Annotated in this window: 37 protein-coding genes; 13 read left to right on the top strand and 24 right to left on the bottom strand. The window is 61.8% G+C overall.

The genetic code is table 11. The features are described 5' to 3' along the window. The 20 genes from Q1K49_RS05945 to Q1K49_RS06040 all read right to left on the bottom strand — a co-directional run. A partial coding sequence (locus tag Q1K49_RS05945; RefSeq protein WP_300523954.1) for an ATP-grasp domain-containing protein occupies positions 1–693 on the bottom strand: 693 nt, incomplete at its 3' end. 37 nt (positions 694–730) lie between these two features. Continuing rightward, the gene (locus Q1K49_RS05950) at positions 731–1,408 is read right to left on the bottom strand and encodes a metallophosphoesterase family protein (protein WP_300523957.1); all 678 of its coding nucleotides are present in this window, start codon (positions 1,406–1,408) and stop codon (positions 731–733) included. After that, positions 1,405–2,352 (bottom strand): NAD(P)-dependent oxidoreductase, encoded by a 948-nt coding sequence (locus Q1K49_RS05955; protein ID WP_366146047.1) that lies wholly within the window; start codon positions 2,350–2,352, stop codon positions 1,405–1,407. The genes Q1K49_RS05950 and Q1K49_RS05955 overlap by 4 nt, the downstream gene beginning before the upstream one ends. After that, positions 2,331–4,208 (bottom strand): asparagine synthase (glutamine-hydrolyzing), encoded by a 1,878-nt coding sequence (gene asnB / locus Q1K49_RS05960; RefSeq protein ID WP_300523960.1) that lies wholly within the window; start codon positions 4,206–4,208, stop codon positions 2,331–2,333. The genes Q1K49_RS05955 and asnB (Q1K49_RS05960) overlap by 22 nt, the downstream gene beginning before the upstream one ends. Beyond that, entirely contained in the window at positions 4,208–5,413 is a 1,206-nt protein-coding gene (locus tag Q1K49_RS05965; RefSeq protein ID WP_300523963.1) for a DegT/DnrJ/EryC1/StrS family aminotransferase, read from the bottom strand. Before Q1K49_RS05965 ends, asnB (Q1K49_RS05960) begins: the two co-directional genes overlap by 1 nt. A 2-nt stretch (positions 5,414–5,415) precedes the next feature. Continuing rightward, the gene (locus tag Q1K49_RS05970) at positions 5,416–6,414 is read right to left on the bottom strand and encodes an NAD-dependent epimerase/dehydratase family protein (RefSeq protein WP_300523965.1); all 999 of its coding nucleotides are present in this window, start codon (positions 6,412–6,414) and stop codon (positions 5,416–5,418) included. Between the two features lie 63 nt (positions 6,415–6,477). Next, on the bottom strand, positions 6,478–7,698 hold the full coding sequence (locus Q1K49_RS05975; RefSeq protein WP_300523969.1) for a glycosyltransferase family 4 protein: 1,221 nt from the start codon (positions 7,696–7,698) through the stop codon (positions 6,478–6,480). Beyond that, positions 7,698–9,197, bottom strand: a complete 1,500-nt coding sequence (locus Q1K49_RS05980; protein WP_300523971.1) for a hypothetical protein — start codon at positions 9,195–9,197, stop codon at positions 7,698–7,700. The genes Q1K49_RS05975 and Q1K49_RS05980 overlap by 1 nt, the downstream gene beginning before the upstream one ends. Beyond that, positions 9,194–10,234, bottom strand: a complete 1,041-nt coding sequence (locus tag Q1K49_RS05985; protein WP_300523972.1) for a radical SAM/SPASM domain-containing protein — start codon at positions 10,232–10,234, stop codon at positions 9,194–9,196. The genes Q1K49_RS05980 and Q1K49_RS05985 overlap by 4 nt, the downstream gene beginning before the upstream one ends. Before the next feature lie 3 nt (positions 10,235–10,237). Beyond that, entirely contained in the window at positions 10,238–12,172 is a 1,935-nt protein-coding gene (gene asnB, locus Q1K49_RS05990) for an asparagine synthase (glutamine-hydrolyzing) (protein WP_300523975.1), read from the bottom strand. Positions 12,173–12,176: 4 nt separating this feature from the next. Then, a complete protein-coding gene (locus Q1K49_RS05995; RefSeq protein ID WP_300523978.1) occupies positions 12,177–12,725 on the bottom strand; it encodes a winged helix-turn-helix domain-containing protein in 549 nt (182 codons plus the stop codon). A gap of 246 nt (positions 12,726–12,971) precedes the next feature. Continuing rightward, a complete protein-coding gene (locus tag Q1K49_RS06000; RefSeq protein WP_300523980.1) occupies positions 12,972–14,138 on the bottom strand; it encodes a glycosyltransferase in 1,167 nt (388 codons plus the stop codon). 22 nt (positions 14,139–14,160) lie between these two features. Beyond that, on the bottom strand, positions 14,161–15,237 hold the full coding sequence (locus tag Q1K49_RS06005) for an SDR family oxidoreductase (RefSeq protein WP_300523982.1): 1,077 nt from the start codon (positions 15,235–15,237) through the stop codon (positions 14,161–14,163). A 312-nt stretch (positions 15,238–15,549) separates the two neighbouring features. Next, positions 15,550–16,830, bottom strand: coding sequence for a nucleotide sugar dehydrogenase (locus Q1K49_RS06010; RefSeq protein WP_300523984.1), 1,281 nt, complete (start codon positions 16,828–16,830; stop codon positions 15,550–15,552). A 143-nt stretch (positions 16,831–16,973) separates the two neighbouring features. Further along, a complete protein-coding gene (locus Q1K49_RS06015; protein WP_300523986.1) occupies positions 16,974–18,164 on the bottom strand; it encodes a glycosyltransferase in 1,191 nt (396 codons plus the stop codon). A gap of 147 nt (positions 18,165–18,311) precedes the next feature. After that, positions 18,312–19,529, bottom strand: a complete 1,218-nt coding sequence (locus Q1K49_RS06020; RefSeq protein WP_300523987.1) for an aminotransferase class I/II-fold pyridoxal phosphate-dependent enzyme — start codon at positions 19,527–19,529, stop codon at positions 18,312–18,314. A 398-nt stretch (positions 19,530–19,927) separates the two neighbouring features. Beyond that, the gene (locus Q1K49_RS06025; protein WP_300523988.1) at positions 19,928–20,563 is read right to left on the bottom strand and encodes an acetyltransferase; all 636 of its coding nucleotides are present in this window, start codon (positions 20,561–20,563) and stop codon (positions 19,928–19,930) included. Positions 20,564–20,567: 4 nt separating this feature from the next. Beyond that, on the bottom strand, positions 20,568–21,200 hold the full coding sequence (locus Q1K49_RS06030) for a sugar transferase (RefSeq protein ID WP_213692338.1): 633 nt from the start codon (positions 21,198–21,200) through the stop codon (positions 20,568–20,570). Beyond that, the gene (locus tag Q1K49_RS06035; RefSeq protein ID WP_300523991.1) at positions 21,197–23,092 is read right to left on the bottom strand and encodes a nucleoside-diphosphate sugar epimerase/dehydratase; all 1,896 of its coding nucleotides are present in this window, start codon (positions 23,090–23,092) and stop codon (positions 21,197–21,199) included. The genes Q1K49_RS06030 and Q1K49_RS06035 overlap by 4 nt, the downstream gene beginning before the upstream one ends. Before the next feature lie 113 nt (positions 23,093–23,205). Continuing rightward, the gene (locus tag Q1K49_RS06040; RefSeq protein WP_213692339.1) at positions 23,206–23,646 is read right to left on the bottom strand and encodes a hypothetical protein; all 441 of its coding nucleotides are present in this window, start codon (positions 23,644–23,646) and stop codon (positions 23,206–23,208) included. A 364-nt stretch (positions 23,647–24,010) separates the two neighbouring features. Here Q1K49_RS06040 and Q1K49_RS06045 point away from each other — a divergent pair, with 364 nt between their 5' ends. The 4 genes from Q1K49_RS06045 to Q1K49_RS06060 all read left to right on the top strand — a co-directional run bounded on the left by Q1K49_RS06045 (position 24,011) and on the right by Q1K49_RS06060 (position 28,989). Then, on the top strand, positions 24,011–25,231 hold the full coding sequence (locus tag Q1K49_RS06045; RefSeq protein ID WP_300523995.1) for a diguanylate cyclase: 1,221 nt from the start codon (positions 24,011–24,013) through the stop codon (positions 25,229–25,231). A 94-nt stretch (positions 25,232–25,325) separates the two neighbouring features. Beyond that, on the top strand, positions 25,326–26,504 hold the full coding sequence (gene truD / locus Q1K49_RS06050) for a tRNA pseudouridine(13) synthase TruD (RefSeq protein WP_213692341.1): 1,179 nt from the start codon (positions 25,326–25,328) through the stop codon (positions 26,502–26,504). Positions 26,505–26,726: 222 nt separating this feature from the next. Then, positions 26,727–27,092, top strand: coding sequence for a FeoA domain-containing protein (locus Q1K49_RS14895; protein WP_213692342.1), 366 nt, complete (start codon positions 26,727–26,729; stop codon positions 27,090–27,092). A gap of 103 nt (positions 27,093–27,195) precedes the next feature. Next, positions 27,196–28,989 carry a ferrous iron transporter B gene (locus Q1K49_RS06060; protein ID WP_300524032.1) on the top strand — a complete coding sequence of 598 codons (1,794 nt, stop codon included), beginning with the start codon at positions 27,196–27,198 and terminating at the stop codon, positions 28,987–28,989. 71 nt (positions 28,990–29,060) lie between these two features. On the opposite strand, the gene cobT is transcribed toward Q1K49_RS06060, so the two are convergent. Together cobT and Q1K49_RS06070 are read right to left on the bottom strand one after the other, a co-directional pair. Then, positions 29,061–30,176: a nicotinate mononucleotide-dependent phosphoribosyltransferase CobT gene (gene cobT / locus Q1K49_RS06065; RefSeq protein WP_300523999.1), complete on the bottom strand. Its 1,116-nt coding sequence runs from the start codon at positions 30,174–30,176 to the stop codon at positions 29,061–29,063. A 140-nt stretch (positions 30,177–30,316) separates the two neighbouring features. After that, positions 30,317–30,523, bottom strand: a complete 207-nt coding sequence (locus Q1K49_RS06070) for a hypothetical protein (protein WP_213692995.1) — start codon at positions 30,521–30,523, stop codon at positions 30,317–30,319. A gap of 598 nt (positions 30,524–31,121) precedes the next feature. Here Q1K49_RS06070 and Q1K49_RS06075 point away from each other — a divergent pair. The 8 genes from Q1K49_RS06075 (at position 31,122) to Q1K49_RS06110 (ending at position 40,717) form a co-directional block, all read left to right on the top strand. Further along, on the top strand, positions 31,122–33,203 hold the full coding sequence (locus Q1K49_RS06075; protein ID WP_300524002.1) for a DUF2207 domain-containing protein: 2,082 nt from the start codon (positions 31,122–31,124) through the stop codon (positions 33,201–33,203). A 110-nt stretch (positions 33,204–33,313) separates the two neighbouring features. Next, positions 33,314–33,868 carry a LemA family protein gene (locus Q1K49_RS06080; protein WP_300524005.1) on the top strand — a complete coding sequence of 185 codons (555 nt, stop codon included), beginning with the start codon at positions 33,314–33,316 and terminating at the stop codon, positions 33,866–33,868. 224 nt (positions 33,869–34,092) lie between these two features. After that, positions 34,093–34,806: a queuosine precursor transporter gene (locus Q1K49_RS06085; protein ID WP_300524008.1), complete on the top strand. Its 714-nt coding sequence runs from the start codon at positions 34,093–34,095 to the stop codon at positions 34,804–34,806. Positions 34,807–34,810: 4 nt separating this feature from the next. Further along, positions 34,811–36,466, top strand: a complete 1,656-nt coding sequence (locus Q1K49_RS06090; RefSeq protein ID WP_300524010.1) for a glycosyltransferase family 39 protein — start codon at positions 34,811–34,813, stop codon at positions 36,464–36,466. A 157-nt stretch (positions 36,467–36,623) separates the two neighbouring features. After that, a complete protein-coding gene (locus Q1K49_RS06095; protein ID WP_300524012.1) occupies positions 36,624–37,661 on the top strand; it encodes a glycosyltransferase in 1,038 nt (345 codons plus the stop codon). Further along, the gene (locus tag Q1K49_RS06100) at positions 37,654–38,715 is read left to right on the top strand and encodes a formyltransferase (protein ID WP_300524014.1); all 1,062 of its coding nucleotides are present in this window, start codon (positions 37,654–37,656) and stop codon (positions 38,713–38,715) included. Before Q1K49_RS06095 ends, Q1K49_RS06100 begins: the two co-directional genes overlap by 8 nt. Then, the gene (locus tag Q1K49_RS06105) at positions 38,712–39,740 is read left to right on the top strand and encodes a bifunctional UDP-4-keto-pentose/UDP-xylose synthase (RefSeq protein WP_300524016.1); all 1,029 of its coding nucleotides are present in this window, start codon (positions 38,712–38,714) and stop codon (positions 39,738–39,740) included. The genes Q1K49_RS06100 and Q1K49_RS06105 overlap by 4 nt, the downstream gene beginning before the upstream one ends. Continuing rightward, a complete protein-coding gene (locus Q1K49_RS06110; protein WP_300524019.1) occupies positions 39,737–40,717 on the top strand; it encodes a polysaccharide deacetylase family protein in 981 nt (326 codons plus the stop codon). Before Q1K49_RS06105 ends, Q1K49_RS06110 begins: the two co-directional genes overlap by 4 nt. Positions 40,718–41,016: 299 nt before the next feature. Here Q1K49_RS06110 and Q1K49_RS06115 read toward each other — a convergent pair whose 3' ends face one another. Continuing rightward, the gene (locus Q1K49_RS06115) at positions 41,017–42,354 is read right to left on the bottom strand and encodes a UDP-glucose/GDP-mannose dehydrogenase family protein (protein ID WP_300524021.1); all 1,338 of its coding nucleotides are present in this window, start codon (positions 42,352–42,354) and stop codon (positions 41,017–41,019) included. Positions 42,355–42,600: 246 nt separating this feature from the next. Here Q1K49_RS06115 and iadA point away from each other — a divergent pair, with 246 nt between their 5' ends. Further along, positions 42,601–43,776 (top strand): beta-aspartyl-peptidase, encoded by a 1,176-nt coding sequence (gene iadA / locus Q1K49_RS06120; RefSeq protein WP_300524023.1) that lies wholly within the window; start codon positions 42,601–42,603, stop codon positions 43,774–43,776. 131 nt (positions 43,777–43,907) lie between these two features. Here iadA and Q1K49_RS06125 read toward each other — a convergent pair. Continuing rightward, positions 43,908–45,070: aldehyde ferredoxin oxidoreductase C-terminal domain-containing protein (locus Q1K49_RS06125; protein ID WP_300524024.1), on the bottom strand; the 1,163-nt coding region annotated here is incomplete at its 5' end.

Raw genomic sequence — 45,070 nt, forward strand, 5'->3', positions numbered from 1 at the left:
GATCCGGTTGCTCAATCCCGACAGAATCATCCTCTTGACGGCAATCGAGTTCAGAAACACTCCCTCCATGTCGAAAAGTACTCCCACCGTGTACTCTCCGTCCACGGAACCCACGTATTCCTGAACGATGAAACGCCCGACGTTCAAAAGGAGGGACGCACCGAGAAAATTCAGCTCCTTTCTGTCCTGCGCAAGAAAGAGATTGTTGGACCCGCCACCGCCAACCACAGGCTTCAAGACCGCCGGGAAGAAATCCACTTCTTTTAGGTCTTCCAACGAGGAAACCGACCTGCTCCTCGGGACGTTGAACCCATACTTCTCAAGCCATTCGACGGTTCTGAACTTGTCCATGCAGATGTCGATCACATTCGCCGGATTAATTGGGAGAAAAACACCCTCCGACTCGAAAAGGTCTCTGTGACGACTGAAGGCCCTCAGTTCCGGCTCGCTTCCGTGGAAAAGCGCACGGACAGAATGACGTTTGCACACCCGAAGGACCGCTTCGATGTATTCCGGCGATGTGGCGGGAGGAAGAATATAGGGGTAGTCCACCTCCGCCAGCCCCTTGCTATAGGGATTCATGTCCCCCCCCACGAGAAGATACGGTGTCTGAGCCATGCGAAGCGCCTTCAGGATCTGCTCTCCGTGTCCCCCGCCTCCGATACCGGTGATCATGACAGGTAGTTTTTCCATGGGTCTTGATCCTCCCTTAGGTTCACAACCTTGCTTTTTATATGCCACTCCTTCGGCAGAGACACGCATGCACGGCTGGGTGCGCATTCCCGTACCGCCGGAGAACTTCTTCCAACTCTCCGACGACCCTGTGCATCACCACTTCACCCAGCTGCGTATCGTACACCGCAAACGAGGGAGAATTCCCCACATCCCTGGGCAAACCGCATGAACCCACATTGACCACCAGGACACCGTTCAGCGCCGTGCAGAACGGACGATGGGTGTGCCCCATAAAAACCGCATCGAACGGCAGCGTCCCCAAAATCTCCTCGACCGCATCAGGATACACGTACCCCCGCAACGGGTCCCACGGAGAACCATGGACAAACAGGAGCCTTCGCGCGTCAAGGGTTGTCGCCCAGAACGGAAGCAACTGCCCGAGCCAGGCCAACCGCGATTCGGGAAGAACCTCCCGTACCTTGTGCAGGCGATAGACGCAATCGTTCGCTGCGGAAAGAGGAAGAAGACCAAGCAGCATCGCCTCGTGATTGCCCATCAGATGGTGTCCCTTCATGGACTCGAGTTCTTCCATACAGGGCAGGGCGTCCGGGAAATAGCCCACGGTATCTCCGAGACAGACAAGGACATCGCAGCCCAAACGTTCTATCTCCCCAAGGCAGGCGCGCAGATAGACCAGATTGCCGTGAACGTCCGAAATAACGGCGATTTTCATGGCATTCCCTTCCTGATCTCGTCAGCCCAATCGCGAATCCCTTCCTCCAGAGAAACCCTAGGTGTCCACCCCAATTCCAGGCGAGCTTTATCGATACAGAAAGGTGCCGTCCATCCCTCCTGTGGATCTGGCTGTCTAGAGGAAAAAACCTTGCTTCCACCGTCGGGCACAAGGCGGACGACAAGTTCTGCAAGGTTCTTCATCGTGATGGGAGCACCTCCTGCCACGTTGAAAATGCCGCCTCGTGTTTCAGGTTCCAGCGAACATAACACTGCCATAGCCACATCTCTCACGTGAGTGAAATCCTGTTGTCGCCCCCCCGAGCCATGATAGAGCAGGCTCCGTCCTTCCATGGCATTCTCTATGAACATCTTAAGAACAGTGCGATTTTTTTGTCTTGAGCCATAGGGAGCACAAATGCGAAAGACAAACGCATTTTCCAAAAAATTTCGGAGACATTCTCGTTCCATAGTAATTTTTTCTTTCTGATAGGCACCGCGAGCTTCGACAAAGAATGATTCGTCTACTTTCTCTGCGTAAGGAACTCTATAGACGCTGGAACTCGAACAATATATAAATTTTCTTGTTCCAGCGCGAAGAGACGTCATAACTAGGTCTATGTTCTTATTACGAGCACTTGCCTTCTCCGCTTCTTCCCCCTGAAAAACAGAAGGAATCACAGCAGCGCAATGAACAATTCCGTACAGAGGAAGCAGTTTTTCCAATTTCTCACGTGCCCCCTCTTCTTCGAGGTCAAGGTAGCATCTGGTCCAAGGAAAGGTTTCATGAACACCGGAAGGACTCCTGTACAGGGCAAGGACATCGTAACCTGCGTCGAAAAGCAATCGACAGGTTTCCCCTCCGATAAGCCCGCCCGCTCCCGTGACGAGAACGCGACGTTTCTTTCGATCTCGAGATTGTGTCATCGATATTGTCGCAGCCATTCTTCCAGATTCAAAAGAGACCAGATGAAAAGGCGACGGTTTTGACGCCCTTCGAGATGTTCGGAGATCAGGGAGTCCACTCCGGAAACATCAAAAATCGAATACAGCCTCGCCCTGTCACGCTCGAGAGTCCTGCGCACGTACTCAATGCTCTCCCCCTTGAACCATGACGCATCCGGAGCGGAAAAACCCTGTTTCTGTGCGGAGGTGATCTCGTCCGGGATGTACCGTTTCATGACTTTCCGCAACAGGTTTTTCCCGTCGTTCGTCTTCTGGAAGTAAAGCGTCGACTTGTTCACCGGCTCGTTCTCATTGATGCGGAGGACGTTTTCGAGATTCGAGATCTTCATCCGAACCGGCAGTTTCATGGCAAAGTCCACCAAATCGTTGTCGAGGAACGGAACCCGGGTTTCCAGGCTATGGGCACTGGAAAGCTTATCCTCTACGACCAGCAGGCCATGGAGAAAGGTTTTTGCCTCGAAATACAGGGAATGATTGATATACTCCTCCGGCGAACAGGGGGCTTGATTCCGGTCCGCGAAAACGTTCTTGAAAATATCCCGGGTCCAGACGTGTTTCACCTCGTTCCAGACGGGCTTGAAAAGCTCCCGCAGGACCGTATTGGGAACGAGACGCTGCCAGTATTGGTAGTAACGGTCGATGTAGTCGTCAAAATCGGCACAAACCGCCGCCCGGTAATACCGCCAGGGATATCCTCCGAACAGTTCATCCCCGCCTCCGCCGGAAATGACCACTTTCACGAACTTGGAAGCGAGCTGCGCGGCATAATAGTTCGGATAGCTCTGTCCCACGCGCGGCTCTTCGAGATGCCACGCCAATCTAGGCATGACCCGCTCCATGTCCCCCGCTTTGAGAACCATCTCGTAGTGCTCCGTCTTGAACAGATAGGACATGTATTCGGCCTTTTCCCGCTCGTCGAATCCGAGCTCGAGGCCGGAAGCGGAATGGAGATCGAAACCGCACGTGAAGGTCTTCATGTAGGGAAGTTCCGTGGCCGCCACGGCGGTGATGGAGCCCGAATCCATGCCACCGCTCAGATAGGCTCCCACATCCACATCGCTCACGAGCTGACGCTTCACAGCCTGACGGAACAGGCGATCCAGTTCTTCCGCGTACTCTTCCTCCGAACAGACATTCTCGGGCTCACGAAAATCAAAATCCCAATAACGATGCACCTGCAGAGTTGTTTCCCGGGTGCCGAGAGAAAGCCTTGCCCAGCATCCCGCGGGAAAAATCCTGATTCCCTTGAGAAGCGTCTTGTCCGTGAAGATGTTCTGAAATGTAAAATATTCCAGAAGTGCTTCCAGATCCAGATCACGCCGCACATCGGGATGGGCGAGGATCGCCTTCTGTTCCGAGGCGAAGAGAAACTTCGGGCCGAGAAACGTGTAATAGAGCGGTTTGATGCCGTAACGATCCCTGGCCAGGAACAATTCCTGCCTCGTCCGGTCCCAGATCGCAAAGGCGAACATGCCGTTGAACCGCTCCACGCACGCGTTCCCCCACTCCATATAGGCGTGGAGAACGACCTCCGTATCCGTGCGGGAACGAAAGGCGTGACCTTTTTCCTCCAGATCCTTTCGGAGTTCACGGAAATTGTAGACCTCTCCGTTGAAGGTGATGACGAACTGTCCGCAATCCGATGTCATGGGCTGGTGTCCCAGGGGAGAAAGATCGATAATGGCAAGTCGGCGATGACCCAGCCCTAGAAAACTGTCGATGTAGAACCCCTCGCCGTCGGGGCCCCGATGAGCCATCGCGTCGGCCATTTTCCGGAGCGTCACCGGCGAGACGGGCCTTCCGTTCACGTTGAAGACGCCGGAGATACCGCACATCAGCGCTGCCCTCCCTCCCGTATGGCATCGATGACGTAGGCGAATTCCTCGTCCGTCATTCCGAAATAGAGAGGAAACGCCACGCTGAGGCGATCCGCCGCGTAGGACATGAGGTAGTCTTCGTCGGAAAGGCCATAGGTGTCTCTATAATATCCAAGGGTGTGCACCGCATGGGTTCCCTGGCGCGTGGAAACCCCCCGCTCCTCCAGAAACGACATGAAGGCGTTTCTTTTCTCGTGGAGACTGTCTATGCGATCCCGGGTGAGACGCGAAAGATCTTCCGGGGAGGCGAAAAGGCACACGTAGGATTGGTACCCCGACACATGCTTTTCAGGAACGAGAGGTGGCGTGAGCCAGGTGAACTCACGCAACGCCTCGTCATACCGCGCCGCCACGGCCCGGCGTCCTTCGAGAAGCATCTCCGCCTTCTTCATCTGAGAAACGCCCAAGGCACCCTGAAAATCGGTCATACGGAAGTTATAGCCCACCACGTTGAACTCGGGAAGGAAAAAGCTCCCCTTCTGGCCGTGCCGCTCCCGGTCCGATCTGGACGCGCCGTGATCCCGCAGGGAAGAGACGCTTCGCACCACGTCGGCGTCGTCGGTGATGACCATGCCGCCCTCTCCAGTGGTGATGGCCTTGCGCGGGTGGAAGGAAAAGCACCCCGCATGCCCGAAGGTGCCGGAGTGTCTTCCGTCGAGGAATCCACCAAAGCTGCATGCGCAATCTTCGATCATCTTAATTTCGTAGTGGTCGGCAAGCTCACGGATTTTTACGAGGTCGGCACAGAGACCGAACTGGTTGACGGGCATCACCGCTTTTACGGTCCTTACTTTGTCGTCGGAGAGAATGCGTTCGAGTTCGTTTACATCCATGCAGAATGTCCGCAGATCGACATCGCAGAAGACGGGCTTCGCTCCCACCGCTTCCACGGCGTTCGCCGTCGCCACATAGGTGAAAGATGGCACCACCACGGTGTCGCCCTTTCCGATGCCGAGGGCAAGAAGAGAAAGATGCAGTGCCGTGGTGCAGTTCGACGTGGCTACCGCATGAGACGCTCCCGCATAGGCGGCGAAACGCTCCTGAAACTCCGCAACATACGGCCCCTGAACGATCCATCCGGTATCGAGAGGCTTTACGATGCTCTCTCTCTCCTCCGCGTCGAAATAGGGTTTCGTGATGGGTATTTTCATCGTCGTCCTCACGGTCAGGCCTTCTTTCGTCGCTGTTCGACAAGCTCCTTGTGAGCGCTGCGCCACTCGATCAGTCTGCGCAAGCCATCCTCGAGTTCCACGGTATAGGTGAATCCCAGATCTTCCGTCGCAAGGCGCGGATCACCGATCCGATTGGTGACGAAGGTTTTACCGGCGGGCTCGTACTGGATCTGCTGGTCCGATCCGGTAACCTTGAGAATCATCTTCGTGAGATCGAGGATGGATGTCTGGACACCGGAACCGACGTTGTAGGTCCTGTCGGGGGCCGGGGACTTCCTGGCGCAGATGTTCGCCCGGGCGACGTCGCTGACGTAGATGAAGTCGTAGGCCTGCGAGCCGTCGCCGTAGACCTGAGGCGGAAGTCCCTGATCAAGACGGTCGAGCATCTTCATGATAACGGCGATGTAGGTTCCTTTGTAATCCTGACGGGCTCCGTAGACATTCATGTACCGAAGCCCGGTGTAATCGAGACCGTAACGGTTGTAATAGGCGCGGCACATGTGTTCGCAGGCGATCTTGGTGGCCCCGTAGAAGGTCTTGTTGTTGTAGGGGTGATCTTCGGTCATGGGAAGTTCGACGGCATCGCCGTAGACGGAGGCCGAGGAAGAGTAGATGAGTTTTTTAACCTTGTGACGGACACAGGCCTCAAGAACATTGAACGTCCCTTCAATGTTGACGTGGAAGGCGCTTCGCGGATAGTCGTAACAGTGAAGCAGCCAGAGAGCGGCGAGATGAAAAACGTAATCCTTGCCCTTGACCGCCTCATCGAGAATGTCCGTCTGAAGGATATCTCCCCCCAGCTCAAAGACCTTGACACGCGGATCCCGGAGGGACTGTGCAATGTTGTCCTGCGTCCCCCGGCTGAAATTGTCGTAGATCGCAATCTCCGCCACGTCTTCCTTCAGGAGTTCGTCCACCACATGGGAACCGATGAAGCCAGCACCGCCGATGACAAGGATTTTTGCACCACTGATATCCTGTTTGTTCTGCATACTATACGGACCTCCCACTCGTTCATAGGTTTCGGGCACTCGGACAGAATCCACAAAAGAACTTCATGCTCCAGGAACACGTATCTCCAATGAACACATGCGCTCCAATTCTTTTCCTATCGTCTCGCGCGCATCCATCGGCATGGCGAAAAGCCGCCACGCAAGCTCACGGACATTACCCGAAAGTTTTCTCCGCAAAGCGGCATCGTCGTACAATAATTCCACTCGCTTTGCCAGACCTTCATAATCACCACCCTCGGCAAGGAGGATGTCCTCGCCATCGGTGAACACCCCGGGAACCCAGTCTATCCCGTACGCGACAAGGGGCATCGCACACAGCGCAGCCTCCCTCAAGGAAGTTCCTGTCAGAGGAGAAACAAAAACATCCGCAGCGGCGTATTCCTCCACCAGCGATTCGTTGGAAACCGCTCCGGCAAATTCGACGCAATGTTGCACGCCAAGAGACAGGGCCAACGTTTCCAGTTCTTCTCGACAAGGACCATCCCCGACGATTCGCAAACGATAAGAGATAAACCCCATCGAGCCCTCGACCAGACACTTGAGCATCCGCACCAAATGATCCACAAGCTTTTCTTTTCGTAATCCTCCGACATAGAGTATTCTGAACGTTCCCGCAGGGCTACCGTCATCGTCCTTTCGGGAAAGATTCCATGCTTTCGCCAGAAAACCCATTGATGGCAATGTTTCCGGAAGAACCGGAAATATCCTGAGCTTCTCTCGCGACGCAGAATACGAAGTAAGCCAGTCCACATAAGCGCCCGCTGTTCTTATCGTTGCGACTCCGGAAGAGGCAAAAAAACTCGTCCGGACAAGGATTCGCTCCACACACCGCGGAAGTCCGATGAGGGTTGCACCTCCATTCCTGAACAACTCGTGGGGCATGCAGACCGGCATCAGGACGAAGCGGCGTTTTTTGAGAAGTCGCAGCAGGAGAAATGACCACCAGGAAAAAAGAAGATCCGCCGACAGAAACGTCGAGAGGTTCAGAAACGACGCAACGCGTAAAAGCCTGATCGGTGCAAGAAGCATGTTCAAAAACTTCGGCCCACCGCTTCCAAAGGCAATAAGCGTGGTGTTGCCTCGAGTGATTGCCCTGGTGCGTGAACTGTAAAGATAGCAGACATACACCCTGTCGAAGAGAGCTTCGTAATGCCGAACATACCAGATGTTTCCCTTGGCGAGCATTTCCTCGAGGTCAATGAGGGAAAAAAGGCACAAAGCACTGGAATTTTCCGATTGCACTGCCCTTTTGATCTCGCTCATCAGCTCGGCTCCTTCTCCCAAAGGGTGTAATGCCCACATTCGAAGACGGGCTGTCCAATTTGTTCGGTGAGGTGAAGGATCAATTCCGGAACATATCGTTTGTCGACAACCAGATAGCGGACCTGAAACCTTCGGAAGACTTCCTCCAGGGAAATCCGCAGGACGGGAAACACCGGTTCAAGGATGGAAAATCCGAACGAATGCCCACCCCACATAATGGGTTTTCTCGAAAAATAGGCCGCCGCATCGCAGATATGCAGCGGAATACACCATACAGGACCATCCGGCTTTGCCCGCAACACATCGAACATCGCACTCAGATCCTGCGTGAAACTGTTCTGTCCGGCTCTGGCCTTCTGTCGCAACCGTCGCAAAACCCAGAGAAAGCCCATGCCGTTACAGAGCACTGAACCCACGCTCCAGATTGAAAAACCAGGGGCGACAAGCATTCCCGCGAGCAGCGCAGTCGGCACCGCCGCATTGAACTGATAGAGGATGCCCGCACCAAGACATTTGAGTTGGGGAACGAACGTCGTCAGGAGAGCAAAACTTTCGACAGCGAAAAACCACGCCCAGAATGCGGAACGGCTCTCCGGAAATACATCCCCTCGAACTATAGCCAAGGCGGCGAAAAGACAAAGCGATGCGGGAAGCATCCCCGCCAGGAGCTTAAGGTGATGCAGCACACCGCGAACTCCCTCCCTGTGAAGACGGTTGTCCCGGTACTCGGTCGGCCGCAGGTGTGCGTACAAAGGCGAGTCGTAATACTGGTGCGCGTTGAGCCAACGCCAGTTCCTGTTCCAGAAGGTAACGATGTCCCAATGGGCCAAGAGTACCTTCCAATAAAAACCTCCACTGAGGAGAAACGCCATGGCCAAACCTGCGAGAAAGACTAAGGAAGCCGTCTTCCATCCAATGAGAGGCGAGAGGAACAACAGAGAGAACAGGGTCAATTGCAGCGTCATCTTGTGCAGCAACGCAATGAGTCCGAGAAGCAATCCCGCTGCGAAAACCACGACCGGAAGAGGTAGATTTCGCTGAAGCAGAAGCAGCATGAGTGCCGTGTAAAAAAGGTTTCCGAGCGTTCTCGGATTGAGCTGCACATTGTAGTCCTCGAGAACCGGGGAAAGCGCGTAGACGAGCGCCGTCACCGAAGCGGCGACCATTCCGAAGACGAAATGCACATAGCCCGCAATCAGGACTCCCGTCAAGGCATCAAGGGCGGGAGCGACAAGCCAGCCTGCCCGTTCCTCCACTTTCTCCGGCAATTTTCCCACAAGCCAGGGAAAGAGCGGAGGATACCACTGTTCCTGGTGTTCGAGCAGATAATAGGGAAGAGTAACGGGGATACACCCCGTTCTGCGGTATTCCTCCAGGTACAGTTTCCAATACCAGTTGTCGATACCGTAGGCACGTGACCAAACGAAGGGGATCAGCCGCGCACCGAGGACGACGCCGAAATACGCCGCCAGGGCAACCACATTTTCGAGGATGCTCATGAACGCCACCGCACCCTGGGCACTCCGAATCCCGAACAGAGATCACACAGGAAAGGCCTTCGCCCCTGGCGGATATTCCTCCGGAGGGAACGCATCCTCGGTGAATTCCAGATTTCGCTCACAGACTGACGAAACACATTACCCAGCACGTGTTTGCCTCTCGGGTCGCGGCAACAGGGAACGACATCGCCGTTCACCTGAATCGTCAGGGAAAAGTAGATCCAGGAACAGCCGTACCAGGGAAGTGTCCAGCGGGGGCGGAGGACATGTTCCTCTTCAAATCGTTTTCGGTCGTAGAGCCAGAAGGCATCGTCGTCGGGAATCATTTCCACTCCCTGCGCATAGGTCCGGACGCAGGGTGAAACGATGTCCACATCATCGACGCCCCATTCTTCCAAGGCCTTTTTCCGAAACGCCTCGATCTCGTGCACATTGTGCCGCATGACAATGAGCCCTGCGGTGATTCTTGGGATCCTCCGCCCCTGCTTGTCGCGCAGCGCCACAGTGCGCCGCAGGTTCGCAACGACACGCTCGAAATCAGACCCGACTCTGTATGTTCCGTGGGTCGCCGCACTGGCACCGTCCATCTGAAAACTCACCATGTCGATTCCGGAGTCCACGAGGCACTGCGGATCCACAAAATCCCCGTTGGTGCAGGTTTCGACGAAAATGCCCCGTTCCCGGGCAAGGCGGATCATGTCGTAGGCATGGGGATTCAGGAATGTTTCTCCCATGAAATAGAGCATCATCGCCCCCACGGAATCAGGAAGCCTGCCGAGAATGGCCTTGTACTCGTCAAGAGACATGAGCTGTCCGGGCCTTTCAAGGCAACCTGCTCCCGTTTCGCAAACCGGACACGTGAGATTGCACACGGTCGCCGGCTCGATGGTGACATGCACCGGCCGCCCCAGGCTTCGCCCGCTCCCGGCAAGACAGGACAGGCCGTTCAACACATAGTCCTTCCATCCCCTGGGACGATGGGCGAGAAGTTTACCCGTCAGAGAAAGTCCTTTCCACAGTTTACCCGCCGCATCCATTGATCATTCCCCCAGCCATTGATGCAACTGTACCAAACCCCAGCGCAGTTCCGGAGAAAGCGACTCGTTCGTTTTTTCCCCTCCGAAAACGCCTTCTCCATCGTTTCTTCCGAACAACGAAACGACTCCGTCGCGACGGAGCCTGGAGAGAGAGCACTTCTCAAGCGGTGCGAGATCCGCGTCGAGCCATCGGCGTACAGGAACGGCGAAGCCCTTCTTCGGACGCTCCACCAGCTCTTTCGGCACATAGCGATGGAGAAGTTCCCGAAGCAGGTGTTTCCCCTTTCCGTCGCGCACCTTGAACGACAGCGGCAGGCTCCAGGCGAACTCGACGATGCGGTGATCCAGCAGAGGAACCCGCGTCTCAAGGCTCACTCCCATGGCGGCTCTGTCCACCTTCACGAGGATATCGTCGGGAAGATACATGCCGAAATCGAGAAACATGAGACGCTCCATAAGAGATCCCTTTCGGGGCCCACAGGACGGCGACGTGAGGAACGACGCGCCCTCGGAGCAGCCGCACAGGCGCCCCGGGCCCTGCGTGTGGGACACCAGGCTCCGGAAGGCGTCTTCCGGCGTCTTTGCGGCGGTGAGTGCCGCCAGTTTTTCGAGCCTCGGAGCATCGAGGCACCCTGCGAGATCTTTCGGCACGAGGTTTCTCAGGCCGGACCGGGCCACGCCGCGCAGGAGAAAACCGGCGGCTTCGCGCAGGGCAAGAGGAATCCGGGAAAGAGTTCCCCAGAGTCGACGCATGTGCGCGTAGTTCGTGTATCCGCAGAACAATTCGTCCCCGGCATCGCCGGAGAGGGCGACGGTGACGTGCGAACGGGCCAGCCTGGCCACCAGGTAGGTGGGAATCTGGGAGGAATCCGCGAAGGGCTCGGCGTAGATCTCCGGAATTCGGGGAATAACCTCCATCGCCTCCCGGGGGGTGACGTAGAGTTCCGTGTGCTCCGTGCCGAGATGCCGCGCCACGGCCTTGGCAAAATGGGCCTCATTGTACCCCTCTTCTTTGAACCCGATGGTGAAGGTCCGGACGGGCTTGCTCGACTGGGCCTGCATGAGGGCCACCACGAGGGATGAATCGATGCCCCCCGAGAGAAAGGCGCCTACGGGGACATCCGCGAGCATCTGTCCCCGGATGGATCGCCGGAGCAGAAAATCGAGCTGCTCCACCGCCTCTTCCTCCGTGCCGCGGAAGGGGTTGTCCAGAGCGTGCTCGAACCGTTCCCGGGGAGACCAATAGTATCGAGGACGGAAAGGAGCGTCGATTTTTTCGGGGTCGATGCGGAGGACTGTTCCGGGCAAGAGCTTGAAGATGCCGCGGTAGACGCTGTGCGGCGCGGGAATATAATTGTGACGAAAATAAAGGGCCAGAGCAGCTCCGTCGAGGTCGGCGCGGAAAGCCGAATGTGCCCGCAGCGCGGCGAGATCCGATCCGAACAGAAACCACGAACCGGCCCGTCCGTAGTAGAGCGGTTTTTCCCCGGCCCGATCGCGGGCGAGGACGAGGGTCCGCTCCTGTCTGTCCCAGAGGGCGAAGGCGAACATACCCACCGCACGCCGGAGGGATTCCTCCACGCCCCAGGCCTCGAAGGCGGCGAGAAGCACTTCCGTGTCGGAATGTCCCCGCCAGGGGCGCACGCCCCCCGCCCTTTCCAGTTCCTCCCGGATGTCCAGATAGTTGTAGATCTCTCCGTTGAAGGCGATGACATAACGCCCTCCAGGAGAAGGCATCGGCTGGTTTCCCTCCGGCGAAAGATCGAGGATGGCGAGACGGCGGTGTCCGAAGGCAACCCCGCACTGTTCGTCCGCCCAGACACCGCTCGAATCGGGACCACGATGCCGCATGCGATCCGCCATGGAAGCGGCGAACTGCTTCAGACGCTCTTCTCCCGTGGAACGAGACAGGTCGAGACATCCCGCAAAACCGCACACGGCGTCAGGATCCTTTCTGCCCCTCGGCGGTCCAGACCACCAGGGCCTTGTCGAGGCGAAGCGCATCTTTCATGTGCTCCACTTCATCCGTCCGGAGGACGAGGACGCGGATCTTCCGCTTGAGGATCTCCTCGGCGGTGCTCACGAGACGCTGCAGGTAGTTCCAGTCGATATCCCCCACAAGCACGAGGTCGAGAATGCCCGAGTCCACGCCCCTGGCGTAGTCGCCGGTGATGAAGGCCATGTGCAGATTGCCGATGCGTGAGAGGACGCGTTCCACAAGCTGGTCGATGCCGAGGGTCTTGCGGACGAGATTGTGGATTTCGGGGAAGAGGGTGTGCTGCGTGTTGGCGGAAAAGACCTTTGTCCGACCCTCCGTCTCGGAGGCGAGGAGTCCCGCCTTTTCGAGACGGTTGAGCTCCACCCGCACGGCATTGGTGGACTCGCCGAACTCGTCGGCAAGCTCCCGGAGGTAGCTGCGGGCCTCTGGGTTCAGGAAGAACTTGCACAGAAGCTTGATACGGGTTTTTGAGGTGATGAGGGAATCGAGCACGAGAACAACTCCCTTACCAAGAAAACGCACCCAAAGGATTGCGCCGTTGCGAGTAAGAATATGACTCAAAACGAAGCATGTCAAGGGGACGCTCTGTGGAATCTTTCTTTTCTGGAGGGAAGGCGCTGTTCCATTGCCCTCGCTATCGGGACCTCTGAAGAAGGCTGCGCCGACCCCGCAGGGCACCTCGCAGAGCCTGATGCAACCCGAGTCAAGGAAAAGCGAAAGACCTTTATTCAGAGCTTCCTACCCTTTTCCTTTCTTCGAAGTGCCGCCAAGGAGGATCTCTTCGTAGAGATCCTCATAGCTCGCGACGACGGCACGAAGATCGAAGAGTGCCCGTATCCGCTCTCGTGCGGCTTCGCCGCGACGCTTCCGCGCCTCTTCGCTTTCCGCAAGGAGAGAACGCCATGCCGTTGCCAGGGCGTGAGGGTCACCCGCAGGAACGACGAGCCCCGTGTCTCCCACAATGAAACGCACGTCTCCCACATCCGTGGCCGCCACGGGAACTCCACAGGCCATGGCCTCGCCCACCGCATTGGGAAAGGATTCCCCTCGGGAGGAAAGCGTCGCCAAGTTAAACGCTGCGGAGAGCCGGGGCACGTCGTCTCTTCGCCCGAGGAAACGCAGGTCGCCCCGCTCCGCTTCGGACAACGACGACTCCACACAGGCTCGGAAAGCGGGGTTCTCCAACGTGACGCCGTCACCGCAGAGAAGAAAGGTCGCTCTTCCGCCCATGCCGCGAAAGAGGGACACGGCGCGGAAAAACGTGCCATGGTCCTTCTGGGGGTCGAAACGGGCGACAAGGCCCACAAGAGGCGTTTCGGAAGGGATGGAGAATTCCGCCCGAACCCTTGCTGCGGCACTGTCGTCGGGGGCGAAGCGTTCCAGATCGAACCCGTTGGGAACGACGGTGAACTTTCCCGCTGCATATCCTCTTGAGATGTGCAGCGTCCGGGACATTTCGGAATTGCACAGAATACGCGCAGGAATGCGTCCCGAAAGGCGGGCGCAGAGGGAGACCACGGCGAGCGTACCCGCCTTGTTCGCCGACTCGTCCAGATTGGCGTGGCGGATGTTCCAGATCACGGGGAGTCCAAGCATTTTCCCCACCACGCCGCCCAGTAGGTCCGCGTGGTACATCCATGTCTGGAGAAGGTCCGGGGGGTCGTTCCGGAGATAGCGGACCAAACGTGCCATCGCCCGGGGATCGGGGATGCCTCTCGGCATGCCGAGACTCGTCACGGCAATTCCGGAACGGCGGATCTTTTCGGCCGTCGGCCCCTCAGGCAACATCGAGACGACGGAAGAGGCGAAGCGGTTTCGATCCATGCGCTCCACGAGCCTGGCGAGCATGCTTTCGGCCCCGCCCGTTCCCGTTCCGGTGATGAGGTGAACCACTTTCCAGGGCATCGTTCGCTCGTTTTTCTCCATTCTAGCCGCCGGCGACGTTCCTCTGCCGGAGATACCACGCGGCGCAGGTACGCAACCCCTCCCGAACGGTCAGAACAGGAGTGTATCCCAAAAGGGTTTTGGCCTTCGTTACATCCGCGAGAGAATGGCGCACATCCCCGGGGCGGAAGGGCTCGTAGAGGGGGCGGAGAAGCGCCGCACCGGGACGGACAGGCTCAACCAGGTCCCGGACGATTTCGTAGAGTTCGTTGAGGGTGATGCGCTCTCCCACGGCAACGTTGAAAACTCCCTGAACACTGCTTGTCCCGGCGAGAAGATTCACCTGCACCACGTTGTCCACGTAGCAGAAGTCGCGGCTGGTCTCGCCGTCGCCGTAGATGGAGACGGGTTTTCCCTCGGCGAGGGCCGCGAACCATCGGGGGATGACCGCCGCGTAGGGCCCCTCGGGATCCTGACGCGGTCCGAAGACGTTGAAATAACGGAATCCCAGGCAGGAAAGGCCGAAGACGGAGGAAAACACCGCCGCATAGTCCTCGTTGATGCGCTTGGTGAGTGCGTAGGGCGAGAGAGGTTTGCCGATGGCCTCTTCCACCTTGGGCAGAGTGGGGTGGTCTCCGTAGACCGAGCTCGACGAGGCGTAGACGAAGCGGGAAACCTTCGCGTCCCGGGCGGCGAGGAGCATGTGCACGAAGCCGTCCACGTTCACCTCGTGACTGGTCAGGGGATCCTCTAAGGAGCGGGGGACACTTCCGAGGGCGGCGTGATGGAGCACCACATCCACTCCATCGCAGGCCTCGCGACAGGCAGCGGCGTTGCGGATATCTCCCTCGACGAAACGGAAACGCTTCGCCGCCTCATCGCCGCAGGAGGCCAAAACATCCTCCAGGTTTCTGCGGTGCCCCGTGGCGAAGTTGTCGAGCCCCACCACGCGCTGGGAAAGGCGCAGCAGAGCCTCCACGAGGTTGGAGCCGATGAACCCGGCGGCGCCGGTGACAAGCCAACACCGCGGCGAGGCGAACAGATCGTCCAGAACGGGCCGGGGAAGGCCGTAGGAAAAGGTGCTTCCGCAGGCGCTTCCGTGAAATTTTTCTTCGGTCATCAAAATCGCTCCTCTCAGGGAGGCGTCTCGAAAGATTTCGGCGCCTCGCCTCCTCCACCGTACGGACGCCCCGCAAACACAAAAAGCACACAGGATCTTACGGCATCACGCTTACGGCACGGAAAGCGCCGCTACGCCCCTCGGGGGCACCGCTCTTCAAGGCGCCGCCGCGACACCGACGCCCATCGATGCGCGCACGCCGCTTCAGTATGGAGAACGCCCCACCACGCACCATGTTGTGTTGCAGCAACACGCGCGTACCGACCGACGGCGTGCTCTCCACCCTACAAGCTACAAGCTGCAAGCTGCAAGCTACAAGCTCCAGTAGAGCACGTCCTCGCCGAAATCCGCCGGCTCGAAGAGGGACTTCACGTCCACGAAAATCCCCTTGCGCTTCCGCAGGGTCTCCTCGAAGAAGGCGCTTCCCCGCTCCCGGTAGTCGTCGTGCGCCACGGCGAGGATCACCGCGTCCAGCTCGCGCATCTCTTCAAGAGGCGTGAGGGGCAAACCGTACTCCCGTTCCGCCTCGGCGCTGGTGACGAGAGGATCCGTCACGAGCGGCGCGATGCCGAAGGAACGGAGTTCCTCCACGATGTCCGGCACGCGGCTGTTGCGCAGGTCCGGCACGTTCTCCTTGAAGGTGAGGCCGAAGATGCCCACCCGCACCGTGCAGGGGGAGTACCTCGCCCGGGAGAAGAGTTTCACCGTCTTTCGCGCCACGAAGCGCCCCATGTCATCGTTGATGCGCCGCCCTGCGAGGATGACCTGGGGAATGTAGCCCACTTCCTCCGCCTTGAAGGTGAGATAGTAGGGATCCACGCCGATGCAGTGTCCTCCCACGAGGCCCGGCCGGAAGGGAAGGAAGTTCCACTTCGTTCCCGCGGCGCGGAGCACGTCCTCGGTGCGGATGCCCATCCGGTCGAAGAGAAGGGCCAGTTCGTTCATGAGGGCGATGTTCAGATCCCGCTGGGTGTTCTCGATCACCTTGGCCGCTTCGGCGACGCGGATGCTCGGACATTTGTGCACTCCCGCCTCGACGACGGCCCCGTACACCTCAGCGACAGCCTCAAGGGTCTTTGGGTCCTCGCCGCTGACGACCTTTACGATGGTATGCACCCGGTGGTTTCTGTCCCCGGGATTGATGCGCTCCGGTGAATAACCCACCGAGAAATCCTCGCCCGGCGTAAGTCCCGACACGCGGGCGAGGAGGGGGCGGCAGATCTCCTCCGTGACCCCGGGATAGACCGTGGATTCGTAGACCACGATGCTTCCGGAAGAAAGCACGGACCCCACCGTCTCGGTGGCCCGGATCACGGGGCCGAGGTCGGGGCGGTTCCACCGGTCCACGGGGGTGGGGACGGTGACGACCAGAACGTTGCACTCCCGAAGCTCCTCCGGGCGGGAGGTGACCCGGAGCGACGACGTCCGAAGCTCCTCCGGCGCAACTTCTCCGGTGCGGTCGAACCCGTTCCGGAGCCCTTTGACGCGTTCCTCGTCGATGTCGTAGCCCACGACAGGAAACTTTCTCGCGAAGACCACGGCAAGAGGAATGCCCACATATCCCAATCCGACGACACCGATGCGATAGTTCATGGACGAACACGACTCCTTTTTTCCGCACATAATCCTTATCCTCATCCTCCCGGAAGGGACAAGGCGAGATCCGACGAGCGATCCGACTTGGAAAAGCACTGCCGGAAGCACCTTTTCGGGTTTTTTCGCTCTTTTTGGTCTGTTCAGGCGCGCCTTGCCCCCTCCCCAGGGGAGCCTCCGGTTTCCAAAAGCTCCCGGTAGAGCTCCTCCGAGAGGGCGAGGAGGCGCGAAATGTCCATTTCGCGAGCCCGGCGGCGCCCCCGCTCCGCCCGGGCTCGCGCCTCTTCCGGGCGAGCGAGGACCTGGCAGAGGGCGTCGCACAACGCCCGCACATCTCCCACGGGAACGAGGAGGCCGCAACCGTCCCGCAGGAGATCGCGAATGCCCCGGGCATCCGCCCCGATCACGGGGGTCTCCATGGCGAGCGCTTCGAGGACGCTCACCGGAAGTCCCTCCCGCTCGGAGGGGAGCACGAGGGCGGCGGCGCCCTTGAGCAGCACCTTCACATCCCGGCGGTAGCCGGGAAAGCGCACCCGCTCCGCCACGCCGAACTCCGCCGCCAGCCGCTTCGTCTCCTCCAAAAGCGCCCCCTCGCCGGCGCAGACCAGATGCGGCGCCGGCGCACGAGGCGGTAGTCCTGCGAAGGCCCGCAGCAGATCGCGATGGCGCTTGCCCGGGTTGAACTCCGCCACCATCAGAAAGAAGGGCGCCTCTTCGGGAAGGCGCATTTCTTTCCGCACCGCGGCGACGCACTCCGGAGAGACGCTCTCTCTGGCGAAGGCAGCGGTGTCCACACCCACTCCGGGAAAGAGACGGAGCCGCTCCGGCGGCACGAGCCGGTGACGCCGCGCCGCCGTCTCGTCCTCGCCGTTGATCACCACGAGCCGGTCCGTCCAGCTCCCGGCGAGTTTCTCCAGCGCCAGAAAAAGCGCGTTCCGCAGGGGTGGACCTCCCTCGAAAAAGTGGAATCCGTGGGCCGTGTAAACCACGCGAAGCCCCCGGGACCGCAGCCGCCGCAGGGCCAGGCGGGTGACGAAGGCCGCCACGGGGGTGTGGACGTGCACAAGATCGTATCTTTCCGTCTCCGCGAGAAGGCGAAGGCGCTTCGCAGCCGTCGCGAGGGATGTCACGGCCAGGGGATTTCGGGAGAAGGGTACATCGTGCACCGCGTCGAAAGCAGCGGCGCAGGAAGGACATCCGGAGACGCCGTCGGCGGCGCCGTCCACCCGCCAGCCCAGAGAGCGAAAATACCGAGCGTAGGGCAGGAGAAAGCTCCGAAGAGTCACCGCGACGGTGGCGACGAAGAGAAGCCTCGGCGCAGCGCCAGCGCTCACGGAAGAGCGCTCTCCTCCGCGGAAGGCTTCCACCGGCGCCGTCCCGTCAGAGAACACGCCGCCCGCCTCCGTTTTCCAGCCGGCGTGTCCGGATTCGGACCCGCCGGGGCGCCAAGAAGAGAAAGCCCTTCCGGAAGAACATGCCCCTCACGCTTTCGCCTTGAGGCAGCGCCGCACGCAGCGGATCACCCGCTGCTGCTCCTCCTCGGAAAGCCCCGATCCGGAGGGAAGGCAGAGCCCCGTGGCGAAGAGACGGTCCGACACGCTGCTTCCCCGGGGATCCGGTTCACTCCGGGAGGCGGCTTCGGGCGCGACACCGCCATGCGGATAGAAAAGAGTCCCGGAGAAGACGGGCTGCAGATGCATGGGTTTCCAGACGGGACGGGCCTCGATGTTCTCCGCCTCCAGGGCGGCGAGGAGTTCCGCGGGGGTGTGCTTCGTGGCGCCCGGGTCGAGGGTGAGCACGGAAAGCCACCGGTTGGAACGGCTCCAGGCCGGTTCGGGCATGAAGATCACTCCGGGAAGGTCGCCCAACGCCGCGGCGTACCGCTCGAAGATGGCCCGTCGAGCCCGGATGCGGTCATCCAGCACGGTGAGCTGCCCCCGCCCCACTGCGGCGAGGAGATTGCTCATGCGGTAGTTGTAGCCGATCTCCGAGTGCTGGTAGTGCGGCGCCGGATCGCGGGCCTGGGTCGCCCAGAAGCGGGCCTTCCGGATCGCCTCGGGATCGTGTGCCACGAGCATGCCGCCACCGCCGGTAGTGATGACCTTGTTCCCGTTGAAGGAATAGATTCCGTAGACGCCGAACGTGCCGCTCGCCTTGCCCTTGTAGGTGGCGCCCAGGGATTCCGCCGCATCCTCCAAGAGCGGAACGCCGTACCTGCCGCAGAGTTCCCGCAGAGGATCCATGTCCGCGCTCTGTCCGTAGAGATGCACCACGATCACCGCCTTGGGAAGGGCTCCTTCCCGGTCGGCGTCGGCGAGCGCCCGCTCGAGCGCAGACGGGGACATGTTCCACGACTCCGGCTCCGCGTCGAGGAAGACCGGAACGCCTCCCTCGTAGAGCACGGGGTTCACGCTGGCGGAAAAAGTGAGGGAGGAGCAGAAGACCCGGTCGCCCCGCCGAATTCCGAGCAGCTTGACGGCCAAGTGGAGCGCCGCCGTTCCCGAACTGAGGGCAAGCGCCCCCGGAACGCCCACCCGAGAGGCGAGCTCCCTCTCGAAGGCGTCCACGTGGGGCCCCAGCGGCGCGATCCAATTGGTGTCGAAGGCCTCCTTGACGTAGTCCATCTCGCACCCGCTCATGTGCGGCGGTGAGAGATAAATTCGAGGAAATGCTTTCTGCGTTGCGACACAATCGTTCATGATCCCCTCCCGGCTTCTTCGGCGCATCGCGACAGGCCGTTTCCGCGTCCTGCCGCACTATGTACGACACGGAACCGGCACAGTTTCTCCCTCTGGGCGCACTCTCGCCGCACAGAAAGTCCTTTTTTCCTCAAACGCCCCGCCCTCTGATGCCTTTCGTCTTCCGCCCTTTGGAGAGGCTCTCATACGACACGCCACAGGCTCGCAAAACGTGATACGCTCGGGCACAAGAGAGGAGGGCATCATAGAGCTTCTTAATAGAGACGCTCTGATCAAGGAGGATCCGCCCTCTCTATCTCCGTTCGCATCGCATGCTCCCGAGTGCGTTGCAACATTTTAAACCGCGGTGCCCGCATTCCTCTTCACCGTTTTCTCGCTCCTCTTTCTCCGGCACTTTTTTACTCCGGCGCTTCGTCCGCTCGAAGAGGGCGCAAGGGCCTTGCGGGCACACCCACGGCGACGACGCGCTCCGGAAGATCCCGCACCACCACGCCCCCGGCCCCCACGACCGTCCAGTCCCCGACGGAGACGCCGGGAATCGCCGCGCTCCGCACGCCGAAAAAGACGCCCTTTCCCAAAGTCACGCCTCCGGCGAGGCACGTCCCCGGCGCAAGGTGCACACCCTCCCCGATACGGCAGTCATGGTCCACAAGAGCTCCCGTGTTGACGATGCAGTGCGCTCCGATCTCCGTTCCCGGCTGAAGGATCGCTCCGGCGAAAACCACCGTGCCGGGAGCGATCCGGACCGATTCGTGCACCCAGGCTCGGGGGTGGATCGCCGTCTCCCAGTACACCCGGGAAAAGCGGCGCGCCAGGGAAAGACGGCAGGCATTGCCCCCTACCGCGAGAATCGCCCTTGGTTCGTCGAACCCGAGGAGCAGCTCCGTCGGCCCCGTCACGGGAACGCCCAAAAGCGTCTCACCCCAGCGGGCGGGCGTATCGTCCAAAACGGCATCCACCGCCACGCCGCACGCCTGGAGGAGGCTCAGCACCACCTTGCCGTGTCCTCCGGCACCGACCACGAAGCGTCCCATCCGCTCACCTCCGTTCCTCGCCGTTCCCTCGGAATTCCTCCACCGTGCTCTGCCCCGGCGCGGCGATCCCCTCCCGGCGGAGCACGGCGACGACGGTCTTCGCCAGAATCCGCAGGTCAAGGGCGAAGGTCCAGGTGTCCACGTAAACCACGTCGAGGCGAAACTTCTCCTCCCAGGTGAGGGCGTTGCGGCCGTTCACCTGGGCGAGACCGGTGATGCCCGGGCGCACCTCGTGCCGGCGGGCCTGCTCCGGAGAATAGCGCTCCAGATAGGCCGTAAGAAGAGGGCGCGGCCCCACAAGGCTCATATCCCCCCGGAGGACGTTCCACAGTTCGGGAAGCTCGTCCAGGCTCGTGCTCCGTAGAAAACGCCCGAAGGGAGTCAGGCGCTCGCCATCGGGAAGAAGCCGCCCCTCCGCGTCTCTGGCGTCGGTCATGGTACGGAATTTCACCATCGAAAAGGGTTTCCCTAACAGCCCAGGGCGCATCTGCCGAAAGAAGACCGGCGAGCCGAGACGAAGACGGATCAGCAGCGCCAGCAACGCGAAGAGCGGCGAAAACAGGATCAGCGCCACCCCGGAGACGGCCACATCGAAAGAGCGTTTTGTCCTCGACTCCGCCGCCGGAGCCCGTCTCACGCCGGGCACTCCTCCGCAGGTGTTCCGCCTCCGGGAACATAGGTGGGCACCCACGCCCGGAGCAGCGCCCTCGCCGCCTCGTCACCTCCGGCGAGGGCGCCGGCGAGCGCCTCGGCCAGGCGTTCGCCGGATCTCGCTTCGAGGCGGGTGGCAAAGATTTTTTCGTGCGTGGTCCGCAGAACATGATCGGGATCGTAGAAGAGTTCCTCGAAAAGTTTTTCCCCGGGACGGAGCCCGGTGTAGACAATGGGGATATCCCCGTCGGGCCTGTAGCCGTGAAGGCGGATGAGCATCTCCGCCAGAGCGGCGATGCGCACGGGTTCACCCATGTCGAGCACGAAGAGCTCGCCCCCCTCGCCGATGGCCGCAGCCTGGAGCACCAAGCTCACCGCCTCGGGAATGAGCATGAAGTAGCGCCGCATCTCCGGGTGGGTCACCGTCAGGGGACCGCCCTCCCTGATCTGTTTCTCGAACTTGGGAACCACGCTCCCCCGGCTGCCGAGGACGTTCCCGAAGCGCACCGCCAGATAGGCCGTTCCGGGATAGGCCCCCTGGGCCTCCTGGAGCAGCATCTCCGCCAGTCGCTTGGCAGCCCCCATGACGCTCGTGGGGTTCACCGCCTTGTCCGTGGAGATGAGCACCAGGCGCTCCGCGCCATATTCCCCGGCGAGGCGCGCCACAGTCCATGTACCGAGGGCGTTCACCCGAAGCGCCTCCCGGGAATTGAACTCCATGAGAGGAACGTGCTTGTGCGCGGCGGCATGAAACACCACCCCCGGACGGGTCTCTCGGAAAAGGCCTTCCATGGTTCGGGCATCCGCCACGTCACCGATGACCGCCCGCAACGGAGGAACCGGTCTGAGGTTTCCCAGCTCCTCCAGAAGCGTGTAGATGGAATGCTCCCCATGCCCGAGAAGCACCAGCTCCCGTGGACCGTGAGCCAGCACCTGTCGGCAGATCTCGCTGCCGATGGACCCTCCCGCTCCGGTGACGAGCACGGTCCGCCCCCGGAGAATGCCGTCGATGCCCTCCAGGTCGAGCCGGATCGCCTCCCGGCAGAGAAGGTCTTCCAGACGGACGGTGCGCAGGCGGCTCACACTCACCGCTCCTCCCGCCAGCTCGCGAAGGCTGGGGAGAACGCGCACCTGCACGCCCGTCTCCGCCACGTCGTCGAGAATGTTCCGCACCACATGTCCCGCCACGGTGGGAAGGGCGATGAGAAGCACCTCCACCCGCAACGTCTCCACCAGTTCCCGAAGCGCGGCAGTGCTCCCCAGAACCCGCACTCCGGCGATCTCCATGTTGGTCTTTGCCGGATCGTCGTCCACGAACCCGAGGGGGAGCACATCGCCGCCGCCCCGGAGCAGATCACGCACGAGAAGCGTTCCCGCCTCTCCGGCCCCCACGATGAGCCCTCGGGCCCGGCTCTTCACCGCGTCACCGCCGCCGCTCCGACAGAGACGCCAGGAAAGGCGCACCGCCCCCAGAAAGAGAATCCCCGCCCCCGCCATGATGGCCAGGGTCGTCCGTGGGATGAGCAGTCGCGTGAAAAGTTTGTCCACAAGGACGAAAAGGAGTACTCCGAGGACATACCAGCGGGCGAGACGCAGGAATTCCTCCACGCTGGCCTGGGGCCAGAGCACGCGGTAGAGCCCCGCCGCGGCGAACACGACGGTGACGCATCCCGGAAAGAGCAGGGAGGCGAGGATGAAATCGCCGAGATAGAAGCGGGGAAGAAACAGCGTAAGACGCAGGGCGTATCCCAGATAGACCGCCAGGACGAGGACGGCGACGTCACAGAGCAACACGTACCGTCCCCGCCGGGCCATTCCGAGCCACGCTTTGCGGATTCCGGAGCGAAGGTGCGAGAAAACGGTTCTGTCCTGCGACACGGGCAAAACGCCCCCCTTGCAGATCGAAGATGTCCGGATCGCTCCGCGAGGGAGCACACCTCCGGAGATGCCCCGTCAGGAAGGCGATCCTGGCGAAAACCGGGGGGTCTCCACTAGATGATGAGCTTGCCGCCTCCGGGTTTCTTGCCGCTCAGACGGTCGAGCTGGGAGAGCACGTTCGAGGGAGCCACGTCGATCTTGGGCTTCCGCGCCTCCTGGGCGGCGTACTCCCGCAGTTTCTTCTCGTACTCCTCCATGCCCTTCTTGATGGCCTTCACGTCTCCCTTGATCCACTGGAACATGTTGTCCGCCACGACCTTGAGCATGTCCTCCCCGGGCATTTCGGCGATGAGCCCCAGTTCCTTGAGAACCCGGTGCTCCTCCCGGATGGACTCGAGGATCTCCTCGTCCGTGAGAAGTCCTTTTTTGTAGAGAACCCGGGCGAAGATGTTGAATTTGGTCTTCATGTTCTCTTCCGCGACGGCCAGGGAATCCATGCGGGCCATGAGCATGGAGAGAAGTTCGTCGAGACTGAACTGTACCGGCATCTGCATGATAACGTCCTCCTTGGGGGCTTGCCCCGGAAAAAATGCGGAGTTTATTGTAACACATGTCCGTCCCTCCGTGAGGATTGCGTTGGCAGTATGCTTGCCCTCTTCCCTTTTATGGTATAACTGTACGGCCTCGGTCCCGCCGTCATGCTGCTCCGGAAGGAACACGTCGCGGGACGGGGCTCGCGGAAGAACGGAGCGCGTTTTCCCGACACTTGCGGGGAACGCCTTCGAGTTGCGGCACGAAGAAACGCGGCCAGCGGCCGCGTCGGCTTCATTCACGACGGGGAGGCAGTTTCATGTACGGGAAAACCACTTGCACATCACCAGATCCTTCTTTTCGCAACGAAGGATGGTGCGCACCTGTATGAGCCACCTCTTCGACTGGATCACCCTGCCCCCCTTCCTGTCCATTCTTCTTCTCGGAGGCGCCCTGATGGTCGGAGGAGAAGGCACCTCCGCGAGCATTCCGCTTCCGCTCTGGATCGCTGCGGGAGGCGCGTACATCGTGTCCAGCGCCATCTACGTTCCCCTCGGCAAGTTGAAGGGAACTGGTGCCTCTCTCGGACTTCAGGCGCTCTGTCAGGGACTGGCCCTCGCCCTCACGTCGCTCCACTTCGGCCTTCCTCCCGTCGTGGCATGGGGCGGAACGGCGCTGATCTTCTCCGGAGCGATCATACTCGGGGGCATCGCCGTACCGGAAGCCGAAGCAGCGCGACCCGCACAGCGTCGGAGCGCCCCGTCAAACGAGCCCCCGACAACCGAACTTTCCGGGGCGGACGGGATGGAACAACGGCCGACGTCCTCCCTCGCTTCCTGCCCCTTGCCTTTCGCGGTCATCGGCAGGAACGGCATGTTCCAGGACGCGAGCAAGGGACTTCTCGATCTCGTGGGAACATCCCTCGAAGACCTTCGGGAACAGGAAGGGGAGATGCTCTTTCCCTCCTCGCTCGAGCATATGACCGTCAAGGGAAAACACTACGCCGTTCTCCGAAAGGAACTCGACGGCGAGGCCTGGGTGTTTCTGCTCCCTCAGGATACCTCGGCCCAGAAACAGGACGACGCGACAACGAACCGGACATCCTCCGGCTCTTCCGCGGAGAGCGGCTTTTCCCGGGATCCCGGGACGGGACTCTACGGAGACACCTACTTCTTTCCCCGGGCATCCTACGAGATCGCCCGGGCAAGGCGTTTTCGCCGCTGGCTCTCGGCCCTTCTCGTGGAGCTCGATTTTCTCAAACGGAACGAGGCCGATCCCCAAGCCACGAGCGAGGCGAACAGGCGCGAACTGCTTCTGGCGCTCTGCCGCCGTTTCAACGAGGAAATCCGGGACACGGATCTGGCTTTTCTGCTCCAGGACAATTCGCTCTGTATCCTCCTCCCCGAAACACCGCAGTCGGGGGCGAAAACGGTCATGGGCCGCATGAAGGAAGCGCTGTTCCACATGACGAAGGACAATGACCGGCTGACTTCCCTGGAGCCGCATCTGCGGTTCGGCCTCCATTTTTACAGCGGAAACGAGGACATGAGCCTGCCGGAACTTCTGGACGCCCTGCGCATGTCCAAACAACAGACCTCCGCCGCATGAGACCGAGACACGTTCGTTCCGGGCGGGTCATTCCTCCGTCGAACAGAGCGTTCCGGAGCGCCCTTCGCGGACACGACGACAAAGGACGGGAGCGGTGGCAGTGAAAATCAAGGGAACACCCGAGGAATTCTTTGTCGAGGAAATGATCTCCCTTCCGTTCGAGGAGACAAGGGGATGTGCTCCGTTCCGCGTGTACCGCCTGGAAAAACGGGGGTGGAACACGCTGGATGCCCTGCGGGAAGCGGCCCGAACATCGGGATTGAGCCTTCAGGACATCCGCTACGGCGGCAAAAAGGACCGCCACGCCCACACGATCCAGTATCTCACCGCTCCGGCCCGGGTAGACCTCTCCTTTTCGTCCCCCAACGTCTCCATCTCTCCCGTGGGATACTCCAGCGAGGCCATGTCCCCCCACTTCATCCGGGGAAATCGCTTCACCCTCACGCTCCGTGCCATCGCCCCCGCCGACGAAACGCATTTCCTGGGGCGCCTTCTGGAGATCCGCGATCTCGGGTTCGCCAACTACTTCGACGACCAGCGCTTCGGCAGCGTCGGCAACGATGGGGCTTTCTTCGGGGAACGGGTCGTCAGGGGGCACTACAACGGCGCGCTCAAGCTCTACTTCACCACCATTCACCCCGAGGCACCCAGCGCGGCGAAGGAGCGCAAACGCGCCATGGAAACGCTTTGGGGACAGTGGGATACGCTGCTTCCCCTCTGTGCAACGCCGCTTCACCGAGAGATCATGGAAATCCTCCGCCGACACGGTGGAGACCGGGGGGGGCTTCCCGCGCTCCAGCGCATTCCCCGGGAGGAACTCTCCCTTCATTTCGCGGCCTATCAGAGTTTTCTCTGGAACGAGGTGCTCCGACGTCTCGTTCTTCGCCACGCCCGGGAGACCTTTTCCGTAAAGGGTAAAACGGGGGAGTACGTCCATTTCAGGAATCCGGGCCGTCAGGGAGGCGCACGCCTCGGTGCACTTTCGCTCCCCACGGTGGCGTCACGCATGGAGGCGACGGATCCGGAATGTCTGGAACTCATCGAGGAAGTCCTCGCCGAGCGGAACGTCCGGCGTGCCCAGTTCAATCTCCGGGAAATCCGGCAGTCCTATTTCTCGTCCTTTCTCCGCGCCGCAGTGGTCGTTCCCGGAGAATTCACCTGGTCGCGTCCGGAGGAGGACGAGCGCTATCCCGGCAAGTGCAAGAGCACTCTCTCGTTCCTGCTCCCCCGGGGAAGCTACGCCACCATGCTGGTGAAAAGCCTCGGCCTCTGACACCCCCGCACGCCGCTTCCCGGACGGAAAAAACCTCCGAAAGACACAACAGCACCGTGTGCCTTGCATTTTTCTTCGGCAACGGGTATCTTCGGCCTCGGGTTCCCGCCGTGGCGTCGCTCTCTCTGATCAGACGACAATGCGGACACGGCCCGGCCAGAACGCAAACATCACGCTTCCGAAACGTATCGCCCCATCTCTTTCAGCAAAGGTCGGTAGCATATGGGCAGACAATCTTCCAATTTCAACCCTGAACAGGAGAACCTTTTCCGAAGGACAGATTCGGAGGAAGAGGCTCTTTCCAATCCCGCTGTTTCGGAACCCCCACATCCGCGACAAGAGGCGGGCGACCTCCGTTGTCCACTGCGGGACGTCCCCAACGGTCGAAGAGTCCGCGTCGTCTCTCTTCCCCGGGGAGAGAGCGGCGCACGTCTGGAGGCACTCGGCATCCGCCCCGGCAAGATCGTGACGAAGCTCTCGGGCATGCCCTTTTCCGGCCCCGTCGCCCTGGAACTCGATGGGCGGCAGATCGCCGTGGGACACGGCGTCTCCAGGGCGATCCTCGTAGAGGAGGCGCCGGAGCCATGAACGGAGCGGAACGGCGTTCCTCCACGATTCCGGGGAGGGCTCGCCCGTGAAGGCCGAGGCAGGACGCCGCGCTTGCCGAGGATCCTGCTGCGGCAATCCCCTGGTGGCGGAACTCCGGGGCATCCCCTGCAATCGGAGAATTCTCCTCGTGGGCAACCCCAACGTGGGCAAGAGCGTGCTCTTCACGCGGCTCACGGGGGTACACGCCATTTCCTCCAATTATCCGGGAACGACCGTGGGTTTTTCCGAGGGACGTCTTGCCTTCGGGAATTCCTGCTTCCATCTCATCGACGTCCCCGGCGCCTACACCCTGGACCCCACGAACGAGGCGGAGGAGGTGGCCCGGCGCATTGTGGACGAGGGGGCCGAAGCGGTCATCGTCGTTCTGGATTCCACCGCGCTGGAGCGGAATCTCTACCTCGCCCTCCAGGTTCTCGAACGGGGCCTCCCGGTGGTGGTGGCCCTGAACATGGTGGACGAGGCGCGACACAAAGGTATCGCCGTGGATGCCGCCGCCCTCGCCGAAGCGCTGGGGGTTCCCGTAGTGCCCACCGTGGCCGTGACGGGACAGGGGATCAACGAACTCGTCCGGGCGCTGGAGGAGAGAACCCGCCGTGCAGCGCCGGAGGCGCACTCCCCCGCGGAAACGACACCACCGGCGACGCTGCGGAGCGCCGAAGAACGATGGCTCGCCATCGGAAGCGTCATCCAGCGGGTCCAGCGGGTGACCCACCGCCACCACACCTGGCGCGACAAGCTTGAGGACGCCTCGGTGGACCGCATCTGGGGCGGTCTCATCGCCCTGGCGGTCATTCTGGGCAGCTACAGCGCCATTCGTTTTCTCGGCGAGGGGCTCATCGACCATCTTCTGGACCCTCTGGCGAACCGGCTGCTGCTTCCCCTTCTGGGACAACTTTCCGCAGCCCTCGGAGGTGAGGGATTGCTTCACCATATCCTCATCGGCCGGCTCGTGGACGGTGCCATCGACTTCGAGCAGAGCTTCGGCATGCTCACCACGGGGCTCTATGTGGAGTTCGTCATGGTACTCCCCTACGTGACGGCCTTCTATACGGTGCTGAGCTTCCTGGAGGATTCCGGCTACCTTCCCCGGCTCGCGGTGTTCTTCGACGCCCTGCTGCACCGCCTCGGCCTGCACGGATTCGCCATCATCCCCACCCTGCTGGGACTCGGGTGCAACGTGCCGGGCATCCTCGCCACGCGGGTGCTCGAATCGCCCCGGGAACGCTTCATCGCCGCCACGCTCATCTCCGTGGCAGTGCCCTGCGCCGGGCTCCAGGCCATGGCGGTGGGCGTGCTGGGCGATCTGGGAGGACAGTACGTGCTCATCCCCTACGCGGTCCTCGCCGTCTCCTGGGTGATCCTGGGACGCATCCTCCATCTGATCCTTCCCGGCTACAGCCCGGAACTCATCGTGGAGATCCCCCCCTACCGACTCCCCTCACCCTCGGGGCTCCTGCTGAAACTCTGGTTCCGCATCAAGGGATTTCTTCTGGAGGCGACGCCTCTCGTACTGGGAGGCGTGCTCCTGGTGAACCTCCTCACCATGGCGGGCATCGTCCAGGCCGCGGCACGCCTCACCGCACCCCTGTTCCAGGGAGTGCTGGGACTTCCTCCCGAGGCGGCGGGACCGCTTCTCCTGGGCATTCTCCGCAAGGACGTGGCGGTGGGAATGCTCGTTCCCCTGGGTCTGTCGCCGCAGCAGCTCGTGGTGGCCGTGGTGACTCTGGCCATGACCTTTCCCTGCATCGCCACCTTCATCGTACTCTGGCGGGAGCTGGGAGGACGACGCCTCGCCGCGAGCATGGGGATCATGTTCTTCACGGCCTTCGCCGCCGGAGGCATTCTCCACGCGCTCTTCTCCCTGGCCGGCCGGTAGGACCGCAAAAAAACACCCGGTTCCGCTCGGGCGGAGCCGGGTGCACAGAGACTTCGGCAAAGCGGATCGTTTCAGCCCTTTCGTGCCATCATCTCCGCGTACAACGCCTCCACCCTGGCGACGATGCGCTCCACGGAGACACCCCGCCGCTCTGCGTACCACACACTTCCCCCGGCGCCGACCCCTTCCTTGACGAAGCCTTGCTCGTAGTCCCGGAGCCCCTGATAGGCACTCCTGGAGAAATCGAGGGGTGCCGCGTAGACATCCACCTCCGTCTCCGCCGCAAGGGTGGTGAAATCGGCGGCGGGATCCTGCGCCACGTATTTCGTGGTGGCCACCAGAAGAGGCCGGGTCACGCCCAGATTGCGTAAAATGGCCGCCACGGCGAGCATCTGGGTGCCGCCGGCGAGGACCACCTCGTGTTCCTCCGGAAGCCCCGCCACGAGCCCCGCCACGGCGATCTGCATGGGATCGCCGAAGGCCACCGCCGCGTCGAGCCCTTTTCCGCGGAACTCCCCGGGCTCTCTTCCCATCCGGCGAAAAGCCTGGGCGCAGAGCGACTCTTTGAGGCTCACGGGGTTGTTCGGCGACGCGGAGGAGACCATGCCGTCGATTCCGAGAGCACGCAGCACCATGTAGGCCGTGGTGGTGCCTCCCGGAACGGATTCCCCGATGACCAGCGGCTCACGCATTTCCGCAAAGACCCCCGCCAGATTTCGGGCCTCCTCGAAGAGCGCTCTCCCCTGGGAAACGGCGGTCTCCTCCGCGGGGTTCTTGCCGGGCTCCGCACAGAGGTCGAGATGGGGGCAGGCGGGAGGCAGATAGGATCCGGCACGGAGAGTGAGGTGAGGAATGTCGGCCTCCAGGATGGACGCCCGGGTGATGACGGCCGGAGTGGGATGCCCTTGAGGATCGACGGGAACCACGTCCACGATGCGGGGATGTCCCCATCGGAGCATGTCCGCATCCGCAGGGGCCGTGAAGGGGACGACCTGAGGATTCGCTCCCGCGGCGGAAAGGCCGGGGATCTTGCAGACGTCGGAACCGCCGATGACGAGAATGAACATGATTTTTTCCTCCTTGGCGCAAATGGGGTGACGGATTTCACGATTGTAGCGAAGCGGAACGGATTCGCCAACAAGGGATGTTTTGCTTTCTCTCTTCTCGCCGGTACGGCTCGCACGCATCCTTCGAAGGCGTTCCTCGGACAGGCGCAGGCATAAAAAAGCGTCGCCGCTCGAAAGCGACGACACTCGAGAAAAGCATTTTTTCCGACGGAGCCCTCCCGAAAAATCTTTCCGCGAGAGGAATAAAAGCCACGAATACCTCAAATGGCCTCGGGAAGCAACTCCACTCCTTCGGACAGAACGAGAGGAAGAGGCACGTGACAGGTCTGCTTCTCCACGCTCTTCAGTTCATAATGCCATGTTCCGTCCTTCTCGTTCTTCTGCCAGGAACCTTCAACGGAATGACCGCAATCAATCTGCTCCTGCTGCGAAAGATACCAGTTTCCCTCGCTGTCCTTCATCCACATGACAAAAAACCTCCCCTGTCCATCTCCCTTGGGTGTCCCTGCAAGCCCCTCTCTCCGGACATCGCTCCAGACCGGAGAGAACCGCGCTTCTCGCAGAGTCATCTCAATCGGGCGGAACAGGAAAGAACAAAACCCATGAATAAAACCCCCATGTTCTTCGTTTTGTCGCGGCGCCGGGCCGCTTCATCTCTTCCGAAGGCGATTCCCGGCACGAGATAGATATACCAGCGAAGCCTCCTCTTGTCAACCCCCGTTCATTTCGAACAAAAAAATAAACCGACTTCCGAAAAAACCGGCTTCTTCCGGGGCATCCCTCACGGGACCGGCGCACCGATTCGTGGTATGGTTTTTCGGAAGCGGAACCTCCGCCCGACGTGATGTATGGGGAACACCCGCACTGAAAGTCCGGCGGAGCGCCCCGGCGCGGCACTGCTATGCCCGCGGCGGAAGCACGGGGAGGTGCACCATGGAAGCGATACGAGAAAACCACGTCTCCCGTCAAGAGAACCACACAGAGGCTGTGGCGGGGGCACCCGGTTTTCGCCGAGTCCCAAGAGGACGAGGCGGGGACGACGAGGAACACCGAAGAAGCCGCTTCATGCTTTTTTCGGTCCGATTGCCTCTCCTCGCTCTTCTTTTTCTGCTCCTTCCCTTTTCCGAAAACGGCCACGGGGAGCACGCCGCCTGGGGCAAGGAACACATCATCGATTACAAAAGCGACATCACAGTGCAACAAAACGGCAGTCTCACCGTGGTGGAGACCATCACCGTCAACGCCGAGGGCGACCGCATCCGGCGGGGCATTTTCCGGGACATCCCTACCCTCTACCGCCCCGACAAAGGCCGCCCGCACACGGTTCCCCTCTCGGTGACGGGAGTCCGGCGGAACGGGCAGGATGAACCCTGGTTCACCGAGAACATCTCCGGAGGACTCCGCATCTACGCGGGAGCACGGGATGTCCTTCTGCAACCGGGGCGGCACACCTACGAGATCACCTACAGAACGTCACGACAGCTCGGTTTTTTCGCCACGCACGACGAACTGTACTGGAACGTCACGGGAAACGGATGGGAGTTTCCGATCCTCCGGGTTGCGGCGGAGGTGCATCTTCCTCCGGGAGCGGAGGCACTGTCCCTCGACGCCTGGACGGGCTCTCGGGGCTCCCGAAAACAGGACTTCCGGGGCGAGACGGAAGGGGCTACGGCGTCCTTCGCGACCACCCGTCCCCTCGCGCCCAAGGAGGGACTCACCATCGCCGTAGCCTGGCCGAAGGGACATGTGACACCTCCCTGGATCGGAGCGTTCTTTTTTCGGGATTACGGCATGGACGTGGCGCTCGTCCTCACCTTTCTCCTGGTGCTCCTCTTCTGGAGCGTCGTCTGGAGGCAACGAGGCCGGGATCCGAAACCGGGACTCCTCGTGCCGCGCTTCGCCCCGCCGCAGGGGTTCTCTCCGGCGTCGGTGCGCTTTTTGCATCGTCTCGGCTACGACCCAAAGATCTTCGCCTGCGTTCTCCTGTCCCTCGCCTCCAAGGGTCTGCTCCGCATCGAACGGGAGGGCCGTCTCCACCGTATTTCCCGGGTACGTCCCTCCGCGGCGGAACCGGAGGCCGAAGAGAACCCCGAAAAGGAAGACGAGGCGTTCTCCGACGCAAAGCACCCCGGAAGCGCGGAGGAAACGCCCGAAAAGCGGAGCAAGGCACCCCGGCAGGCCGAGAAGGCGAAAAAGCTCTGGGAGGAAGAACGACGCCTCCTGGGTTCGCTCTTCCGGGAAGAAGAGACGCTCCTCCTGCATCCGGACAACGCGGCCGTCATCTCCGCCGCTGCCGCCGGGCTGAGGGAGTCCCTGCAAAAACGCCACGAGGGACGGAACTTCGTCACCAACACGGGGTGGTTCATCGCGGGAATCGTCCTGACGGTGGCGCTCCTGATCCTCTTCTCCCTGGCGGCATTTCTGGGGGGCGTCGCCCACGACGTGATCATCTTCGGACTCCTGGGTACGGCGTGGAGTGCCGGCGCGGCGCTCCTCTGCGTCGCCCTCCTGCGGACCTTCCGGAACACCCTGCACCTCTTCCGCTCCTGCGGCGGATGCCGCACCCTCGTTTCCCTGCTTTTCAAGGGAACCTACGCTCTGGGCGCGCTGCTGCTCCTCCTGGGGGGCTTTCTCTTCACCGCGCTGGCTGTCTCCTTTGTCGCGGCACTCGCCGCCCTCGGCCTCGCCGCCGCGCTCCTCCTCTTCCGAAGACTGCTTCCGGCCCGCACGGAAAAAGGACGAAAGCGGCAGGACGAGATCGAGGGATTCGCCCTCTATCTGGAGACTGCCGAGGAGGAACGGCTGAAGCTGCTCCATCCGCCGGAGCGCACGCCGGAACTTTTCGAGGCGCTGCTCCCCTATGCGCTCGCCCTCGACCTCGAAGTGGCCTGGTCTGCGAAATTCGCGGAGCTGCTCCGAAAAGCCGTCGAGGAGGGAACCTACGTTCCGCTGTGGCACGACAGCACTGCCACGGCCTGGATGACGGAGGATCTCACCCGGAGCGTTTCCTCCTTCGGGGACGCCCTTGCCTCCACCATCGCCGTCGCCTCCGTTCCTCCCGGGTCCTCCTCGGGCTTCTCCGACGGAGATTCCGGAGGGGGGTCCTCCGGCGGCGGCGGCGGTGGAGGTGGAGGCGGCGGCTGGTAAGATGTGGTATGCTATGGGTCGTGATATGCGCTGAAGGTCTTCGCGTCGCCGAATCGAAGCCAGGGGCGGCGGAGGACGGAAACGACAGCAGGAACAAGGGGGGACGCAGCATGATCGCACTGGGCATTCTCGTGGTAGTGGTCCTGGGAGCGGGCCTGTGGTTCATGGGAGCCTATAACCGTCTCGTCCGGGGAAGAAATCTCGTGGAGGAGGCCTGGAGCGGCATCGACGTGCAGCTCAAACGGCGCCACGATCTCATTCCCAACCTCGTGGAGATCGTCAAGGGGTACGCGACCCACGAGAAGCAGATCTTCGAGGATGTGGCGCGCATGCGCTCCGCCTCCATCTCCGCATCGGGCGTCGCGGAGAAGGCGACGGCGGAGAACGGGCTCACCGGAGCATTGCGCCAGCTATTCGCCGTGGCCGAAGCCTATCCGGACCTGAAGGCGAACCAGAACTTCCTCCAGCTCCAGGAAAACCTCAACACCGTGGAGAGCGAACTTCAGATGGCCCGACGCTACTACACCGGGGCCGTCCGGAACCAGAACATTCTCGTGGAATCCTTTCCGTCGAACCTGGTGGCGAACATGTTCGCCTTCCAGAAGGCCACGTTTTTCGAGATCGAGGACGCCCAGGAGCGGGCAGTTCCCAAGGTTCAGTTCTAGCGGCAGGCGGCTTGCGGCGTCTCCGTTCTCCGGAGCGGAAGCGCGGACGGACCGGGACGACATGCCCAGACGGGGCGGCTGTCCCGGTTTTGCATGACCGAAGCGTGTCCTGTCGCGCCGGATTTTCGTGATAAGATTTCCGTAACGACGAGAAACGGTCCGGGAAGAGGCGGCGGCGAAGCCTTGCCCCTGCGGACGAAATGAAAGGAAGGCCGAGGGCGTCCATGACGAACGAACTGCTCTGGGGTGTTACATTGGTGTGCAATTTCGGAGGAATCAGCCTTGCCTACCGGCTGTGGGGCAAGACGGGGCTCTACTGTTGGGTGGCCATGGCAGCCATTCTCGCCAACATGCAGGTCATGAAGACCGTCTCCCTCTTCGGCATGGTGGCGACCCTGGGAAACATCATCTACGGAACATCCTTCCTCGCCACGGACATCCTCTCGGAAAATCACGGCAAGGCCGCCGCACGGCAGGCCGTGGCCATCGGCTTCTTCTCCCTCATCTTCACCACCGCGGCGATGAACCTCGCCCTGCTCTACATTCCCCACGAGAGCGATTTCGCTCAGGGACCCATGCAGGCACTTTTCTCCGTCATGCCCCGCATCGCCCTGGCGAGCCTCGCCGCCTACGGCATCTCCCAGTACCATGACGTCTGGGCCTACGACTTCTGGAGAAAACGTTTTCCCCACGTGCGCCACATCTGGATCCGCAACAACTTCAGCACGCTGGTCTCCCAGCTTCTCGACACGGCGGTCTTCGTCTCCATCGCCTTCGCCGGAATCTATCCCTGGCCGGTGCTGGCCCAGATCTTCTGCAGCACCTACGTTCTGAAGCTCCTCGTGGCCCTCGCCGACACCCCCTTCGTCTACCTGGCCAGGAGATGGAAGGACCGGGGCGTCGCGGGCGGACCGGCCGAGACACTGCAACAGGGGTGAGATCATGGAACGCGGCCTGCGCACAGGTATCCTCTGCCTTCTCCTGCTTCTCGTCGGCGTGCTCTATTTTTCCTTTCTGGGAAGCCACGGTCTTCTCGAACCCGACGAAGGCCGCTACTCTGAGATCCCCCGGGAGATGCTCGAGTCGGGGGACTGGGTCACGCCACGTCTGAACTACGTGAAGTACTTCGAGAAACCGGTGCTCCACTACTGGCTGACCGCCCTCTCCTTCAAACTCTTCGGGGAGAACGCCTTCGCCTCCCGTTTCGTTCCGGCCCTTCTCGCTCTCGCCGGGGTGGCCGTCACGGCCATCTTCGGAGCCACCTGCTTCGGCGGAAGGGCGGGTTTCCTGTCGGGGATCATCCTCGGCACGTCCCTTGCCTATTTCGCCATGGCGCACATCAACATCATCGACATGACGCTCACCTTCTTCCTCACCGTGGCCCTGTTCAGTTACTACCTGGGAATCACGCGAGACCGGGGGTGGCTGCTCGTCTTCTACACCGCCGCCGGTCTCGCGACCCTCTCCAAGGGGCTCGTCGGCTTTCTTCTCCCCGGGATCGTCATCTTCTGCTGGATCGCCTACACGCGGAGGTGGATCCTCATCTGGGAGAGCCTCAGCCTGTCGGGCATCCTTCTCTTCCTGCTCGTCACCGTTCCCTGGTTCACCCTGGTAAGCCTCCGCAATCCCGAATTCCCTTACTTCTTCTTCATCTACGAGCACTTCGTGCGCTACACCACCACCGTGCACGGCCGATTCGAACCCTGGTGGTTCTTCATCCCCATTCTGCTCGCAGGACTCCTTCCCTGGACGGGCTTCACCCTCACCGGCGCGAGCGATGCCATCCTCGGGACGAAAGAACGGGGTGAGGACCAGGAGGTGGGCGCCTATCTGCTCATCTGGTTCCTGGTGATCTTTCTCTTCTTCTCCTTCTCCAAGTCGAAGCTGATCCCCTACATTCTTCCCGTCTTTCCGCCCCTGGCGCTTCTGGCGGCACGAAGCCTCGACATCTGGAGCTACCTCGGTTCCAGCAGGGCGCTTCGCTTCGGTCTCTTCTGCGCATCCCTCTTCACGCTTCCCTTTGCGGCGGCTCTCGTGGCCTATCCGTTCTTCCAGGACCGCTTCCCCGCACAGGAACTGCTTCGTCTCGGCGTTCCCGTGGCAATAACGATGGCCCTTGGAACACTCTTCGGTTGGTTTTTCTGGTACCGCCGCCGCTACCACTCTCTTCTCACGGTGCTCTGTCTCTGTGCGCTGCTCCAGGGGATGGCCTTCAAACCCCTCTTCCGCTTCTACGGAACCATCCTCTCCGCAAAAGAGCTGGCGGGCATCATCCAAACCGAACGAAGACCCGGCGATCTCGTCGCCAATGTCGGGGAATACCACCAGGGACTCCCCTTCTACCTAAAGGAACGGATTCTCCTGGTGGACTATCTGGGGGAACTCGAATTCGGTTACCGCCAGGAGAACCAGACCACTTGGTTTCTCGACCGGGAAGCTTTCCGCGGCATCTGGGAAGGGGAGAATCGCGTGCTCATGGTCCTTCCCGAGGCCCGGTACGAAATGCTGCTCCAGGAAGGCTTTCTGCCGGGGAAAATCCTGGGGAAAGCCATGCGGGATCAGCTCGTCGTTCTGAACAGGGCCGACGGAGCCCAGTGATCCAGGGCGGCCTCGGAAAAGAGTCCTCCGACGACACTCGAGCGACGGCAAACCTTCAACTCCCGCCTTCGAAGGAAAATGTTTCTCCTTCGAAACGGCCGAAACACACCGGAAGGGACAGTACCTCCATTCATCCAGAGAAGAGGCGAAAGATCATATGACCAGCGCGCACGTGAGGGTCTCCCTCGTCATCCCCGTGTACAACGAGGAGGAATCGCTTCCGGCACTTTTTCGGCGCCTCACCCCCGTCCTCGAAGGGCTGGGGCGCTCCTGCGAGGTGCTCTTCGTCAACGACGGCAGCCGGGACCGCTCCCTGGCGTTTCTCCTCGCCTACCGGGACAGGCATCCCACAACCGTGCGGGTTGTGGACTTCAACGGCAACTTCGGCCAGCACATGGCCATTCTGGCCGGATTCGAGAAGAGCCGGGGCGACTTCGTGATCACCATGGACGCGGATCTGCAAAACCCCCCCGAGGAGATTCCCCGCCTGGTGGCGCTCCTCGAAGCGGGACACGACGTGGTGGGCACCTATCGCGTGGACCGACAGGACCCCCTCTTCCGCAAAGTCGCCTCCCGAATGGTAAACGGCATCACCAATCGCATCACCGGACTGGGACTTCGGGATTACGGCTGCATGCTCCGGGGGTATGCGCGGCGTATCGTGGACTACATCAACTCCTGTCCGGAGACGACAACTTTCATCCCCGCCCTGGCGAAGAAATTCGCCGTCAATCCCGCGGAAATCCCCGTGGACCACGCGGAGCGCAACGCCGGAACCTCCAAGTACGGCCTCTACCGCCTCATTCGACTGAACTTCGATCTCATGACGGGGTTCTCTCTGGTTCCGCTTCAGGCCGTGACGCTTCTGGGCATGCTCGTCTCCATTCCCAGCTTCCTCCTCATGCTCCTCCTGCTGGCGCGACGTCTCCTCCTCGGCCCCGAGGCGGAGGGCGTGTTCACCCTCCTGGCGATCAACTTCTTCCTCATGGGCATCACCATGCTCTCCGTGGGCATCGCCGGCGAATACGTGGGACGCATCTACCAGGAAGTGCGGCGGAGACCACGCTTCGTCATCCGAACCGTCTACGAGGGAGAACCGGGCGGTACGCCGCCTCCGGTGCCATGGCAGGACGCAACGCCGGAAAAGGAGCCCCTCGCCTGCATGGTCGGAGGAGAGGAGGCACGCCGTGACTGAGCGCGAACCACGGGTCGTGGTCTTCGCCTACAGCGAGGTGGGCACACGCTGCCTCGAAACACTCCTCCGTCTCGGCGCACACGTGGTGGGGGTCTTCACCTACGAGGACGACCCGCAGGAAACCATCTGGTTCCACTCCGTGGCGCAGACCGCCCTGGAAGCGGGACTTCCCGTCCTCTTCGGTTCTCCGACGGAGGAACGGGTCCGTGCGCTCCGCCCGGACCTGCTCTTCTCTTTCTACTACCGCGATATGATCGGCGAGAGCATTCTGCGCCTGCCGGGGCTCGGAGCGTTCAACATGCACGGATCCCTGCTGCCGAAGTACCGGGGACGGGCGTGCGTCAACTGGGCGGTTCTCATGGGGGAGACGGAGACGGGCGCGACCCTGCACCACATGGTGAAGAGCGCCGACGCGGGAGACCTGGTGGATCAGGAGCGGGTTCCCATTCTCTTCGAGGACACGGCCCAGGACGTGGCCCTCAAGGTGGCCGACGCGGCGGTGGCCGTTCTCGAACGATCCTGGCCTCTGCTCGCGGCGGGGCGAGCACCGCGCATTCCCCAGGATCCCGCTCTCGCCACCACCTTCGGACGCAGGCGCCCCGAGGACGGCCACATCGACTGGACCTGGGAGGCAAAACGGATCTACAATCTCGTCCGCGCCGTGACCCGTCCCTTTCCGGGGGCCTTCACCTTCGCGGGAGGGCGGAAGCTCCTCGTCTGGCGGTGCTTCCCCGAGGAAAAGGACCCCGCCGTCCCCAAGATCCTTCCCTGCGGCACCGTGTTGTCCACGGCACCGCTCCGGGTGCTCGCCGGAAACGGGACGGCAGTACGTCTCGAACGAGTGCAGTGGGGCGATTCCGTCGCCGGAACACCCCTGCTCTCCGGAGAAGAGGACATGGACGGGATGGCCTTCGGCGCACGGAACCTCCGCGAAGGAGAACGCCTCGGCCCCAGGGAGGACCGGGCCGACGTGCCGACGTGCGAAGAAGGGACATTCTCCCCAAAAGAGGACACGGACACGAACCGACGAAATGGAAGGAGTCATGACGCATGAACGTGGTCATTCTCGGAGCCAACGGATTCATCGGAAGCCATCTCTCGGAGCGGATTCTCGCGGAGACGGACTGGACCGTCTCCGCTCTCGACCTGCACGCGCATCACCTGGAGCACTGCCTCACCGATCCCCGCTTCGTCTTCCGGAAGGGAGATCTTCTCGCCGAAAGCGCCTGGATCGAGGAACAGATCCGCGCCGCCGACGTGGTGCTCCCTCTCGTGGGCATCGCCCAACCCGCCTATTATGTAAAGAACCCCCTCTACGTCTTCGAACTGGATTTCGAGCAGAACCTGAAGATCGTCCGCATGTGCGTGACCCACAGCAAACGAGTGCTCTTCCCCTCCACCTCCGAGGTGTACGGGCTCTGCCCGGACAAGGAACTCTCCGAGGATGAATCCCTCCTGGTCCTCGGTCCGGTGAGCAAGATGCGCTGGATCTACAGCTGCAGCAAACAGATGATGGACCGGGTCCTCGCCGCCTACGGACAGGAACGGGGACTGCGCTTCACCTGCTTCCGGCCCTTCAACTGGACCGGCCCCCGGCTTGATGAGCCCGCCGATGCGGAGAGGGGAACCGCCCGGGTGATCACCCAGTTTCTCTTCAACCTCGTGCACGGCAGGCCGCTTCATCTCGTCGGCGGAGGCAGGCAGCGACGAAGCTTCACTTCCATCCACGACGGCATCGACGCTCTCCTCGCCATCGTCCGGAACGAGCGGAACAATCTCGACGGGGAGATCCTGAACATCGGCAATCCCGCCAATCAAGCCTCGGTAAAGGAACTGGCCCACCTCGTCCGGGACGCCGCGGCGGCCTATCCGAAATACGCCCCCCTCGCGGCGGCGGCGGTCATCGCGGACATTCCCGAGGACGACTACTACGGCAAGGGCTACGCGGACGTGCAGCACCGCGTTCCCAGCATCGCCAAGGCGGAGCGCCTGCTAAGCTGGCGTCCGAAACGAACTCTGGAGGACATCGTCCGGGACACCGTGCACTATTATCTCGGCGACGGTGGCGCATGGGCATGACGGTGCGTCTGGCCATCAAGGTGGACGTGGACACCCTGCGAGGGCATCGCGAAGGCGTGCCGAATCTGCTGCGTCTCTTCGACCGGACGGGGATTCGGGCGAGCTTCTTCTTCTCCCTGGGCCCCGACAACTCCGGCAAGGCCGTGCGGCGCCTCCTCCGCCCGGGGTTCTTGACCAAGATGTGCCGCACGAAAGCGCCCAGCACCTACGGATGGAAGACACTCCTCTACGGCACGCTTCTTCCGGCCCCTCTCATCGCCGGACCGAATCCACAGATGCTCCGGGACGCCGTGCGCAGCGGCCACGACTGCGGCATCCACGCCTGGGATCACGTGAAATGGCAGGATCTCCTGCCCCGCATTCCTGCGGAGGAACTCGCCGCGGATTTCGACCGCGCCTGCGGTCTCTTCGAGGAGATCGCAGGAAGGCCGCCCCGCTCCTGCGCCGCTCCGGGATGGCAGGTCACGGAGGCGAGCCTCCGCATGCAGGAACGCAAAGGATTTCTCTACTGCAGCGACTGCAGGGGGAGGGAACCGTTCCTTCCCGTCGCGGAGGGAGAAGCGCTTCGCACGGTGCAGATTCCCACGACGCTTCCCACCCTGGATGAATGCCTCGGCGCCCCCGGAACCACCGACGCCTCGCTGGGCGACGCCTACCTGGCACTGCTCCGGCGAGCGCCGGCGACCTCTGCCGCACAGGAAACTCCGGCACCGAGGACTCCGAAGGACCACATCCTCCATGTTCACACCGTCCACGCGGAAATGGAGGGCTTGAGCAAGCTCGCCCTCTTCGAGTCCTTTCTCACGGGGTGCCGTGCGAGGGGAGTCCGGTTCACCGCCCTGGACGACGTGGCCCGCGCCGTCGAGCCGGAAAGGCTCCCCCTCTGCCCCGTCGAAAAGGGAACACTTCCCGGTCGTGCGGGAACGGTGGCCCTGCAGGGAGATCCCATCGTCCCCTGGATGCACCGCCTCGCCTGACTCTCCGCAAAACCAAAGAGCGCCCCGCCGGTGAAAAAATCCGCAGCGGGGCGCTCTTTCGTGCGCGAAGGACGTATGGCTCTCTTTCGTCAAAGTGAGAGGGGCAGGCCTTTTCGAGGCAGGGGACAGGCCCCATTTTCTCTCTCCTCGGGAAGGGCGGTTTTTTCGTGTGCTCGCGAGTTCGAGAACCGGCCGCCGCGCAAGGCACTGCATCGGCAGTGTTTCGACGGTGTTTTCCTGTGCGCTTGCGAGCCGGGGGAGATGGCTCTTCCGGAGAAAGAGGCCGAGTCCTGCCCGGGTCACACGCCTCCTCTGCCGATGCCGTAGCAGACGAATCCCATCGCCCGAGCTCGATCCGGCGCGTAGAGATTCCGCCCGTCGAAGATGACCGCTTCCCGAAGCAGGGACTTCATACGGTCGAAATCGGGATGCCGGAACAAAGGCCATTCGGTGACGAGGAGAAGGGCATCGGCTCCGGAGAGGGCGTCGTAACAGTCCTCGACGTAGACGATGCCGGGGTCGTCTCCCAGAAGCGCCCGAGCGTTCGCCTCAGCGACGGGATCGTAGGCCCGTATCGACGCGCCGAGGCGGCGCAGCTCCCGCACCAGAAAGAGGGACGGTGCCTCCCGAATGTCGTCCGTGTTGGGTTTGAAGCTCAGCCCCCACAGGGCGAAGGTCTTCCCCGCCAGGTTCTCTTTGCCTCCATAATGGCACTCCATCCTGTCGAGGAACACCTGCCGCTGCCGCCGGTTCACCTCCTCCACGGCCCGAAGGATGGACAGGTCGTACTCCTTCTCCCGGGCGGAATGGATGAGGGCCTTCACGTCCTTGGGAAAACAGGACCCTCCGTAACCGAGCCCGGCCTGGAGAAAGGCGTGGCCGATACGGCTGTCCGAGCCGATGCCGACGCGGATCTCCTCGATGTCCGCCCCCACGGTCTCGCAGAACGCCGCGAGTTCGTTCATGAAGCTGATTCGGGTGGCGAGCATGGCGTTGGCGGCGTACTTGGTGAGTTCCGCGCTGGGAATGCTCATGGCGAAGAGGCTGTTCTCCCGGAGGATGAAGGGAGCGAAGAGTTCCTTCAGGAACTCCGCGGTGCGCCCGTTCTCCGTGCCCACCACGACCCGATCTGGATGGAGAAAATCCTCCACGGCGGACCCCTCTTTGAGAAATTCGGGGCAGAAGGCCACGTCGAACTCGATGTCCCGCCTTCCCCGGCGCTGTAGCGCCTCCTCCACGATGGTCTTCATCCGCAGCGTGGTCCCCACGGGAACCGTGGACTTGAGAACCAGGATCTTGTAGCTGTCCAGACACGCCCCGATCTGTTCCGCCACGGCGAGGACGTGCTGCAGGTCCGCTCTTCCGTCCTCGCCGGGAGGGGTGCCCACGGCGATGAAGACGAAAAGGCTCGACTGGATGCCATGCTCCAGGCTCGTGGTGAAGTGGAGACGTCCCTGCTTGAGGTTGCGCCGGAGCACTTCTTCGAGCCCCGGCTCATAGATGGGAAGTTCCCCCTCGTTCAGCCGGGCGATCTTCGTCTCGTCGATGTCCACGCACCAGACATCGTTGCCCGTCTCGGCGAGACAGACTCCCGTGACGAGCCCCACATATCCCGTTCCGATCATGCACACCCGCATGCTCTTCCTCCTTACGACCCTCGAAGTCACCTCGTCGCCCGACTACGGGAAAGCGCTCTTTTTTCCTCCGACGGAACGACGCACAAGCGGGGCTTCCGACCCCCTACGCATTCTATCGGTTTCGCCCCCTTCGGAACAGCCCCTCATTCTCTCGTCTTGCGGAGAAGGAGCGGGGTCTGTAGGATGGGGAGGGTACCGAGAACCCCACCGGTGGAACACCGCACCGGTGAGACGGGAGGAATGACCATGTTCGTACTCGTGAAAAACGCCACGGTCTACGCCCCGGAACCACTGGGCCGAAGGGACATTCTCTTGGCGGGAGAGCGCATCGCCTGGATGGGACAGGAATTTCCGGAAAACGGCACGCTGCCGGACCTGGAGGTGCTGGACGCGTCGGACCTGCTCGCCGTTCCGGGTTTCGTGGACGGCCACGTACATCTCTGCGGCGGCGGCGGCGAGGGAGGGTTCGCCACCCGCACACCCGAGATCGCTCTTTCCGCTCTCGTCAGGGGAGGCGTCACCTCCGTGGTGGGCGTTCTCGGAACAGACAGCGTGACCCGAACGACGGCGAACCTCGTGGCAAAAGCCCGGGGACTCGTCGAGGAGGGCGTCAGCGCCTGGTGCCTCGTGGGCTCCTACCAGTTGCCGGTGAAGACCCTCACGGGCTCCGTGGAGGGCGATCTCGTCCTCGTGGACCGCATCATCGGCGTCGGAGAAATCGCCCTCTCAGACCACCGCTCCTCACAACCATCCGTGGAAGAGGTGGCGAAGGTGGCCGCAGCGGCCCGGGTGGGAGGCATGCTCTCGGGAAAGGCGGGGGTGGTGAACGTCCATCTCGGGGACGGCCCCCGGGGACTGGATTTTCTCCGGCGGATCTGCGCGGAGACGGAGATTCCTCTCTCCCAGTTTCTCCCCACGCACATGAACAGAAATCCCCGCCTTTTCGAGGAGGGGATTCGCTACGCCCAAGGCGGAGGATTCGTGGACCTCACCACAAGCACGACCCGGAAGTTCCTTGAGGAAGGCGAGGTGTCCTGCGCGGGGGCGCTGCGGCGGCTCCTGGAGGCCGGCGTTCCGCCGGAACGGATCTCCTTCAGCTCCGACGGACAGGGGAGCCTCCCCGATTTCGACGCCGCGGGCACGCTCAAGGGGCTTACCGTGGGCAGCGTGGAATCTCTCTTCGAGGCCGTGCGCGAGGCGGTCCTCACCGAGGGCGTTCCACTGGCGGAGGCACTTCCCGTGGTCACCTCCACACCCGCAACGGTGTACAAGCTCCCCGGCAAAGGGGTCCTTCGGCGGGGGTTCGATGCGGATCTCGTGCTCCTGGACCGGGAGACCCTGCACATCTCCTCCGTCCTCGCCCGGGGACGCATCCTGCTCCGAAACGGCACCCTTCTTGCGAAGGGAACCTTCGAGAGCTAGGACGCACCAGAAAAGAAGAGCCTCCCCTCTTCCTCGATGCAAAGCCCCGGAATGGACAGGGCTTGAAACGCCCCCGAAAAGAAGAGGCTCCGCCTCCGGCGGAGCCTCAGAAAACCTCAGAACCCCGGACCTCACACTTCCAGGGCGCGGAGCGTCTCCGCCGTGGGCAGTCCCGAGGCATCCCACCCACGAAGGGCGTAATAGGCATCGAGCATGGCCTCCAGGTCCTCCCGGGTAAGCCGCACGGAGCGCCGCTCCAGCCCGGGGGGAAGTTCGAGCGCCTCTTCGAGGATTCGGGGCGGCAGCGTGTCGTCCCGCCTCGAGATTCCTCCCTCCCGGTGGTTGAAGCGACGGATACAGTTCCAGATGCGTTCTCCCGCCCGGAGATACTCTTCGTAGGAAAAGGGCTCTCCGAGGGCGGCGGCGAGCCCCTCTTCCAGATCCTCCGTCGTCATGGGGAGAAAATCGCACACCACCAGGGAATAGGCGGCGGCGCGCTCGTCCTGGACATCCTTCACGAACCGGGGAAAGGCGTCCCGGGAGAATCGGGGAAGCTCTCCGTCGATCTCGGCCCGGCTGGTCCAGGCCCGCTGATGGCACGCGCCGCGATCGGAGGTGGCATAGGCAAGGGCCATGCCCCAGGAGCCGCGGGGCTCGTATCCGGGAATCTCCATACCCTTCACGTGCATCGCCCAGAATGCGCTCCCTCCGCCGATCTTCTCCGAGGCAAGGCGCACGCCGTCCGCAAGGATCTCTCCCGCGCCGCGCCGATAGGCCAGATCCTCCAGGAGGCGAAGCTGTCCCGCCCCGTCTCCGAAGGCAGGAACGCCCGAGAGGAGCCCCTTCTCGCCGCACTCCATGGCGAAGCTCACCACCGCCCCGGCGGAGATGGCGTCCAGGCCGAGTTCGTTGCAGCAGTGCACCGCCCGTCCGACCTCCGCCACGTCCTTCATGCCGTCGTTGCTGCCGAGAAGCGCGATGGACTCGAACTCCACCTTCGCTTCCACGTCACCGAAACGGGCCACCTTGCCGCAGGCGATGGTGCAGTTGAAACAGGCCACGTCCCGTTTCGTGTAGTAGCGCAGATTCGGTGCGGTGAGCCCGTAGTGAAAGGGAAGGGACGCCTTCTGGAAATTGCGGGTGGGGAGCATCCCCGCCCGATTCATGGAATCCACCCAGAAGGAGGTCCCCACGGTGCGGCGGATGTGGATCATGGAACTCTCCCGCATGGCGGCGTTCATCCGCACCGCCAGCGCACGCATTTTTTCCGCATCCGCGAGGGGTGCGTTTCCCG

The organism is Aminiphilus sp., assembly GCF_029975095.1.
In the GTDB taxonomy this organism is placed as follows: Bacteria; Synergistota; Synergistia; order Synergistales; family Aminiphilaceae; genus Aminiphilus.

Excerpts from the sequence above, each read along its gene's own strand:
- cobT (WP_300523999.1), bottom strand. The coding sequence starts at position 30,176 with ATGCGTGCGAGCCGTACCGGCGAGAAGAGAGAAAGCAAAACATCCCTT.
- Q1K49_RS05970 (WP_300523965.1), bottom strand. The coding sequence starts at position 6,414 with ATGCAGAACAAACAGGATATCAGTGGTGCAAAAATCCTTGTCATCGGC.
- Q1K49_RS05955 (WP_366146047.1), bottom strand. The coding sequence starts at position 2,352 with ATGGCTGCGACAATATCGATGACACAATCTCGAGATCGAAAGAAACGT.
- Q1K49_RS06000 (WP_300523980.1), bottom strand. The coding sequence starts at position 14,138 with ATGCCCTGGAAAGTGGTTCACCTCATCACCGGAACGGGAACGGGCGGG.
- Q1K49_RS14895 (WP_213692342.1), top strand. The coding sequence starts at position 26,727 with ATGGGCAGACAATCTTCCAATTTCAACCCTGAACAGGAGAACCTTTTC.
- Q1K49_RS05975 (WP_300523969.1), bottom strand. The coding sequence starts at position 7,698 with ATGAGCGAGATCAAAAGGGCAGTGCAATCGGAAAATTCCAGTGCTTTG.
- iadA (WP_300524023.1), top strand. The coding sequence starts at position 42,601 with ATGTTCGTACTCGTGAAAAACGCCACGGTCTACGCCCCGGAACCACTG.
- Q1K49_RS06025 (WP_300523988.1), bottom strand. The coding sequence starts at position 20,563 with ATGGGACGCTTCGTGGTCGGTGCCGGAGGACACGGCAAGGTGGTGCTG.
- Q1K49_RS06085 (WP_300524008.1), top strand. The coding sequence starts at position 34,093 with ATGACGAACGAACTGCTCTGGGGTGTTACATTGGTGTGCAATTTCGGA.
- asnB (WP_300523960.1), bottom strand. The coding sequence starts at position 4,208 with ATGTGCGGTATCTCCGGCGTCTTCAACGTGAACGGAAGGCCCGTCTCG.
- Q1K49_RS05950 (WP_300523957.1), bottom strand. The coding sequence starts at position 1,408 with ATGAAAATCGCCGTTATTTCGGACGTTCACGGCAATCTGGTCTATCTG.
- Q1K49_RS06080 (WP_300524005.1), top strand. The coding sequence starts at position 33,314 with ATGATCGCACTGGGCATTCTCGTGGTAGTGGTCCTGGGAGCGGGCCTG.
- Q1K49_RS06115 (WP_300524021.1), bottom strand. The coding sequence starts at position 42,354 with ATGCGGGTGTGCATGATCGGAACGGGATATGTGGGGCTCGTCACGGGA.
- Q1K49_RS06105 (WP_300524016.1), top strand. The coding sequence starts at position 38,712 with ATGAACGTGGTCATTCTCGGAGCCAACGGATTCATCGGAAGCCATCTC.
- Q1K49_RS06070 (WP_213692995.1), bottom strand. The coding sequence starts at position 30,523 with ATGTGGATGAAGGACAGCGAGGGAAACTGGTATCTTTCGCAGCAGGAG.
- Q1K49_RS06090 (WP_300524010.1), top strand. The coding sequence starts at position 34,811 with ATGGAACGCGGCCTGCGCACAGGTATCCTCTGCCTTCTCCTGCTTCTC.
- Q1K49_RS06020 (WP_300523987.1), bottom strand. The coding sequence starts at position 19,529 with ATGAACGATTGTGTCGCAACGCAGAAAGCATTTCCTCGAATTTATCTC.
- Q1K49_RS06075 (WP_300524002.1), top strand. The coding sequence starts at position 31,122 with ATGCTTTTTTCGGTCCGATTGCCTCTCCTCGCTCTTCTTTTTCTGCTC.
- Q1K49_RS06005 (WP_300523982.1), bottom strand. The coding sequence starts at position 15,237 with ATGACCGAAGAAAAATTTCACGGAAGCGCCTGCGGAAGCACCTTTTCC.
- Q1K49_RS05980 (WP_300523971.1), bottom strand. The coding sequence starts at position 9,197 with ATGAGCATCCTCGAAAATGTGGTTGCCCTGGCGGCGTATTTCGGCGTC.
- Q1K49_RS06040 (WP_213692339.1), bottom strand. The coding sequence starts at position 23,646 with ATGCAGATGCCGGTACAGTTCAGTCTCGACGAACTTCTCTCCATGCTC.
- Q1K49_RS06010 (WP_300523984.1), bottom strand. The coding sequence starts at position 16,830 with ATGAACTATCGCATCGGTGTCGTCGGATTGGGATATGTGGGCATTCCT.
- Q1K49_RS06045 (WP_300523995.1), top strand. The coding sequence starts at position 24,011 with ATGAGCCACCTCTTCGACTGGATCACCCTGCCCCCCTTCCTGTCCATT.
- Q1K49_RS05985 (WP_300523972.1), bottom strand. The coding sequence starts at position 10,234 with ATGGATGCGGCGGGTAAACTGTGGAAAGGACTTTCTCTGACGGGTAAA.
- Q1K49_RS06095 (WP_300524012.1), top strand. The coding sequence starts at position 36,624 with ATGACCAGCGCGCACGTGAGGGTCTCCCTCGTCATCCCCGTGTACAAC.
- Q1K49_RS06110 (WP_300524019.1), top strand. The coding sequence starts at position 39,737 with ATGACGGTGCGTCTGGCCATCAAGGTGGACGTGGACACCCTGCGAGGG.